Annotated in this window: 33 protein-coding genes (2 of these 33 cut by a window edge); 7 read left to right on the forward strand and 26 right to left on the reverse strand. The window is 35.5% G+C overall.

Annotation, left to right across the window (positions count from 1 at the left end; translation table 11 throughout):
* The 4 genes from NCC77_RS14975 to NCC77_RS14990 all read left to right on the forward strand — a co-directional run.
* Positions 1–1,647 carry the 3' portion of a PepSY domain-containing protein gene (locus NCC77_RS14975; protein ID WP_250836300.1) on the forward strand. It extends 537 nt beyond the left edge of the window, so 1,647 of the gene's 2,184 nt are visible here — the last part of the coding sequence; its start codon lies off the left edge, out of view; its stop codon occupies positions 1,645–1,647.
* A gap of 135 nt (positions 1,648–1,782) precedes the next feature.
* Positions 1,783–2,775, forward strand: a complete 993-nt coding sequence (locus NCC77_RS14980; protein ID WP_250836301.1) for an FAD:protein FMN transferase — start codon at positions 1,783–1,785, stop codon at positions 2,773–2,775.
* 536 nt (positions 2,776–3,311) lie between these two features.
* On the forward strand, positions 3,312–5,708 hold the full coding sequence (locus NCC77_RS14985) for a TonB-dependent receptor (RefSeq protein ID WP_250836302.1): 2,397 nt from the start codon (positions 3,312–3,314) through the stop codon (positions 5,706–5,708).
* Positions 5,709–5,745: 37 nt separating this feature from the next.
* Positions 5,746–7,077: a DUF4374 domain-containing protein gene (locus NCC77_RS14990; protein WP_250836303.1), complete on the forward strand. Its 1,332-nt coding sequence runs from the start codon at positions 5,746–5,748 to the stop codon at positions 7,075–7,077.
* 104 nt (positions 7,078–7,181) lie between these two features.
* Here the strand turns inward: NCC77_RS14990 and NCC77_RS14995 are convergent, their stop codons facing one another.
* On the reverse strand, positions 7,182–8,057 hold the full coding sequence (locus tag NCC77_RS14995) for an NmrA family NAD(P)-binding protein (protein ID WP_250836304.1): 876 nt from the start codon (positions 8,055–8,057) through the stop codon (positions 7,182–7,184).
* An 81-nt stretch (positions 8,058–8,138) separates the two neighbouring features.
* Here NCC77_RS14995 and NCC77_RS15000 point away from each other — a divergent pair, with 81 nt between their 5' ends.
* Positions 8,139–8,504, forward strand: coding sequence for a winged helix-turn-helix transcriptional regulator (locus tag NCC77_RS15000; RefSeq protein ID WP_095930384.1), 366 nt, complete (start codon positions 8,139–8,141; stop codon positions 8,502–8,504).
* A gap of 253 nt (positions 8,505–8,757) precedes the next feature.
* On the opposite strand, the gene NCC77_RS15005 is transcribed toward NCC77_RS15000, so the two are convergent.
* From NCC77_RS15005 to NCC77_RS15075, 15 genes are all read right to left on the reverse strand, one after another.
* Positions 8,758–9,708 carry a M20/M25/M40 family metallo-hydrolase gene (locus NCC77_RS15005; protein ID WP_250836305.1) on the reverse strand — a complete coding sequence of 317 codons (951 nt, stop codon included), beginning with the start codon at positions 9,706–9,708 and terminating at the stop codon, positions 8,758–8,760.
* 287 nt (positions 9,709–9,995) lie between these two features.
* Positions 9,996–11,042: a sialidase family protein gene (locus NCC77_RS15010; protein ID WP_250836306.1), complete on the reverse strand. Its 1,047-nt coding sequence runs from the start codon at positions 11,040–11,042 to the stop codon at positions 9,996–9,998.
* 143 nt (positions 11,043–11,185) lie between these two features.
* On the reverse strand, positions 11,186–12,772 hold the full coding sequence (locus tag NCC77_RS15015; RefSeq protein ID WP_250836307.1) for a SusD/RagB family nutrient-binding outer membrane lipoprotein: 1,587 nt from the start codon (positions 12,770–12,772) through the stop codon (positions 11,186–11,188).
* 16 nt (positions 12,773–12,788) lie between these two features.
* Positions 12,789–15,875, reverse strand: coding sequence for a SusC/RagA family TonB-linked outer membrane protein (locus NCC77_RS15020; RefSeq protein ID WP_250836308.1), 3,087 nt, complete (start codon positions 15,873–15,875; stop codon positions 12,789–12,791).
* A gap of 263 nt (positions 15,876–16,138) precedes the next feature.
* Entirely contained in the window at positions 16,139–18,799 is a 2,661-nt protein-coding gene (locus tag NCC77_RS15025; protein WP_250836309.1) for a glycoside hydrolase family 3 protein, read from the reverse strand.
* A gap of 17 nt (positions 18,800–18,816) precedes the next feature.
* On the reverse strand, positions 18,817–21,060 hold the full coding sequence (locus tag NCC77_RS15030; RefSeq protein WP_250836310.1) for a GH92 family glycosyl hydrolase: 2,244 nt from the start codon (positions 21,058–21,060) through the stop codon (positions 18,817–18,819).
* 11 nt (positions 21,061–21,071) lie between these two features.
* Positions 21,072–22,556, reverse strand: a complete 1,485-nt coding sequence (locus NCC77_RS15035; RefSeq protein ID WP_250836311.1) for an alpha-L-fucosidase — start codon at positions 22,554–22,556, stop codon at positions 21,072–21,074.
* 55 nt (positions 22,557–22,611) lie between these two features.
* Positions 22,612–24,465, reverse strand: coding sequence for a glycoside hydrolase family 35 protein (locus NCC77_RS15040; protein WP_250836312.1), 1,854 nt, complete (start codon positions 24,463–24,465; stop codon positions 22,612–22,614).
* Positions 24,466–24,602: 137 nt separating this feature from the next.
* A complete protein-coding gene (locus tag NCC77_RS15045; RefSeq protein ID WP_250836313.1) occupies positions 24,603–26,915 on the reverse strand; it encodes a beta-N-acetylhexosaminidase in 2,313 nt (770 codons plus the stop codon).
* A gap of 360 nt (positions 26,916–27,275) precedes the next feature.
* Entirely contained in the window at positions 27,276–28,298 is a 1,023-nt protein-coding gene (locus tag NCC77_RS15050) for an isoaspartyl peptidase/L-asparaginase family protein (RefSeq protein WP_250836314.1), read from the reverse strand.
* A 90-nt stretch (positions 28,299–28,388) separates the two neighbouring features.
* Positions 28,389–29,507: a putative glycoside hydrolase gene (locus NCC77_RS15055; protein ID WP_250836315.1), complete on the reverse strand. Its 1,119-nt coding sequence runs from the start codon at positions 29,505–29,507 to the stop codon at positions 28,389–28,391.
* On the reverse strand, positions 29,482–30,555 hold the full coding sequence (locus tag NCC77_RS15060) for a carbohydrate-binding family 9-like protein (RefSeq protein WP_250836316.1): 1,074 nt from the start codon (positions 30,553–30,555) through the stop codon (positions 29,482–29,484). Before NCC77_RS15060 ends, NCC77_RS15055 begins: the two co-directional genes overlap by 26 nt.
* 7 nt (positions 30,556–30,562) lie before the next feature.
* The gene (locus tag NCC77_RS15065; protein ID WP_250836317.1) at positions 30,563–31,528 is read right to left on the reverse strand and encodes a glycoside hydrolase family 130 protein; all 966 of its coding nucleotides are present in this window, start codon (positions 31,526–31,528) and stop codon (positions 30,563–30,565) included.
* Positions 31,529–32,025: 497 nt separating this feature from the next.
* A complete protein-coding gene (locus NCC77_RS15070) occupies positions 32,026–33,903 on the reverse strand; it encodes a sodium:solute symporter family protein (protein ID WP_250836318.1) in 1,878 nt (625 codons plus the stop codon).
* A 22-nt stretch (positions 33,904–33,925) separates the two neighbouring features.
* The gene (locus NCC77_RS15075; protein WP_250836319.1) at positions 33,926–36,166 is read right to left on the reverse strand and encodes a GH92 family glycosyl hydrolase; all 2,241 of its coding nucleotides are present in this window, start codon (positions 36,164–36,166) and stop codon (positions 33,926–33,928) included.
* Between the two features lie 130 nt (positions 36,167–36,296).
* Here NCC77_RS15075 and NCC77_RS15080 point away from each other — a divergent pair, with 130 nt between their 5' ends.
* Both NCC77_RS15080 and NCC77_RS15085 read left to right on the forward strand, forming a co-directional pair.
* Positions 36,297–37,355, forward strand: a complete 1,059-nt coding sequence (locus NCC77_RS15080; RefSeq protein ID WP_250836320.1) for a sensor histidine kinase — start codon at positions 36,297–36,299, stop codon at positions 37,353–37,355.
* 70 nt (positions 37,356–37,425) lie between these two features.
* Positions 37,426–38,139, forward strand: coding sequence for a LytR/AlgR family response regulator transcription factor (locus NCC77_RS15085; RefSeq protein ID WP_250836321.1), 714 nt, complete (start codon positions 37,426–37,428; stop codon positions 38,137–38,139).
* A gap of 360 nt (positions 38,140–38,499) precedes the next feature.
* Here NCC77_RS15085 and nagB read toward each other — a convergent pair whose 3' ends face one another.
* From nagB to NCC77_RS15135, 10 genes are all read right to left on the reverse strand, one after another.
* The gene (gene nagB / locus NCC77_RS15090) at positions 38,500–40,413 is read right to left on the reverse strand and encodes a glucosamine-6-phosphate deaminase (RefSeq protein WP_250836322.1); all 1,914 of its coding nucleotides are present in this window, start codon (positions 40,411–40,413) and stop codon (positions 38,500–38,502) included.
* A 138-nt stretch (positions 40,414–40,551) separates the two neighbouring features.
* The gene (locus tag NCC77_RS15095; protein ID WP_250836323.1) at positions 40,552–42,645 is read right to left on the reverse strand and encodes an alpha-L-fucosidase; all 2,094 of its coding nucleotides are present in this window, start codon (positions 42,643–42,645) and stop codon (positions 40,552–40,554) included.
* A gap of 138 nt (positions 42,646–42,783) precedes the next feature.
* Positions 42,784–43,431: a Pr6Pr family membrane protein gene (locus NCC77_RS15100; RefSeq protein ID WP_250836324.1), complete on the reverse strand. Its 648-nt coding sequence runs from the start codon at positions 43,429–43,431 to the stop codon at positions 42,784–42,786.
* A gap of 48 nt (positions 43,432–43,479) precedes the next feature.
* Positions 43,480–44,037 carry a YdeI/OmpD-associated family protein gene (locus tag NCC77_RS15105; RefSeq protein ID WP_250836325.1) on the reverse strand — a complete coding sequence of 186 codons (558 nt, stop codon included), beginning with the start codon at positions 44,035–44,037 and terminating at the stop codon, positions 43,480–43,482.
* 171 nt (positions 44,038–44,208) lie between these two features.
* Positions 44,209–46,626 carry a glycoside hydrolase family 2 TIM barrel-domain containing protein gene (locus tag NCC77_RS15110; protein WP_250836326.1) on the reverse strand — a complete coding sequence of 806 codons (2,418 nt, stop codon included), beginning with the start codon at positions 46,624–46,626 and terminating at the stop codon, positions 44,209–44,211.
* A gap of 150 nt (positions 46,627–46,776) precedes the next feature.
* Positions 46,777–50,304 carry a malectin domain-containing carbohydrate-binding protein gene (locus NCC77_RS15115; protein WP_250836327.1) on the reverse strand — a complete coding sequence of 1,176 codons (3,528 nt, stop codon included), beginning with the start codon at positions 50,302–50,304 and terminating at the stop codon, positions 46,777–46,779.
* 103 nt (positions 50,305–50,407) lie between these two features.
* Positions 50,408–53,137, reverse strand: a complete 2,730-nt coding sequence (locus tag NCC77_RS15120; RefSeq protein WP_250836328.1) for an alpha-d-galacturonidase — start codon at positions 53,135–53,137, stop codon at positions 50,408–50,410.
* Between the two features lie 186 nt (positions 53,138–53,323).
* Positions 53,324–54,208 (reverse strand): sugar phosphate isomerase/epimerase family protein, encoded by an 885-nt coding sequence (locus tag NCC77_RS15125; protein ID WP_250836329.1) that lies wholly within the window; start codon positions 54,206–54,208, stop codon positions 53,324–53,326.
* Between the two features lie 159 nt (positions 54,209–54,367).
* Positions 54,368–55,513 carry a sialidase family protein gene (locus NCC77_RS15130; RefSeq protein WP_250836330.1) on the reverse strand — a complete coding sequence of 382 codons (1,146 nt, stop codon included), beginning with the start codon at positions 55,511–55,513 and terminating at the stop codon, positions 54,368–54,370.
* Positions 55,514–55,656: 143 nt separating this feature from the next.
* On the reverse strand, positions 55,657–57,671 hold the 3' portion of the coding sequence (locus tag NCC77_RS15135) for a glycoside hydrolase family 78 protein (RefSeq protein ID WP_250836331.1). 736 nt of this gene lie beyond the right edge of the window; 2,015 of the gene's 2,751 nt are visible here — the last part of the coding sequence; the start codon falls outside the window, past its right edge; its stop codon occupies positions 55,657–55,659.

Raw genomic sequence — 57,671 nt, forward strand, 5'->3', positions numbered from 1 at the left:
TTGGCTTTAATTCCGATTTTGATTATTTCACTTACTGGAACTTATTTATCGCTAGAAAGATTCAACTTTTTTATGGGCGAAGAAAAAACAAAACCCGTAAAAACAGAACTTTCAGACAAAGCCAAAACCACTTCAATTTTCAATACTACTTTATTATCTGATGTAAAGAAAATTGAATTTCCTTTTACTGATGATCCCGAAGAATATTATATTATTGAATTGAAAGACAAAGAGGTTGAAGTGAATCAAGTTACAGGAGCTGTAATTTCTGAAAAGCTTTCGCCAATGCGAACTCAATTTGCGGCATTAAGTTTAGACCTTCATACAGGAAGAATTAACGGAATCTGGGCTGTAATTTTAGCAATAGCGTGCATCAATATTTTATTCTTTATTTATTCTGGTTTTGCTATTACTTTAAAAAGAAGATCTAGCCGAATTAAGAATAAATTTAAAGCTAGCGAAAGTACTTTTATCCTTTTGGTCGGTTCAGAGAATGGAAGTTCGTTCCGATTTGCCAATTCAATTCAGAAACAATTAATCAATCACGGACAAAAAGTTTTTGTTAGTGAATTAAATAAATTTTCGGCTTATCCGAAAGCAGAACACATTATTGTTTTTACATCAACTCATGGTTTGGGAGACGCTCCTTCGAATGCAACTCAATTCAAAACTTTATTAGAAAGACAAAATCAAAACCAGAATATTCATTTCTCTGTGGTTGGTTTTGGTTCAAAATCATATCCCGATTTTTGCCAATTTGCCATTGAAATTGACCAGCTTTTAGAAAAGCAAAAATGGGCAGATCGTTATTTAGATTTGCAGACTGTAAATGATAAATCGGCTGTTGAGTTTGTAGAATGGGTGAAATTATGGAGTGAAAAAACGGGAATTCCGTTGGCTACCACTCCATCATTATACAACCATGTTCCAAAAGGTCTGCAAAAATTAATGGTTTTAGATAAAACACCAATTTATGAAACGGAACATACTTTTATTCTGACTTTAAGAGCAAATGCAAGAGTTAAATTTAGTTCAGGCGATTTATTGGCAATTTATCCAGCCAACGATTCTAGAGAACGCCTCTACTCTATCGGGAATCATTCTGGAAACATTCAATTGGTTGTAAAACTGCATCCAAACGGATTGGGTTCTGGTTTCTTAAATGCTTTAGAAGCAGGAAATGTAATAAAAGCACAAATCGTAAAAAATCCTGCTTTTCATCTTCCTAAAAAAGCTTCTAAAGTGGCTTTTATTTCCAACGGAACAGGAATTGCTCCTTTCTTAGGAATGATCGAACAGAACAAAGCAAAACAGGAACTTCATTTGTATAGCGGATTTAGGATGGAAACGCCAACTTTAATGGCTTATAAAAAGTTTGCTAATATAATGATGCAAAAAGAGCATCTGGATAATTTTTATGTGGCACTATCTCGCGAAGCCGAGCATATTTATGTAATGGATTTGATTAAAAGAGATTCATCGTTCTTTACGAATTTATTCAAAAAAGGCGGTGTCGTTATGATCTGCGGTTCGCTTGCCATGCAGAAAGATGTCGAGGCTATTTTAAGTGAATTGTGTATAGCAAAAGGATTAAAAACACTGGAAGAATACAAAGCCAACAAACAATTTTTAACGGATTGTTATTAGAAGTAATTTTAGATTTTTGATTTTTGATTTCTGATTTCTGATTCCAACTATTCACTTTTTTACTATTTACTATTCACTTTTAACTTTTAACTTTTAACTTCTCACTTTTAACTTCTCACTTTTAACTAAATCTTCATGCATAAATTAATATCCTATAAAATTTCATTGCTTTTTGTAATTGCTTGCTGTTTATCTGCACATTCGCAAGTATTACGAAAAAGAACGACGCTTTTGATGGGCGGCCGCTTTGACACTTCGATTGTAGATAAAGATTCAATTTCTGCAGAAAAAAATATAGATGAAGTTATTGCTGAGATTACAAGAATTGAAAATCTAATCTCCGATTGGAAACCAGATTCTCAAGTTTCTGAAGTCAATCAGAATGCTGGAGTAAAACCTGTGAAAGTCGATCGAGAAGTTTTTGAGTTGACAAAAAGAGCTATCAAACTTTCTGAAATCACAAATGGCGGTTTTGATATTAGCTTTGCTGCAATGGATAGAATCTGGAAATTTGATGGTTCGATGACCGAAATGCCTTCGGCGGAAGCCATAAAAAAATCGGTGGAAAAAGTGGGGTATAAAAACATCATTTTAGACAGCACAGCATCGACTATTTTCTTGAAATTAAAAGGAATGAAAATCGGTTTTGGCGCTTTAGGCGAAGGTTATGCAACCGATAAATGCCGCGCTATGATGATTGCAAAAGGTGTCCAAGCCGGAATTATAAACGGTTCTGGAGACATGAGCACTTGGGGAAAACAACCCAACGGAAAAGATTGGAAAATCGGAATTACAAATCCGTTTATGCCTGAAAAAATTTTGGCCGCAATTCCGCTTAAAGAAGGTGCTGTAACTACTTCTGGCAGTTATGAAAAGTTTGTTGTTTTTAACGGAAAACGTTATTCTCATATCATAAATCCTGCAACGGGTTATCCTACAACGGGTTTATGCAGTGTAACTGTTTTTGGTCCGAACGCAGAAACCGCAAACGGATTGAGTACTTCTATGATGGTTTTAGGTCAAAAAGAAGGCTTGCTTTTACTTCAAAAATTCCCTGATTACAGTTGTGTAATGATTACTGATAAAGGGAAAGTTATTAAGTCTAAAAACTTCTCTTATAAATTGTAAATGGTGAAACGTCAAATGTGAGATGTGAAATGATAATTCGATTGTCTTCCTGAGCGAAGTCGAAGGATATACGAAAAGTATATTTTTGACAATTGAAATGAAATAATCTCGCAAAGTCGCGAAGTCGCAAAGTTTTTCATGAATCTATTTATTTTTCTGAGCGAAGTCGGAGAATATACGCAAAGTATAGTATTGATAATTGAAATGAAATAATCTCGGCAAAGTCGCGAAGACGCAAAGTTTTATTTCCTGTTCTTTTAAGTTTTTTTTTAATTCAAAGTTTGCGACTTCGCGACTTTGCGAGATTAAAACATTCACTTTGTGCCTATCCTTCGACTTCGCTCAGGAGGACAAAACACGAATTTCCTATTCAGATCTCACATCTCACATCTCATAACTCATAACTCATAACTCAAAAACAACATTAAAATAACATTAGAATCCTCATCTCAATTCTAATAATCTTCTAATTGCTTTATTTAGATTAAATTTAAATTATCACATAAGTTTGCAGCACTTTTATTTGCAGACTCAATATGAGAACAATTTTACTTCTATTTTTATTTACCATTTCGGCTTGGTCACAAACCGGAAAAATTACTGGAAAAGTCTATTTTACTAATAACGAAACCGCTTTTGGCGCATCGGTTCAAATTGCAGGAACGAAAAAGTTTGTTGTAGTTGATAATGACGGTCAGTTCGAAATAAAAGGTTTGGCTTACGGAAGCTACAACTTAGAAATTTCTTCTATGGAAGCTAAACCGAAAACAATAAATATCTCAGTTAATCGCCCGTTGCACCAGATCAATATTGCATTAGAAAAAATAACAGATCCGAAAGCGCTTAAAGAAGTAAAAATTGAGAAAAAGACCTTCAAAAAAGACATTATAGAAAAAGGCTTTGCGGTTAACGTGATTGAAACGCAAGAAGCGGCAAAAAGAAACTTGCAAACCAACGATTTATTAGACCGTTCGGGCGGCGTTAGGATCAGACAAAATGGTGGTTTAGGTTCTGCTGTTACTTACAATATCAACGGAATGTCTGGAAATGCTATCCGAATTTTTATTGACGGAGTTCCAATTCAAACTTATGGTGCCTCTTTTAGTTTAAATAGCATTCCGCCTGCATTAATCGAAAGAATTGAAGTTTTCAAAGGAGTGGTTCCTGCTTATTTAGCCGATGATTCACTTGGAGGTGCCATTAATGTGGTTTTGAAAAAAGGCGCTAAAAACAGTTTAAACGCTTCTGTTTCATACGGTTCTTTTAATACCGTTCAGTCTAATGTTAATGCTTCCTTTAGAGATAAAAACGGATTCACAGTAAAGGCAAATGCTTTTCAAAATTACTCTGACAATGATTATGAAGTTTGGGGAAAATGGGTTTACAACATAGCGCCAAACGGACGTTACGAATACATTCGCGCCAAGCGATTTGAAAGCATGTACCGATCTTTTGGAGGAAGATTAGAAGCTGGTTTTACCAATGTAGATTGGGCAGATAATCTTCTTATTAGCTACAATGGTTCCCAAGATTACAATCAGATTCAGCATGGGCAATATATGACTAAACCTTATAAAGGACGTTTTAGCGAATCTGCTGCGAATGTTTTTAGTGTGACTTACAACAAAAAGGACTTTTTAATTAAGAACCTTGATTTCTCTCTTATTTCTGTTTACAGCCATAGAAATGACGTAATCAACGATACTGTAAAATGGAATTACAATTGGAATGGCGAAAAAGCACTTGGTCTTTACGGCCAACCCATTCTAACCAATACTGGAGCACAACAAGGCGCTCCTACTATCAACCATATGAAATCGGATATTTTTAATACTCGAGCGGGTTTAAGTTATTCGATTACCGAAAATCATAAAGTGCTTGTCAATGTTATGACTTACATTCTTGACAGAAATGATCTTGATGAAATGCAACCAGAAATCACTCGCAATTTCATCGTTACTAGAGATTTAGCCAAAACGGTTTCTTCATTTGCTTACGAAATGACAGCATTTGAATCTCGACTGAGAGCGAATCTTTTTTTCAAAAATTATAACTTGAAAAATGAACAGAGAGATCCGCAAGTTGTGACTGAAAATGGCGAAAGTGTGGTAAGAGAAGTTGTTACTTCTAAAAGAACAAATTATAATGGTTACGGAATTGCCGCTTCTTACTCTATTCTACCAAAAGTAATGGCTATGGCTTCTGCTGAAAAAGCAATTAGACTTCCTTCAGAAAATGAAATATTTGGTAATCCTGGAGAAAATATCATTAGCAATTCGGGTCTAAAACCTGAACAGAGCAATAATTTTAATGCCGGCTTGCGATTTGGTCCTTACGAAATGAATAATCATAAGCTTACCGTTTCAGGAAATGCTTTTTGGAGAAATACCGAAGATAAAATTGTCCGTCAGATTAGTGATCGTGTAAATGAAGCTATTCAAGCTTCACCTTTTGTGAATTTAGGAAAAGCACAATCTGTTGGTTTTGAAACTTCTTTCCAATATTCTTATAATAATCGCTTTTTTGCAGGGATGAATCTTTCCAAATTCAATGCGCTGTTTAAGGACAAATACGATAAAAACGGAAACATTCTGCCTAATTACAACAAACAGCTTCCTAATGAGCCTTTCTTTAATCTAAATGCAAATCTTCAGTACAACTTTAGAAATATAATTCAGAGCAAATCAGAGCTTAATCTGTATTACTACTGCGGTTATGTAGCTCCGTTTTATACTTCTTGGCTTGAAACCGATAGAACTACAGCACAGTTTCCTCAAGATTTAGGTTTGAGCTATGTTTTTCCGAACAAGCAATTCACAGTAAGTTTTGATGCGAGAAATGTATTTGACGAACAGGTTTATGACAATTTTGCGGCTCAAAAACCAGGAAGAGCCTTTTATTTAAAACTCAACTATACCTTAAATAAATTTTAATCACTCAATTAATAACTAATTTTTAAATGCAATAAAGATGAAAAAAAACACATTTAAATTATTTACATCTAGCTTACTAGTTAGTGCATTTGCATTAACCACGGCTTGCAGTAGCGACGATAATAAAAATTCAGAACCCGTTAATCCCGTTACAGAAGGACGTTGGATTACGGTTGCAGGAGCAGTAATGCAAACTGATCCAGGTGACGGAAATGGTGGTACAAAAGTTTACTCGATCAGCAAAGAAAACGCAATTGATCCTAACTTTTCTGTAAACGTTTACGATAATGGTTCTCCTGTACAATCTAGCAGAACAGCTCGTCTTCAATCTTCTGTAGACGGAAGCACGCTTTTCAATATCACTTACACAGGTGCTAATGGAGGTGAATTTATGACGTACAAAGTAAATGGAGGAAACAATTTTGCAGTATCTGATGCGAAAGTGAATATTTCTCAATATGCTGGTACATCTCCAAGATGGGTAAAACTTTTTGACGGTGACAAAACCGGTGTTGCAGTAAATGTGGCGACTCCAATTGTTAATGTAAACGAAGACAAGTCATACAAAAACACAAGAGGAAAAGCTACTGTTTTATCTTTAGACATGAAACAGACTTTAATTTCTGCTTACAAACAATACGATATTCCATTGACTGCTGAAGAAGAAGCGCAAGGACACCACATTTTCCGTTTAGATGCCCCAACATTGAACAAAGCAGGAAACAAATTAATCATTGGAACATGGATGCGTAAAACGAACACTGCTGATCCATCAAAAAACGAAACTACGTTTGAACGTTTAGGATCTAAATCGGTTGTGGTTGATTATCCTTCTTTGGAAAACCCTGTGGTAATTACTTCAAAAGTTGGATTTGGGGATACTAGCGGTTACAGAAGTTTCAACAGCTTTGTGGCTACTGACGGAAACATTTACCAAGCTACGCAAAGAGATACTCAAAAAGGTTCTTATATCTTAAAAATCAATCAAAACAATCAATACGACGATAATTATGTATTTAGCTTAGATACCGCTTTAGGAGTAAAAGGAAGCTATATTGATGCTTGGAGATATGTTGGAAACGGAATTGCTTATGCAGTTTATACTTTTGAAGGCACTAATCAAGGTTATGTAGCGAGATTAGATTTGAATGCAAGAACTGCTCAAAAAGTAGAAGGAATTAACTACGACGCGGACTTAGATTTTGGACAATATCAAGGTTTTGTTGTGGATGGAAACAGCTTCTATATCGCAGTAACACCAGTTGGAAAAGATGGTAACATTTATGTAATTGATATTCCTTCAGGAAAAGTTACTAAAGGTGCTAAATTGATCAACAAACCAGGAAACCACTATATTGGGGTATTCTAAAAATATACGACTGTGAAAACAGTCTGTGGAAAATTCATCACTTGAGTTTTTTTTTAATCGAACATTCCGCTTCTATTTATAGTAAGCGGAATGTTTTTTTATGATTAGAATTTTGAAGCAAATTCTTTTGCAAAATCTTCTAATTTAATTTTACCTGTTGCATTTCCATCATTGTTTAAGAAATCTGCCGCAATGGTTTCGTTTCGTAATCCCGTTCCCATTTCGGTGTATAAACCTGCCATTTCTTCTGGAACTCCAGCTTGTGTCATTCCGCCAAAATATTGCTCGTCTGTAAATTCGATCCAAGGAAGTTCTGGTTTATCGATTGCAGATGCAAAAGCTTTTACAATTTCTGAAGGTGTTTTTACATCACTAATAATGTAACGGATGTTTTTACCCTCTTGAGTTTTCTGCAATTCTTCTGCCGCAGCCGCTGCGATATCCTCTGGATGCACTAACGGAATACGGTTTGATGCCGGAAAATTGGCTCCCATTATCCCCGCTCCTTTTATCATCGGGATATCATTAAAGAAATTAAGGTAAAAATATCCTGCTCTTAAAAACGTGATAGAAGTGTCTAATTTCTCGTAAATCTTCTCAATATTATATAAACCTGCTATTGGTCCGTTTCCTGTTGGCAAATCGGCTCCAATGCTGCTTAACATCACTACTCTTTTAATTTTGGTTTCTTGAATTGCTTTCGCGAAAGCGGCACCAGCATCTGTAGTGTTTTTAATGATATTAGCTCCACCCATATTTGGAGGTGTCATGGCAAAAAGAGCATCTGCACCAGTAAAAGTTTTAGAAAGAAAATCAGCATCGCTAACCGATCCGATTGCGGCTTTTGCTCCTAAATTTTCGATGGCGTCTTTACGATCTGCATTACTGCTAATAACCGTTACATCATGCCCTGTTTTTACCAATTGCGCCGCTAAAGGCTTTCCTATGTTTCCTAACGAACCTGAGATTATAATTTTCATCTTAAAATGTTTTTTTATTTAACAAGACAAAGGTATCTTTGTACTTACTTTTATACAAGTACTTACCCTAAAGTATGTATTATGACAGCAATTAAAGAATCGTCTACTATTCAGGAAAACAAGCAGTATGCCTTAGAAAAATGTCCTGTAACTTTTGTTATGGAGAAAATTGGAGGCTATTGGAAACCTATTATTTTATATCATTTATCAACCGGAGATAAACGTTACAGCGAATTGAAAAGAGCTATTCCAGCTGTAACAGAAAAAATGCTTATTCAGCATTTAAAACAATTAGAAGCTGACGGATTGGTTATTCGCGAAGCAAAACCTGTTGTACCGCCATTTGTAACTTATAAATTAAGCAGTGCAGGAACTGGCCTGCTCCCTGTAATTGATGCCATGGCTTCATGGGCTTTTAAAATGAAAGACGGCGTCTATAACATGTAATAGACACCGTCTTTTCGAAAAAACAAAAACTAATTAACTTAACTTATTTTGTGAAATTGAGCAGGCATTAATTTCACTAGTCGACTTAATTTATTCCATAAGTAAAATCTAATTTAATCTGCGAAAATCTTTTAAATCTGCGTGAAATACTTCTTGCGCGTAGATTTTTTTTCAAGCAGATTTAAAAGATTAAAGCAGATATCAACAGATCAAATCTAATCAGTTGACGAAATAATTAATTTCGTTCAACGATTTAATTCTGTTTGATAAAAACCAAAGCTTCTTCATAATTCGCAATTTGTACAAGGGCATTATAAATATATTGGGCAACCAATGCACCTCCCTCTGAATTAATCAGTTCAATATCGTCTTCTGGCGTGTGATATTGCGGATGTCCGCCTGTATGAAAACCAACTGCTGAAATGGATTCTTTGTAGAAAGAAACATGATCTGAACCACCAACGTCACCTGCATGTATAACAGGGTTTAATCCTGAGTTTTCTTGCAGTTTTTTCATTAATTCTACTCCGTTCGGAAAAGTTCCTGCTCCTCCCATGTAAAGCTCTTTTTTGTCATTCAATCTTCCAACCATGTCCATATTCAACATCACTTTTACAACTTCTTTTGGAACGGGAAGATGATTGACGAAATATTTTGAACCCAACAATCCTTCCTCTTCTCCGCTAAACGAAATAAAAATAATACTTCGTTTAGGTTTTACTTTTTGTTTTGAAATTTCTTCTAAAATGCACAGCAAAGCCGAAACGCCAGAGGCATTATCATCTGCCCCGTTATGAATGGCAAAAGCTTCTTTCTTTTTACTTCCGGAACCTTGTCCGCCCCAACCCCAATGGTCGTAATGGGCACCGATTACAATGTATTCGTTTTTCAAATTAGGATCGGAGCCTTCAATGTAACCCACAACATTTTGCGTAGCCACACTATCGGATTTCATTTTATTGATTCCTTCTTTGACAAATACTTTGAAAGGCTGATAATAACTATCATTGAATTGCTGTAAACCATATTTCTTAAAATATTTTTTGATATATGCAGCTGCATCGTTATTTCCTTTAGTTCCCACAAAACGACCTTCCAATTTATCAGATGAAAGATATTTATCATGTTTGTAAAAGGTTTCCGCCTTTTGTGCATCCATAAAAGTGTAGCAAAAGAAAAGAATTGCAATAAAGAGTTTTTTCATAATTGTTATTCTATAGATGGGACGCGGATTAAACGGATTTGCTTTGCAAAGACGCGGATTTTAACTGATTTAAAATATTTTTTTTAAACACATAGAAACATAGCTTTTCTAAATCTAAAAAAGGCGTTTCACTAACATTAAAACACATAGCTATGTGTTAAAGCTTGCTTTTTCTATTTCTCTTCTCTAAGAGGAATAAAATTCTATGTTTCTATGTGTTAAAATCAAATATCTGTTTTTATCCGCGTCTTTGCAACGCGAATCTGTTTTATCAGCGTACTATTATCTTATAAATCAAAAGAAGTATGTTTAATATATTTTCGATCATAAGTATACAAAACGTGTATTTTTTTGTCTGTGGTTTGGATTATAGCCGGATAGCTGAATTCTCCTTTTTCTTGTTTTTCGAGATCGAATAATTTCGTCCATTTTAAACCATCTTTAGAATATTCAACATCCAAAATATTTCTTCCGTTAAACCAGTCTTTTCCAATTGGAAGCGGATTATTTACCAATAAAAACGTGTTTTTGTCTATTGTTAAAGCATCGATACCAGAATTAGAATTGATGACATTTATAGTATTGGTTCTAATCCAACTTTTTCCGTTGTCTCCCGACCAGCTCGAAACTATTTTATTGTGTTTACTACGAGACAGCATTTGAATATCACTCTTACTATGAATTAAAAATGTTGGCTGAATGATATCAAAGTTCTGATTGTTTTCTACGGCTATTTTTTTCCAAGAATCTGTTGCTTCTGTATATTCCTCAACATGCACACGCCATTCGTCAGTGCCTACACTTTCTGTACTGCTTCCGCATAAAATTATGCCTGGATTAGTTTCGATTGGTTTATTTCGAATTGGACCTAAAATTCCGTCCGAAAGATATTTTGGTTCTCCCCAGGTTGTTCCGTTATCTTTCGAAACAATCATAGCGCCAAACCATTCTCTCGGATTTTTTCCAATTTTATAAAACAAATACAAATTCTCGCTTTTGCTTTTAAACAAAACCGGATTCCAACAAGGAAGTGTATCTCCATTTTTAATTAAGGGCTGAATCAGTTCTTTTGGTGCAGACCATTTTTTGTCTTTATAAGCCGAAATATAAATTCCGACATCTTTTGCTCCTTCATATTTTCCACCAAACCAAGCGGCTAAAATCTCATTGGGTTTGTATTCGACCAAAGTTGAGGCATGGCTGTTTGTGGTAACAGGCGGATCTGCAATATAACTGCTTTCAATATTTACTGCCTTCAGTTGTGCTTTTATTCCATTAGAAAAAAGAAATAAAGCCAATAGAACTGCTACAGCATATTTTTTCTTTAAAATCATTTTATTTTGATATAGATTATAATTGTATGTAACGAATTAAAGCTGGGGCAAAAATTCAGTGGTTTTTATATAAAACAAAAGGAGAGTTACCTCTCCTTCTGCTCAAGTAACAAATCTTTTGATCTTTTACTTTACCAAATTAATTATTTTGTGTCCCACCAAAGTCTTGTTCCACCAGAATCTGGACCTCCTAATTTAGAAACTCCGTCATCTACAGCCGCTTTGTTTGATGAGTACTCATTTGTAGTGTAAATAATTCTTTTCATTAAAGATTTACCAACTCCAGCATCTGGGTTATCCGTATTTAAAACTGGATAGATTACTTTAGCATCGCTTCTACGTAAATCTGCCCAAGCTTCCCAAGATTCTGGGAAAATTGCTAAGTATTTCTGAACTGCAATTTGAGTTCTTTGATCAGCAGTAGATGCAGACCAAGCCACTGGCAATTTAACTGGAATATCTTGTAAATCTAAAGTTGGATATACTGTCAAAATGTTTGGTAATGTTGGCAATGTTGTTCCTGCTATATAAGCATTAACGTCAGCTGCTTCTGTAACTCCCCATTGCGCAAGCGATAATCTAATACCTGTCTCATACAAAGTCTTAGCATCTGCTCCCATGTTCCATCCATTTAAAGCTCCTTCTGCTCTACTTAAGTAGTTTTCAGAAGCCATGAAGATTTCAATGTTTTTAGTTTCGCTAAGTGTATTAGCAGCTCCATTTCCTAAAACATTATTGTTGAATTTAGAGAATTCAGTAGTTCCGAATTGATCTTCTAAACCTCCAACTGGATTTCCTCTATACACTCCTGAAGCAATTGGCGCAAACCATTTAGCTAAACGTGGATCGTTGTACCCTACTAAGATACTTTCCATAGAAGATGTCATTACATAACCCCAGCTGTTTACAATCATATTTAAATTGTTTGGAGTAATGTTACTTGCTTTAAAGAAAGCGCTTTGATCATTGGTTTGCATCACTCCAGCAGCTACTGCAGCTTCAGCTTGAGTTTTTGCATTTGCAGGTTCTTTATCCGAAATTCTTAAGGCCAAACGTAATCTCATACTGTTTCCGAAGATTCTCCATTTGTCAACACTTCCTGAATAAACTCTATCATTTGGGGCAAGAGAGGCAACCGAAGTTACAGAAGTTGAAGCTAATGTTGCATTTGCTTCATCTAATAGTTTAAAGAAATCTGCATAAATAAATTCTACGCTGTCGTAAGGAACTTTATCTTTTCCGTTACCAGCTTCAGTATAAGGAATTGGTCCGTAAGCATCAACCATTTGGTTGTACATGAAAACTTTCCAGATTTTTAAGATTGCTGTAGCTTCTGCATTTCCTTCAGATGCTTTTATAGCATTTGATAAAGCTGGAGCCGCTACGGTGTAAAATCTCGTCCATCCTCTACCTTCGTATCCATTAACGAAAGCATTTCTTTCCGTTCCATATCCACAGTTTAAGTAGTGAATAAAAGTTGAAGATAAAATACCTGTAGCAATACCCCAAGTACCTTGATCATCTACTCCTGGAGATGAGTAAGAACCATTGTGTATACCTGCGTATAATGCCGATGCAAATGCAGGACCAGCTAATGTAGCATCTAACTGATCTTCAGTTAATGAATTAGGATCTTTGTTTATTTCATCAAAATCGCCAGTGCAGCTTGATAAAATAGAAACTGCCATTAATGCAACTCCTAATGTTTTTATTTTAAAACTATATTTCATGATGTCTCTTTTTTAATTAAAATCCAAATTTAACATTCACTCCATAATCTCTCGTTGATGGAATGTTGAAAGATTCTATACCTTGCAAGTTACCTGTACCTGCTCCTGCTTCTGGATCAAAGTACTTAGCTTTGTTTAAGAAGAAGAACAAGTTTCTACCTACTAATGAGAAATCGATGCTTGTAAATCCTGAGTTACCTAATAAACGTTTTGGCATTGAATAACCAAAAACAAGCTCTCTTAATCTGATGTTTGTAGCATCATAAACGAATGGCTCTGCAATTGGAGTTCTTTGACCGATTGCTGTCCAGTACTGTTCAGCATTGATGCTTGTTGTATTTGGAGTATAAGTTCCGTTTCCGTTATCTACAACACCATCAACAATGATTCCACCATTTCTTCCTGCCAAAGTAATATCACTTACCCCTAAACCAGCTTGTCTAGCTTGAGTGTATGAAATAACTTCACCACCGATTCTAAAGTCAACTAAGAAGCTTAAAGAGAAATCTTTGTATTTGAAGTTGTTTTTGAAACCTGCAGTCCAATCTGGATTAAAGTTACCAGCACGAACATCAAAACCATTTGTTGCTAATGGAATACCAGCGCTGTTTACTAAAATTTCTCCAGCTTCATTTCTTTGGAAACCTTTGATGTATAAATCACCATATTCTCCATCTTTAACTACTTTACTTCTAACTAAACGTCCTTCACCGATTACTAATTCATCACGTCCTTCAAAGATAGATTTTACTTTTGACTTATAAGATGCGTAGTTTGCTGTAATATCCCAAGAGAAGTTTTGTGTTTGAATTGGCGTTGCACTAAGCGTGAACTCAAAACCTTTATTTTCGATATCTCCACCGTTTACGATTGCTCTAGAATATCCAGAAGGCTCAGGAGTATTGATGTAGAAAATTTGGTTATTTGTTAACGTTTTAAAGTATGTGAAATCTAAACCTAAACGGTTGTTGAAAAATCTAACATCAGCACCAAACTCATTAGAAGAAGAAATCTCCGGTTTCAAGTTTGGATTTGCTTTTGTGTTTTGTCCGTATAACATACCACCATTACCTCCAATGTAAGAGAATCTTTGTTGTGTTTGATAAGGATCTGTATCGTTACCTACTTGTGCATAAGAAGCTCTTAATTTTGCAAAACTAATTACTTCTGGCAGTGTAAACATATCAGAAAGAACAGCAGAAAGTCCGAAAGATGGGTAGAAATAATCTTCTGGTAAAGTAGAAGACCAGTCATTTCTAGCTGTTAAATCTAAGAATAAATAGTTTCTGAAACCAATTTGACCAAATCCGTAAACAGAGTTAATTCTTTTCTCTGAAGCTGTAGAAGTAGATTGAACTGTTTGCACGTTTGATAATGCGAAGAAGTTTCTTTTACTTAATACACCACCTGAATTTAAAGCTGAACTATTTTGTTGCAATGAACTCGCACCAGCATTAAGACCGATAGAGAAATCTCCGAATTTTTCATTGTAAGAAAGTAAAGCATCAATGTTTAATTCGCTTACTGTTTCATAAGATTCACTGTATGAACCCATGTTGCTGTTGAAAGCTGCAGTTGCATATCTGTTTCTTACGTTTTTATTTGTCATTTGGTCTAAACCAGCTCTACCTTGTAAACTTAAAGTTTTTGTAAACTCATATTTAAGAGAAGCTAAACCAATAAATCTATTTCTTTTATCTGTACGAGCATCATCTCTCAAAGCAGACCAGAATGGGTTTCCACCTGGAGCTCCAGTTTCATCAAGGAAATAGTTTACTTGTCTTTGTCCTGCAGCATCGATATATTCGAAATCTTTGTAATCGTTGTAAGCGATACTACGAGGTAATAAATAAGCAGATGTTCCAATAGACTCTTCACCAGTTCTCAATAAATTATCGATATCTTGAACGATGTAGTTTGTTTTAGCGTCTAAAGTTAATTTGTCTGTAATTTTACTAGTCAATCTTAAGTTAAGATTGTGTCTATCCAATTGGTTTCCTCCAACAATACCTTCAGCACGTGTGTTCGTATAAGAGAAATATCCTTGCGCTTTTTCGTTACCAGCTGTAACAGTCAAAGTGTTTGCTAAGTTATATCCTGTTTTGTAGAAATCAATAACGTTGTTTTTCTGTGGAGAATAGCTTTGTGTAGCTGGTCCCGCATAATTTGGATTACGAACCAACTGCCAAGCAGATACCTGACGTCCGTCTAAAGGAGCACCCCAGCTTGAGCTAGAGTTAGAAACATAATTTCCATTTGTACCTTGTCCGTACTCATTTTGTAAATTCATCAAGTTATAAGCAGAAGAAGCCATAAAGTTAGATGATAACGAAACTGAAGTTTTTCCAGATTTTCCAGATTTAGTTGTAATTACGATTACACCATTTGATGCTCTAGATCCGTAAAGAGCTGCTGCAGATGGTCCTTTCAAAACAGTCATCGAAGCAATATCTTCTGGGTTAATGTTAGAGATACCATCAGGCTGAGTAGTTCCTCCTGTATCAATATCAGGGTTTGTATTAGTTGTTCCGTTACTAATTGGCACACCATCTACCACATAAAGAGGCTGGTTGTTTCCGTTAAGAGATCTGTTACCTCTTAAAGTAATTCTAGAAGAAGAACCCACACCATTTGATGTTGTAGAGAAGTTAAGACCTGCAACTTTACCAGAAAGTGAGTTGGCAACGTTTAATGATCTAGCTTCAGAAAGTTCGTCTACAGAAACGTTTTGTGCAGAATACGTAATTGCTTTTTTCTCTCTTTTAATACCAAGAGCTGTAACGACTACCTCTCCTAATTGCTGCGTATCTGGACCTAATGATACGTTAATTGTAGTTTGTGATCCAACAGCAACTTCTTTTGTAGAAGATCCTACATAAGTAAAAACTAAAACTGCTGATTGATTTGGAACGCTAATGCTGTATTTACCATCAAAATCTGTTGAAGCACTTGTTTTAGTTCCTTTAACAATAATATTTGCTCCAGGAATTGGAATTCCGCTTTGAGCATCTGTTATCGTTCCTTTTACTGTTGTCTGCGCTTGTAGGCCTTGGAACCCAAAAAGGCATATGACAAACAGTAATTTTAGTACGCTTTTAATCATATTAGTTGTTTTTTTAGAGTTAATAACATGTTAAATTTAAGAATACGTTTTGTTAACAATGTATTATTTCGACAAATGACAATTTTGAAAAGGTGTTGGTGAAAGTTTGACCAAAAATTGAAAGAAAACGTTTTCATTTGTAATCCAACTCTTCCTTATTTTAAAGGCCAAAACTCTATTAATCGAATAGATTTTGGCCTTTTTTAATTGTATTCTTTTTTTTATCGAAAAAACGTTTAAAATTCTTCTGCGTTTAGTCGATTTTAGTTAGAAACCTTGAATTTTAATTTTTGCAAATCTGTAGAATTTCCACCCACCATTACTTCGAAGTCTCCAGGCTCAACAACGAACTTCATCTCCCTGTTATAAAGGCCTAACTCGTCTTGAGTAAGTGTAAATTCAACATTTTTTGTTTCTCCCTTTTTAATATTTAATCTTTTAAAACCTCTTAAAGTTTTCTCTGGAGTAGTTACAGAACTATATACATCATTTATATACAATTGAACAACTTCGTCTCCATCTCTGTCTCCAACGTTTTTAACATCCACAGAAACTTTTATTTCTCCATTTGGTTTAATTTCAGAAGCATTCAGCTTTAAATTTGAATATTCAAACTTCGTATAACTTAATCCGTAACCAAACGAATATAAAGGATGCTCGCTTTCTGCGACATATTTATGTATTGCAGATGGTTTTTGGTTATAATATATAGGTAACTGCCCTACTGATTTCGGAACTGTGATTGGTAATCTTCCACCTGGATTGTAATCTCCAAATAAAACATCGGCTACAGCTCTTCCTCCTAACTCACCTGGAAACCATCCTTCCAAAACTGCAGGAATATTTTCAGCAATCCAGTTTGTAGAAAGCGGACGACCATTTAATAACACACAAACTACTGGAGTTCCTGTTTTTTGGATCTCTTCAATCAATTGCTGCTGGATTCCGAATAAGTCTAAAGAAGCAACGTCTCTGTTTTCTTCTACCAATTCGTTAGATTCTCCTAAAACCACAATCGCAACATCTGCTTTTTTAGCGGCTTCGATTGCTGGCTGCAGGTTTACTTTTTCTAAATTCCAACGGAAATGAGCTCTAGCTCCCCAGCCTCCTTCCCACATTTCAATGCGGACTTTGTATTTTTTACCTTTTTCGATATTTTTTGGAACTGTAACCATGCTTGTCGCACCTTTAGTCCAGTTGTCGATTACCAATTGGTCATCGATGTACATTCTGATTCCGTCATCAGAACTTAAACCTAACCAACCGTCCAATGCTTGATCCGATTTTAAAAATCCTGTCCATCTGATAGAAAAATCATCTACATTCACACCATCACCAGGTGCCCAAGGCCAGTCAAACTCTAATTGGCTATCAATACGAGTTAAAGCTGGTGTTCCTTCCAGATTTCTGTTATTGAAATATTCTCCTTTTAATCCGTTTTGAGATTCGTCTGGAGTAAATAAATATTTAGATGGAATAATTTGTCCTTTTACAATTAATGGAACACCTTCTTCATAAACAACATTAGCCGTTTTTCCCATTACTTGCTGAACACCTTCAAAAACAGTTACTCCAACACTATTTTTAGGAGCATAACCTCCCATTCTTGAAGCATTTGCGTTTGGTCCGATAACCGCAATGTTTTTAAGATTTTTGCTTAGAGGTAAAATATTGTTTTCATTTTTCAATAAAACCATCGATTTCTGAGCTGCTTCTAAAGCAACTTTCTGATTTTCTGGAGTATGAAAACGCTCTTTAATTAGATTTTTTTCTGTGTACGGATTTTCAAATAATCCTAACAAGAATTTCAAACGTAAAACTCCTCCCGCTGCACGATCGATATTTTCGGTTGTTAATTTCTTTTCATTTACCAATTCAATAATGGTGTTTTGCCAAAATTCATTGCTAAAATCGTAAAACTGCATATCAACGCCAGAAGAAACGGCTTCTCTAATAGCATCTTTTGGAGAATCAGCCACTTTATGAGTAGTTTGAATATATTTAATAGCTCCTAAATCTGAAACTACAATTCCTTTAAAACCCCATTCTTTTCTTAAAACATCTGTCAATAACCAGTGATTGGCAGCACAAGGAATTCCGTCCAATTCAGAATACGCACACATTGTCCCTAAAGCACCGCCTTTTGTAAATGCTTTTTGGAAAGATGGCAAATGATCTTCTCTTGCTGAACGTTCTCCTACCAAAATTGGCGAAGAATTTCCTCCCGCTTGCGGAATACCGTGAACGGCAAAGTGTTTAGGTTCTGCAATAATAGAACGATCCGATTTTAAATCGTCTCCTTGCAATCCTTTTATGAAAGCCAAACCAATTTCGCTGTTCAAGAAAGCATCTTCACCAAAAGTTTCAGCAACACGTCCCCAACGTGGTTCGCGCCCCAAATCTAAGTTTGGTCCAAAACCAAAATGAACTCCATGTGCTCTGGCTTCCATACCAATTACTTTACCCACTTTGTCCATTACAGCAACATCCCAAGTTGCTCCAAGTCCAATGTTCATTGGGAAAGCGGTACTTCCTTCGTCTAAATAACCGTGAAGCATTTCACACATAATCAAAGCCGGAATTCCCCAACGGTTTCCTTTGATTACATTGGTTTGCAAATCATTAATCATTTTAGCTGAACGCGGATAAAGATCATGAATCGCTCCAATTCCTAATTTCCCGATTTTTTCTGCCGATTTAGCTTTTGCAAAATCTTCTTTATCTTTAAAAAAATCTCCTCTATACATATCCATCTGACGCACTTTTTCTTCAAGTGTCATACGGCTTAGCAAATCTTGTACTCTTTCTTCTACTGGTAATTTGGCATCCTGATACGGATACTTTTTCTGGGCATTGGTCTGGTTAAAAAAACCAACAGCCATTACAAAAATAATGGCCGTTTTCCTCATTCTTAATTGTAACATAGTTGTTGTGTGTGTGTTTAGTTTTGAATCACTTTAAGCTTTGTTCCATTCACAAAATCATCATGTGAGATAAAGAAGCTGTTACGTGTTTTTCCGTTTAGCTCAATCGAATTGATTTTTCCGCCATTATTTTCTTGTCTTTCAATTACGATGCTTTCTTTTTTATAATAGCTTGGATCTAATTTGATCGTCACTCTATGAAACATTGGCGTTGTAATGGTGTAAATTGGGTCTCCTGGAGATATTGGGTAAATTCCCATCATCGAATACACCAACCAAGCCGACATTGTGCCTGTGTCATCATTTCCTGGTAATCCTTTTGGTTCATTTTTGAAATATTCGCGAACCAATTTTTTTACCATTTCCTGAGATTTATATTCTTCGCCTTTCACATAATTGAATAAATAAGGATTGGCGATATCTGGTTCGTTTGCCATATCAAATTGTTTGATATCAAAGATTTTCTGCAATTGAGCAGAAAACGCTTGATCACCGCCCATTAATTTCTTTAATCCAATAATGTCATGCGGAACCATAAAAGCATACTGCCAAGCATTTCCTTCGATAAAACCAACATTTTCTTCAAAATTAGCTCCAGAGGCAGGATCAAATGGTTCGTACCATTTTCCGTCAGCCGTTCTTGGACGAAGCAGATTTAAGTTTTTATCAAATAATTTTCTGTAGGATAATGAACGTTCTTTAAAACGTTTTACATTGTCTTTGTCCCCGAATTCGTTGGCCATAAGCGAAATAGAATAATCTGAAATATTGTATTCCTGAGTTGTAGAAACTGGGCCTTTATTGTCAGTTGTTAAATAGCCTTTTTTGATATAATCTTTCAATCCAGGACGAAGCGGATTATTTTCAATATTATCTGCGCCTTTCAACATCGCATAATAGGCTTTATTAACATCATAATCACGAATTCCTCTCATATAACTATCTGTAATTACAATACTTGCAGGGTCTCCAACCATGGTGAAAGTTTCAGTCGAATTCAGTTCCCATTTGGGTAACCAGCCGTTTTCATCAAACATAGTCAACATACTTTTTACCATATCAGATTGCTGTTTTGGATAAACCAAAGACATCAATGGATGTACATTTCGGTACGTATCCCATAAAGAAAATACGGTATAACGGGTATCATCGGTTTTAGCAATTTTACTTCTTTTGATTACAGGATATTGTCCGTTAATATCATTTAAAATATTGGGATGAATTAAAGTGTGATACAAAGCTGTGTAGAAAATCGTATTGTCATCTTTGGTACCGCCTTCAACCAAAATTTTAGACAATTCTTCGTTCCATTCGTTGTAGGTTTCTTTGTAAATTGCATCAAAAGATCTGTTACCCACTTCTTTTGCTAAATTTTCACGGGCATTTTCGATACTTACGTACGAAATTCCAATCTTCACTTCAACCGTTTCTTGTTTGTCGAATTTATACGTAAAATAACTTCCAATACTATCCCCTACTACGGTTTTAATCGTATTTTCCATTATTCTTGCTTTTCCGTTGTACCCCATCCATTGTGCTTCAACGCCGTTGTATTTTGCAGGTTTTTTCCAAACTCCAAATTTAGAGGCAGGTTTAGAAAATTGAGCCACAAAATAAACCGGATAAGCATCTTCTGGACTGTTGTAACAAAACGAACCAACAGATCGCATTCCTTCAATTTCTGTAGAAGAAACCACTTTTATCATTGCTCCTTCTTCGTTTGTTAATCCTAAACCAAGATTTAATAAAATATTAGATTGCCCTTTCGGGAAAGTGAATCTGCTTACTCCCACTCGTTTTGAAGTGGTAAATTCTCCTTTAACTTTGTATTTGTCGATGTTTACGCTGTAATACGCTGCTTTGGCAACTTCATTAGAATACGTTGAACCGTATTTTAAATGATCGATTTCTACATTTCCAGTTGTTGGCATTAATAAAATAACACCCAAATCTGGACAGCCAACTCCACTTAAATTCACTTGACTAAATCCCGTCAAAAAAGTATTTTCATTCACATACGGATTCGAAAGCCATTGACTGTCTTTTTCCATCGGTGTATTCTTTACTCCAGCCACATTAAACGGGCTAATACTTGCCATTCCGCGCGGTGCAATTGGTCCCGGAAAAGCCGCACCATAATTGGAAGTTCCAATAAACGGATTTACGAAATCGGCAGGTTCCTGCGCAAAAATCGTAATGCTAAAAAACAGCATGTATAAAATACATGCTGTTTCAAATTTATTTTTAATATTTAAAACCATAGGCTTCGTTCTTATCTGTTGATCGCTTCAATTTTTAAAGTCCAAGCTTCTTTTGCAGGAAGGTTATTTCTTAAACTTTCCGGAATAATTACTTTAAATCCGTTTCCTTCTTTGGTCCATTTTAAAGAAGTTTTAGAACCTAACATCGTAATCTTAGTTCCTTTTTTAGGGCTGATCGATTTTACAGTAACTGCAGCAGGAATTTTATCTTCTCCGTCTTTAGCTAAATAAAATGCAAATACATTACCCGCTTTATTTTGTGTAAAACAAATGTTTTCTTCTTTGTAAGGCTCGATAGGTTTTGTATTGTAAATTGCTGTGCTGTTTACTTTCATCCAATCTCCGTAAGCTTGCAATAAATCGTAAGCCCCTTTATCCCATTCTCCTTCTGGACTTGGAGCAATGTTCAATAATAAGTTTCCGCCTTTAGCTACAATATCAATTAACATGTGAATCCCTTGTCTTCCAGTCATGTATTCAGCACCTGGAGAATAAGACCATCCACCGCCTGCAGGAATACAAGATTCCCAAGGATAAGGCAACGTTTTAGCAGGAACACGTCCTTCTGGTGTTAAGTAGTTTTGGTTTTTACCGTGAACCGCTCTATCTACAACAATTAAACCTGGTTGTTTTTGACGTGCTTTTACAACCAATTCATCCATTTTTGGATCTTGATCTACCACTCTGTGTTTGATGAAACCGTTTTTAGATTCGTTTTCAGTAAATTTCTCGTCGTAGTTTTCTTTGATGTTTACTTGGTCTCTTTTTCTAACCCATCCTCCATCTAACCATAAGATATCTACTTTACCGTAGTTGGTTAAGATTTCTAAGATTTGGTTGTGCGTGAAATCAACATATTTCTGCCATTTTTCTGGGTATAAAGACGGATCGTAGTTTACGTTTCTGTCGAATGGAGGAAAATATGGATCCCAGTAGTTTTCGTTATGCCAGTCTGGTTTAGAAAAATAAGCTCCAGTTGAAATTCCTTCGCCTCTAAAAGAGTTGAAAATTTCTTTTAAAACATCTGCTTTTGGGTTGGTATGAAAAGGAACATCTTTACTAGTAATCTTGTAATCAGAATATTTAGTATCATACATGTTGAATCCGTCATGGTGTTTTGTAGTGAAAACCATGTATTTCATTCCAGCATATTTAGCCGCTTTAGCCCATTTTGCAGGGTCAAATTTCACAGGATTAAACGTTTTTCTTAAACCTTCGTAATCTTTAATATAATCATTATAATTAGATGGATTACTTCCTTTTTTACGCTCACACCATCCGTAATCTTCAGGACAGATAGACCAAGATTCTACAATTCCCCATTGGCTGTAAGTTCCCCAGTGCATTAGCAAACCAAATTTTTTGCCTTGCCATTCGTCTAAGTTCTTTAAAACTAACGGATCAGTTTCTGGTACGTATCTTTCATCTTCATAAATCGCCTGAGCGAATATCTGAGCTGAAAATAAAAGGGCGATTATGAATATTCCTTTTTTCATCTTTAATCTAATTTATAATTTATTATTCTTTGTTTTTCTGGTTTAATAGGTAATCTTAATTTAATTTATCAAGTATCGGTTGATCTGTAAAAGTTAATTCTTTTGGGGTGTTTTCATTAAGCTGCTCCAATACAACAATCTTATTCTCACCTGCTTTCAACCAACAGCCTGGTACATAAAGCGTTTGTTGCGGTCCTACTTTCCAGTAGCGCCCCAGATTGTGGCCGTTAACAAATACAATTCCTTTTCCCCAATTTGTCATATCAAGAAAAGTATCGGCTGGTTTATCTATGTTAACTGTAGCTTCATATAAAACTGGGCGTCCAGGTTTTATCGTTTCATTTTTAATAGCTGGCACTTCATTCATCGGCATTTTATACATTTCCCATCCGCCGCTAATTTCATATTCATTAATAAATACTGGAGAAATAATTCCTTTCGTATTATGCACTATTTCGGCTCCGTAATTAATACGTCCCATATTTTCAACCAGAATTTCTAAAATACCGTTAAAAGGAATAGAAAGGGTCAACTCGTAATTTTTGAAAACTCTATTCAATTCACCAACCTTAACTCCATTCACATAAACTGTAGCAAAGTCTCTCAATCCTTCAATCTTTAATTTGCCAGAAGAAATGGGTTGCGTAAATCTTTTACGATATAAAACATATCCATTTCCCTGACCTAATTTTTCAAATGTTAAGGGCTGATCATTTACAACCGCTTTTTCTTTTTTGATCCAACTTAAAACATCCATACTCGATTTGATCAGCTGATTAGGATATTTTGTAACTGGTATTTTCTCTGGAATCGGTGCTAATTTTGCTTTAGAATACTTTTGCATGATTTCACGTATAGCCATGAATTTTGGTGTTGCCCAACCTGCTTCGCTAATAGGCGCATCATAATCATAGCTTGTAATGTCAGGCTGAATATCACTTTCTTCATTATAATTTGCTCCAGAGGTAAATCCAAAATTAGTACCGCCATGCACCATATAATAATTAAAAGAAACGCCTGCATCAAGGTACTTTTTAGTTTGACTGGCAATCTCCTCAGATCCTATTTTAATAAATGGTTCCGCCCAATGATCCAACCAGCCAGAATAAAACTCTGCGACCATGTAAGGTCCCTGCCCTTTATGGTATTTATCAACCTGTTTTTTTAAATTTTCTATATTTGATTCTCCATTTGCAGTTGGCAGCACGCCTTCAACAGCACCGCCTTCAAACAACCAAGTACCGTCAGAAGTAAAAAAAGGCTCTGGAAACCCAGTTTCTTTAAGCATATTGTAAATTGCAGTTTTATATGCTTTATGATCCTCAGCACTAATATCGGTTCTTTGAGAAACATAAGAACCAAATTCATTTTCAGCCTGAACCATAATAATTGGTCCTCCTTGATTAGCAAAAAGTCCTTTTACCTCTGCATACAAATGTTCAAGATAGGTTTTGCAAGCTTCTAAAAATGCTTTATTATTGGTACGAATTACTAAATCTGGATTATTTTGCAACCACCAAGGGTATCCTCCAAATTCCCATTCACCACAGGCATACGGGCCTGGTCTAAGAATTACATACAATCCTTCACTTTTAGCAAGACGTACAAACTCTGCTAAATTTTTATTTCCTGTTTTAAAATCCCATACACCTGGCTCTACTTCGTGATAATTCCAAAACACATAGGTTGCCACGGTATTCAATCCCATAGCTTTAATCATTTGCAACCTATGTTTCCAATATTCTTTAGGAATACGCTCGTAGTGCATTTCTCCCGAATGTATTTTAATAATTTTCCCATCTTGTTTAAATTCTCCATTAGATATAGAAAATCCTTTGCTTTGTGCCACAGTAAAAAACGGCATCAAGCAAATCAATAATACTCCGAGCTTAAATAATATCTTATTCATTCTTTTTCAGATTATACATTTATAAACTTAAAAAATTGCAATCTTAAAGTAGTAAACGACTTAGATAATCAAATACTACAGAGAGTTACTCTTTAATAATTCTACTTTATAAAACTATTGAGGCAATAGCTAAAAAATTAATTCACCAAAATTTCATCCACAAACAACCAAGAGCTTTCTCCTTTTGGACTTTTCTTTAAATTACCTCCAATTACTTTTACAAAACGTGCATTTTGTTTCTGGAAATTAATTTTAAAATCTTTCAATTCCGGAACTGGATTTACAGCATACGGACGCATTATTTTACCTACTTGCGTATATTTAATTCCGTCTGTAGAAATCAACACTTTTACTTGAATTGGGAAATTAACTCCAGCACCTTGACTTTCTAAAGCTCCAACTGTAACTTGTTCTATACTTTCTACTTTCTCCAAATCGATTACCAATTCCATATCATTAACCAGCCAAGCTTGCCATTGTCCGTCATGGAAATTTTTGCTTCCGCGAATGGCATTTATCATTGTATTAGCATCTCCTTTATAACTCTGGTTGAAAGGCGTTAAGTATTTCACTTTTTTTGCAAATCCTTTATGGAAAACAATTGTGTCCGTAAATGTTTTTCCAACTGGTTTTTCGTCTTGAAATAAAGAAGCTTTTAAAACAGTAGTTGCTGCAATTTCAATTGGAGTTGTATATTTTATAGCATGATGATCAATGCTTTGGTTTCCTAAAACATAGCGTATATCTGGATTTGGGAACTCATTTTTCAATTCCACTTTGATTTGTTTATTGGCCAAATCTGCTGTTGAAGAAGCGGTTACCAAATACGCGCTTTTCGCATAGTTCAATCCTTGATAATCGTAACGTTTGAACATTGAAAACAATCTTGATGTAAAATCATTCCAGTTACGTTTCTCTTTCGGACTCCATAAGGTTTCAGACAAAGCCGCTAATCTTGGAAAAATCATATATTCAGAATCTTTTGGTCCCGCGATATGTTCTGCCCATAAATTAGCTTGTCCGCCTAAAACGTGTGCTGCTTCCTGTGGCGTCATAGTTGAAACTACAGGATCAAATTTGTACACTTCACTTAACGGATTATAAGCATCAAAAGCTAAAGGTTCTTCGTTTTGAGGACCTTGGTAAAAGTTGAAATAACAAGGTGTTTCTGGTGTCATAATTACGTCATGACCTTGATCTGCTGCTTCAATTCCGCCTTTTGTTCCTCTCCAGCTCATTACTGTCGCATCTGGAGCTAAACCGCCTTCTAAAATTTCATCCCAACCGATAACTTTTTTACCTTTTGAATTGATATATTTTTCCATGCGTTTTACAAAGTAGCTCTGTAATTCGTCAACACTTTTCAAACGCTCGTCTTTGATTCTTTTTTGGCAGTGCGGACATTTTGCCCAATTGGTTTTAGTTGCTTCATCACCACCAATATGAATGTATTTTGAAGGGAAAATAGTAATTACTTCATCAATTACATTTTGCAAAAATTCGAACGTAGTTTCTTTTCCAGCACAATAAATATCGGTCAAAGGCCAAACTCCGCCTGAAGGAACTCCAATTCTCTGATTAAAACAAGCCAACTCTGGATAAGCTGCAATGGCACTGCTTACGTGAGCCGGCATTTCGATTTCTGGAATCACTTCAATTCCTTTTGTCGCTGCATATTTTACGATTTCCTTTAATTCGTCTTGCGTAAAAAATCCGCCGTAAGTTCCTTTTTCATCAGGATTTGTCGTTAATCTGGCATTCCAAGAAACATTTTCTTGATCTACTCTCCAAGCACCAACCTCTGTTAGTTTTGGATATTTTTTAATTTCAATTCTCCACCCCTGATCATCAACTAAGTGCATGTGCAGAACATTCATTTTATGGGCTGCCAAACGATCGATTGTGGCTAAAACATAATTTTTATCGAAGAAATGACGTGATAAATCCAGCATTAAACCTCTCCATTTAAAACGAGGCTCATCATTAATGGTCAAGCTTGGAATCTGCCATTTTGCAGAACTAATCGCAAATTTACTTTCGATGGCTTCAGGAAGCAATTGTCTAACACTTTCTAAAGCATATAAGAATCCATTATTTCCTTTAGCAGAAATAACAATATTAGTTGGATTTACATCCAAAACATAAGCCTCATTTTTTAAGTTCGGATCTGTTTTCAGCAAAACATAATTACTCGCAGGAGCTTTTGTCGTAACTTCTGGTCTCCATCCTGCAGCGGTCTCAAATTTTGATGCCAAAGCATTTGTAGCGTCTTTCTGGAAATCTCCGTTAACCACAAACTTTGTCTCTTTTGTAAATTCAAAAACTCCTGTTTTAATAAAAGTCTGACTCGGTTTTGGAATGATATGAATATCATTTTCAGTATAAACTTTCTGCGCACGAGCCGAGAAAATTGAAGTGATTAGGGTTAATAGGAATAGTAATTTTTTCATTCTTTGTTTTTTGGTTTCTTTAAAAGTTACTTATAAAGCTGCTTTTAGAGGTATAGTTTTTTAGTTTTTGTTTGTCATTTCGACTGAAAGCTCCTGAACGCAACTCGCCAATCTTTGTAGAGTTTCTTGCGGAGATTCCTCGTTCCTCGGAATGACAAATATTGCGCATATTTCAATCTGTGTCGAATCCCGAGTGTGATTCCTCGTTCCTCGGAATGACAAACTGTTGCGTAAAACTTTGTCAAAGTTTGAAACTTTGACAAAGTTCTCAATTCGTTATGTTATTTATTAAGAGTGAAACGCCTCTAAACACAATACAATTCTATGTTTATATGTGTTTAAAAACATTTACGCCCAGTTTTATTTATCCCAAGACATTTTAAATTTCGCGTCTTCCATTCTGTGACCTTTTGCGTCATCAGAAACGGCGTAATTAAATCCTGATCTTAAGCTGTAACCTGCGTATTCTCCGTTTTTATTCAAAGCAATAAAACCAACTTGCAGGTATTCCATGTCTTTGTGGTTTTTATGTTTGTTGTAAATACGTTCTGTAATTTCTTTACAAGCATCGTAAGGAGATTTTCCCTGACGCATTAATTCGACAACCATAGCGCTTCCGGCAGTTCTAATTACCGCTTCTCCCAAACCAGTTGCCGCTGCGGCTCCCACTTCGTTGTCCAAGAAAAGACCCGCGCCGATTATTGGGGAGTCACCGACGCGTCCGTGCATCTTCCAAGCAGCACCACTTGTGGTACATCCGCCAGAAAGATTGCCATCTTGGTCTAACATTAGCATACTTATGGTATCGTGATTTTCTATATTAATAACTGGCTTGTATTTTGAATCTTCCAACCATTTTTTCCAGTCTTTTTCAGATTCTGGAGTTAATAAATTTTCTTCTTTAAAACCTTCAGACAAAGCAAATTGCAATGCTCCTTGCCCTGCTAACATAACGTGAGGTGTGTTTTGCAACACTCTTTTTGCCACAGAAATGGGATGTTTAATTCCTTGAAGGAAACAAACAGATCCGCAATTACTGTTATGATCCATGATACACGCATCAAGAGTCACTTTCCCTTCGCGATCCGGATATCCTCCGTAACCCACACTGCGGACATTCGGATCTGCTTCAGGTATTTTCATTCCAGCTTCGATGGCATCTAAAGCCGATTTTCCTTCTTTTAAATTCTTCCAAGATTCTTTATTTGCAGGCAAACCATGATTCCATGTCGAGATGATGATCGGTTTAGTCTGTTTTTTTTCTTTTGATTCAGCTTCTGGTTCATTTTCGTGATTTGCAGCAAATCCGCTTACGCCCAAAACAGAACTAATGGCTAAGGTGCCTAAAGTGGTTTTCTTAATAAAATCTCTTCTATTTGACATGTCTTTTGGTTTTAATTCAACTTTTAGAAACTACGTGTTCTTGATGTTGCTAAATTAATCAGTAATAATTTTTAATCCCAGTAAAATCGACTACAACGATGCTTTTACCGAGTTAATTGTTTTTAAATTACTCTCTGATAAAGCATTTCCGTCAAAAAATGAAACTCCGGTTGCGCCATTTTTCTTAGCTTCTAAAATTGCTTCTTTCAATTCTGCATCCGATTTTAAACCTGGAATATAAATTCCTGTATTTACTTTCGTTGGCTTTCCTTCTAAATCGGCTACACCTTGTTTGGTTGCATAACCTACCCAGTCAATTTCTTCATCATAAAAACTATGATAAATCATTGGATATACTTCATCAATATTCCATTTATCCCAACGCTGGCGTACCATATGATCTGCCATTTCTGGATAAGGAAATACGGCTGCCGTTAATTTTTTATTGTATTTGTGAGCGATTTTATAGGCATCGTCAACCACCGCTTTTACAGCATTTAATCTGAAGTTTTTCCACTCCATATCAATAGAAGTATTGTGGCTCTTTTTGGGGTTTTTATGATGTTCTTTTTCGAATTTGCTTACGCAGGCATCACAATAACAGAAATCAAATTGTGGTAATTCTACATCCTGAACCAAGTTGTATTTTGGCAATAAACTGATTGGCAAGAAAATATCTGGGAAACGAATGTAATCTAAGTGTACACTTTCGATTCCTTCAACTTTTGCCAAACCTTCAACCAATCCTAAAACGTGGTTTCTAGATTCTTCTTTAGTTGGGCAAAGCCATTGGTAATAATCTACATACGGACGATTATCAAAGCAAGATTTTCCTTCTTTGCTTACTTGATACCAGTCTGGATGCTGTAAAGCAATCGAATCATTTGGGCGATTCATCGCCATAATCCAAGCGTGAACTTTTAGTCCTTCTTTTGTTGCAAGCGGAACTAGTCTTGCTAATAGTTTCGGATCGGTTTGCGTGTTAATTAAAACTTCATCGATTCCGCCGTCTTTGTATTTTTTGAATTCTTTAGAATAATCTGCATCCGATTTTTTAGCGTCAGCAGTGGTCCAAACTCCAAAAGTGAATTTACCATTTTCCTGATCTTTGGTTTCTTTTTGTCCGCAAGAGAATAGACTCAGCGATAGCGCTAATACTAAAACTTTTGATAGTTTTTGCAACTTACTCGTTCGTAATAATTTTACCATCTTCTTTAATTATTAAGGTTTTGTTTGAAAAAGGACTTTTTACCAAGATATTAAATCCTGATGAATGATTTTCTAAAATTGGCTTTAAAGTCTTTCCGTCAACCACTATATTTTTTTTACTGATACTTTGCAGTGATTTCGCCCAAGATTTATTCTTTTCGAAATATCTTTTTTGAGCGCGATACAACGTATACAGTTCCCATTTTACTTTTTCTTCCTGCGGAATTGTAAAAGTATCCTGTCCTCCTATTTCTTTTGAAGAGAAGTATACATAAGCCCATTTTTCGGGCTCATGCATATTTATCACTCCCATAGGCGACCAAACCCAATTGTATTCTGGGAGAAACTTCCCTTCTGAATCTTTTTTACGTTCGTATTTTCCGTCGATAACTGAATGCTGCCAATTCACTCTAGAGAAATTGACTTTCCAAAATTTATCTTTCGGAACAATATCGTCGAAATAAGATGTTTTATAAACTGACCACGGAATAGCTATTTCTAATGTCCAGCCTTTATCAATATCTGAAGCATTATTTAAAGTTCCGTCAATCTTTACAGCCGATTTTAAACCTGTAATATTCCAATCGTTTAAAACCGTATTTTTTTCTCTGTAAGGTTTATTAATAAATAAATCCCAAGCGGTGTTTAACGCATTTATTTCTAATTCATAATAATTATGAGTATCATTATCTGGATCAATAAAAACCTCAAAATCATTATTATAAAAAATAATCGTATCGCGTTGTCTTAGATTTGCCCAAACGTGAGGCTCTTCTATTTTTGCCAGGATATAGTAGTAATTATCGTCCCAAAGCATTTTGACCTGAGTATTGTATTTTGGTTTTTCAACGCCTTCTATGTCGACAAAAGGTGTTGTCCAAGCTGCTTTTTCCCAGTCTTTATCTGCCCCGTCTCCGTCAATAACAATTTCTTTTGAAGTCTTATACGCAATATAACTTTTGGGTGTAACCTCTTTTTCAGATTGCGAATAACCCATCAATCCAACAAAAAAAACGGCAAGGGACAATAATTTACTTCTACTATGCATCTTTATATTATAAACTATTATCTTTTGTAAACTGAATTACTTCACTTAATTTTCCGAAAGCGATTGCTACGTGAGTATCAGCCGCACCGTAATAAACTGCTAATTTATCTTCTTCTACATCATGTAAAGCAGCGCAAGGGAATACTACGTTTGGCACATCTCCAACCATTTCATAAGTTTCTGCTGGCCCTAATAAATAAGGTTGTGTTCTGTATTTTACTTGGTCTGGCGAATCAACATCTAAAAGTGCTGAACCCATTGCATAACGGAAACCGTTGCAAGTATTAATAACTCCGTGGTAAATCATTAACCAACCTTCTTCAGTTAAAATTGGGATTGGCCCTGCTCCCACTTTTGTACATTGCCAAGCACTTTTTTCGAACGGACTTGGTTTCATAACCAATCTATGTTCTCCCCAATATTTCATATCTGGGCTGTAGCTAATCCAGATATCTCCAAATGGCGTGTGGCCGTTATCACTTGGACGGCTTAACATCGCGTATTTTCCGTTGATTTTTTGTGGGAATAAGACTCCGTTTCTGTTGAATGGTAAAAAGGCATTTTCGCATTGGAAAAATTCTTTAAAATCGAAAGTATAACCAATACCAATTGTTGGTCCGTTGTAACCGTTACACCAAGTAATCCAGTAACGATCTTCGATCCAAACCACACGAGGATCATATTTATAGGCCGATTCGATCATTTCTGTATTTCCAGATTTCATCTCAATTGGTTCGTGGTTGATGTCCCAATTGATACCATCTTTACTGAAACCAGCAAAAATATTCATCTGAACTGCTTTATTATCACATCTGAAAACCCCAGCATATCCGTCTCCAAAAGGTACAACTGCACTATTGAATATACTGTTTGATGAAGGAATCGAATATCTGTCGATAATTGGATTCTCAGAATATCTCCACATTACATCTTTACTGTTTTCGGGTCTGTCTTGCCAAGGAATAGTACTCATTTTTTGTTTTTTTTATTTATTAGTTTTTTATTCTTTTATTCTCTTTTAAACACATAGAGACATAGTTTTTTGGAACGTTCAAAGGCTTTTCACTTTGAATAAATCACATAGCTAGATGTTTATTTCGTATTCTCCACTCAATCTTGTCATCCTGACGAAGGAAGGATCACACTAGAAGCTCCGCAATCTATTTCGACAATCAATGCCGCTAATCTTTGTCGAGTTTCGTGTGTGATTTGCTTCGCCTATTCGCTATCGCTCGGGTCTCGTTCCTCGAAATGACAAACTGCATGGTTAAAAAACTTTGTCAAAGTTATTGTACGTAGCAGCACGACCAATCTTTGCGTTCCCGTAGTTGAAACTACGGGCTATGTTTAAATCTATGTGTGAGAAACTAGTTTCTTTCTCTTAACTTTTTCAAAGCCTAGAAAATCTATGTTTCTATGTGTTTAAATATTTACAACAAGAAAATCTTGCCTCTCGCTTCTTTGTTCTCTCTACTCTTCAATCTTCCTAACTCTATCCAACCAAGTAAACTTCAACACCGTAGTCGTCACTAAGAAAACCACCAATGCAACTCCAGCTTTTGGATAATCTCTAATAATGAAATAAATCGGAAGCAGGATCATGCTTGACTGCCATACAATACCAATTACACAATTCATCATATCTAGATAGAAATCATTATTTTTTTGGAAAGATTGATCTTCCGCTTTTAATTGTTTGTAAACTGGCCCCCAGAATCCCCAAGGTCTTACGTTTGAATAGAAAGATTTTAAAACTTCGATATCAGTTGGTTTACTTAAATAAGTTCCCAAAAGACAACCTAAAATTGACATTCCAAAAATTAATGGGAATAAGTAAATCGATGGCACTTGCGAAAGATCATGCAAAAATGTTCCTGCTGCTAGATTTCCTTTGTTTTGATCTAAAACGAATTGAAGAGAAGCTGCAATTAATCCGCCGACCATTCCCCAGAAATAACCCCATCCGTTAAAACGCCACCAAATCCATTTTAAGAAGTTCGCTGCAACGTAACCTCCGTAAAGAGCACTTGTAATCCAAAGTGTTAACGAGTTGATCGAATCTGCGAAGAATCCCATGAAAACTCCAAGACCAACAACTAAGAAAGAAGAAATCTGACTTACTTTAATATAGTGCTGATTTGAAGCAACTGGTTTAAAGTATTTTTTATAAATATCATTTACAATATATGCTGGCCCTGCATTTACAAAAGCGGAGAATCCAGACATGAAAGCGGCTAATAATCCTGCTAGAAGAATCCCTTTAATACCAACTGGAATATAAAGATTGACCACTTTAGGCATTAATAATTCTAAATCTGCTCCAGTAAGATTAACGTTTGCATTTAATTCTGGCGCTAAATTCACTAAAGCAATAACCACAATTCCTGTGATCAATAAATATCTCGGAATGAATAAAATTAAGTTGGTAAAACCACTCATGTAAGCTGCTTCTTTTACCGATTTTGTCGAAAGAACACGCTGTAAATCGTAGCTTGGAGTTGGTCCTGCAACACTCGCGAAGAACCCTTTGAAAAGCGTCATTCCGATGAAAGCTCCAAACATTTTATAACCTTCCGTATCAATTAATCTGTTGAACGTTTCGAATTTATCGCTCCATTGTGTTTCAAATTCCCATCCAAAGAAAACATTTTTCCACTCTGGCGTAATTACCGAATTAATTTGAATATCTGTATAATTAATGAATGCATAACCCGCGATTAAAACTCCCGCAACAATCATAATAATATATTGTACAACCTCTGTCGCCACAACAGAAAACATTCCCCCTTTAACCGTATAAATGGTAGTTAAGAAAATAATTAACAATGCATAAGCTTGTTCTGATGTTAAGAAAACAGAACCATTCATATGAACTGTTAAATCCCAAGGAAGAATGATCGTTACAAATTTTCCAATTCCAACGAAGAAATACGCGATGAAACCAATTGTCGAAATAATAGCAAAAATCGCTACAATAATATGTGATGCTTTTCCTGCTTTGTCGCTTCCAAAACGAGTTAAAATCCATTCAGAACCCGTCATTACTTTCGATCTTCTAATCCAGACCGCAAGGAACATCATCACAAAAATCTGATTCCAAATTGGCCAAAGCCACATAAACATGAAGCTTTTTACACCATATAAAAATAAAACTCCAATCATCCAGGAAGTTCCCGAAACATCAAACATTCCCGAGCCATTGCTCAATCCTAAAAAATACCATTTGATTGATTTCCCACCAAGGAAATAATCGTCAAGTCCTTTTGATGCTTTTCTTGAAATCCAGATTCCGATACCGACCGAGAGTACGATATAGATTAAAATGATTGATACGTCTATTATGTTCATTAAATTATTTATTTTGAATTAGTTAGTTCAGACCCCAGTTTTTGTTTGGCTGCGCTCCCATTACAAAATGAAGTACACCGCCTTTTTGCATTTCTTGGTGAGAAATGGCTGTTTTATTAAATGCTTTTCCGTTCAAAGTAACCGATTGGATATAGAAGTTTTTGTTTGAAACATTCTCTGCTTCAATTACAAAAGTTTTTCCATTTGGAAGATTTAAAGTCGATTTCTCAAAAATCGGACTTCCAATTTCGTATTCACCAGAAGCTGGATTCATTGGGTACAACCCCATTGAGCTGAATACATACCAAGCCGACATTTGTCCGCAGTCTTCGTTCCCGCTTAGACCATTTGCAGTCGTATTATATTGTGTATCCAAAATATGACGCACCCAATATTGCGTTCTCCAAGGCTGACCTGCATGATTAAACATGTAAGCAATATGGTGACTTGGCTCATTACCATGTGCATATTGTCCGATCAAACCAGAAATATCTGCAGAAACATTATTTCCTGTAATCTCAGAACTCTCTGTAAATAATTGTTCTAAACGTTTTGTAAAAATATCGTTTCCTCCATGAAGCTTAATAAAATCATCTACATTATGAGGTACAAACCAGCTGTGTTGCCAAGCATTTCCTTCGGTATAATCGGTATGTTCTCTGTGATTGGAATGTTTTGGATCGAAAGGTTCGTTCCAAGATTTTCCATCTTCCGATTTTCCTCTCATGAAACCAGATTTGGCATCAAATAAATATTCGTATGCTTTTGAGCGTTTTGAGAAAAAATCATAATCAGCTGTTTTTCCTAAGGCTTTCGCCATTTGAGCCACACACCAATCATCATAAGCATATTCTAAAGTAATGGTAACCGATTCGTCTAATAAATTATAAGGAATGTAACCGTATTTTTTGTAGAAATCCAAGCCGCGTTCGTCCTGCATCATTGTAGCTTTCATCGCTTCAAAAGCTTTTTCTGCATCAAAACCTTTAATACCTTTCATATAAGCATCCACAATAACTGGAATCGAATGATATCCTGTCATCGTATTAGTTTCATTAGCGTATAATGTCCAAACTGGAAGTATCTTTTTGGTTTCATAATACGCTAACATCGAATTAACTAAATCGGAAACTTTTGTCGGTTCTAACAAGTTCAGCAATGGGTTTTCTGCTCTAAATGTATCCCAAAGCGATAATGTAGAATAAGCGGTATAATCTTTAGCAGTAATAATTTTATCGTCTTCTCTTCTAAATTGCCCATTTTTATCGCTATATGTTACCGGTGCAACTTGAGCATGATATAAAGCGGTATAGAAAATGGTTTTTAAAGAATCAACTGGAGTCTCAACTGTAATTTTACTTAAAGCTTTATTCCAATCTAGAGTCGCATCAGATTTTGCTTTCTCAAAATTCTGACTTTCAGCGTCTAAATTGTCTTTCGCATTAGCGATACTTACAGAAGAAAGCGCCACTTTAACGCCTAATTCTTTTGAGTTTTTGCCGTCGAAGAATAATTGCAGAGCAGTGTTTTCACCTTCAGCATTTGAGCCTGAAACTACTTTCTTATCAGCAGTAATAATAGATTCTATTATAGGCTTAGAAAACTTGGCTACAAAAAACACTTTCTGATTTTTTGCCCAACCCGTACTATAACGGTAACCGCTAATGGTATTTTGGTCTTCAACTGTAATGGCAGTTTTTACCGCTTTGTCCCAGTTAATGGCAAAACCTAAATCGACAACAACAGATTGCGTATCGTTATTATTATAGGTATACTTATGGTATGCGGTTCTTTGCGTAGAAGTTAATTCTACATTGATTTTAGGATCTTCAAGAAAAACTTGGTAATAACCCGGTATTGCTTTTTCGTTAACATGATTATATTTTGATTTATACGGTAAGAAATCGCGTGAAGCGGCTTTGGCGGTTAAGTCTAACTTTTTGTTTGTCGGCATAAATAAAATGTCTGCCAAATCACCGATTCCTGTCCCGCTTAAATGTAAATGACTAAATCCAGAAACTATCGAGTCAGAATAATGATAGCCCGAGCACCAGTCCCAGCTAGAAACCCCATTATCTGGACTCACTTGTAGCATCCCAAACGGAACTGTTGCACCCGGATATGTATGTCCGTGCCCACCTGTACCTATAAAAGGATCTACATAATTTGTTGCAAAACTTTGTTTATGTTGATTTTTATCTACATTTATTTTGCAACTTGCAGTTAAAATTACCGTCAGAGAAAGCAGAGTAATTTTCCTCATATCAAAACAATATTAATTTAACTTTAAATTTAGATAAATTCAACTTTTACCAAAATATTTTTAGACGGACGACATTTAAACAGCTCTAAACATCAAAAAATAGTAACAAACGACATTCTATTCTACGATTATGATTTTCAACTCAAAAAAACCTTATAGTTTACCCATACGTTATCATGTTTACTTTTGGCTAACGTATTTTGTATTCAATACATTCCGCTGGGGAAGCTATTTTAATGATTATGTTTATTCATTAAAAACCACTTTACTCGGATTTCCAATTCACATGGCATTGTGTTATCTAAATATTTTGGTTTTAATGCCTCACTTTATTTACCGCAAAAAGTACGTCCTATATATTATAAGTGTATTGTCAGCGATTTTTGTCATGGTTGTTTTAAAATTTAATCTGACTTACCTACTGATTACACACGACGTTTGGCCTGAAGGCCCGCAGACCATCAGTACACTTACACTCAATTACACGATAGATATGATGATGGGTGAATTGTATGTGATGACTTTTGTTACCGCAATTAAAATCACTTTAGATTTCTTAAAAGAACAAAGACGTGTGACAGATTTAGAAAAATCGCAGCTAGAAACCGAATTGTTGTTTTTGAAGTCACAGATTTCTCCACATTTTTTCTTTAATACCTTAAATAACATTTATTCTCTTTCTGTAGAAAAATCAAACAAAACGCCAAAAATCGTTTTAAAGCTTTCTGAATTGATGCGCTATATGCTTTATGAAACAAAAGGCAAAAAACAAACTCTCGAAAATGAGATTATGTGCATTCAGAATTATTTGGATCTGGAAAGAATTAGAAACGGAGAACGACTAGAAGTAGACATGTCTATTTCTGGAGATATTCACGATAAAGAAATTTCTCCAGTCCTTCTATTGACTTTCGTCGAAAATGCTTTTAAGCATGGCGTGAACAAAAACACTGGAAATGTTTTAATTGACATTAGATTTAAAGTAAAAGGAGATTTTTTATATTTCACCATTTCAAACCCAATGCCCGAATTTACCGTACATAAAGATAATTTTAACAAGTCAAGTGGTATAGGTATTGAAAACGTAAAAAAAAGACTCGAATTAGGATATAATAAAAGTGACTATAAGCTTTCATTTAAAAATAAAAAGAATATTTTTGTCGTTAAACTAGTTATAAAAGTCACATAACCCCAACTTTTATAAGTTTAGAAAACTATACCTACAAAAAACCACATATCGGCCAAAAATAACAGTACAAATGAAAATAAAGTGTTTAATTATCGATGATGAGCCATTGGCAATAAACGTTATTAAAAATTATATTGAACAGATTGAAGATTTAGAATTGATAAATACTTTTAGCAATTCTATCGAAGGATTAAATTTCTTGAAAAACAATACTATAGATGTAATTTTTTTAGACATTAACATGCCTGTTTTGGACGGTATTAATTTCATTAAAAGTTTAGAAAATCCTCCTTTACTTATTATTACAAGTGCTTACGATCAGTTTGCGATTGAAACTTACGAGCTTGATGTGTTAGATTATCTGGTAAAACCAATTGAGTTTCCTAGATTAATGAAAGCAGTAAACAAAATCAACAAACGTCTCAATAATACAACCAAGCTTCCGCAGGAAAATAGCAAAGAGAATCCTTTCATTTTCGTGAAAATCGACAAGAAAAAAATGAAAAAGATTTTCTTGAACGAAATTCTGGTTATAGAAAGCTTAAAGGACTATTTAAAAATCAGTACAACTTCTGGAAAGTTTATCATTCACAGCACTTTATCTGATTTTACAAGTTTATTGCCAGAGAGAGATTTTATCAGAATCCACCGGTCTTATACGATTGCAATTGACAAAATTGATGCAGTTGAAGGAAACAGCATTGAAATTGAAGGACTTCGATACGTTATAGGAAGATCTTATATTGATGAAGTAAAACAGAAAATCCTTAATTCATCTATATAAAGGCTTAACCGCAAAGCACGCAAAGTTCACAAAGTTCACAAAGTTTTTTTTAGCCACAGATTATTAGGATTAAAAGGATTTTTTAAATCTGTGTTAATCTGCATAATCTGTGGCTATATTTTTAAGAACATAGCTTTGCGTTTTCATCAAGACTTAAAAATAAAAAATCTTAGCGAACTTTGCGTACTTTGCGCTCTTTGCGGTAAAAAAAACTTTGCGGTAAAAAAAATCTCGTCGGTAAAAGACGCAAAACGCATAGAAAACGAAAATGCGGCCAACCACGACCGCATTTTCTCTCAATTATAGGTAACTAACCAAAATAAACCATGAAATAGTCTATTATCTTTATGCTGCAAAAAACTAAAAGTGATATCTTTTAAACGCTTCAATAGCCGAATAATCTGCTAAACCTAAGCTGTGATATTTTTCTGCAGTCAATCTATTTCTATCTTCAACTCGAACCCAAAACTCTCTACTGTCATCACCTTGAAACATAACGCCGTCTTTTTGAGACTGGTGATAAAAAATAGCATGACGTTTCTTTAAAACTTGGTCAGGACTCATTGGTACTGCCATGTCAATTTGGTACGATTCCCATTCATGCCATGCGCCTCGGTATAACCAAACCCAGCAATCATCCATAAAGCTTTTGTTTTTTAGTCTTTTCAAAGCTTCAAACAAACTGTCTAAACATACTTTATGAGTTCCGTGCGGATCTGCTAAATCTCCAGCGGCATAAATTTGATGCGGTTTTATTCTTTCAATAATGTCACACATAATGTCAACATCTGCATCTGAAAGATTATTCTTTTTAACCGTTCCTGTTTCGTAAAACGGAAGATCTAAAAAGTTTACGTTAGAATCTGGCAAACCAATGTAACGAGTTGCTCCAAAAGATTCGCTTCTTCTTATTAATCCTTTTAATTTTCTAACTTCTAACGAGTCAATTTCGTTTCCAGTTCTGGTCTGAAGAAAATCGATTATTTTATCAGACATTCTAGAATCTGGATGTAATGCTTTCGAAATTTCTGCAAACTTTAAAGCTTCAACATCTGAAACCGCAATATTTCCAGAAGTCTGATAAGCAACATGAACCTCGTGCCCCTGCTCTACCAAACGGTCGAATGTACCTCCCATTGAAATCACATCATCATCTGGATGCGGGCTGAAAATGATAATTCTTTTCTTTTCCGGCGTGGAACGCTCCGGTCTGTACGTATCATCAGCATTGGGTTTTCCGCCCGGCCATCCCGTGATGGTTTGCTGCATTTTATTGAACATTTTAATATTCAAATCGTATGCAGTTCCTTCCTCCGTCAAAAGACTCGACATTCCGTTGTCGTTATAATCTTTATCCGTCAGTTTTAGGAAAGGTTTCTTCGTCAACTCACTTAACCAAGCCACCGCTTTTAATTTTAACTCATCTGTCCAAACACAAGACTTTACCAACCATGGTGTTTTTACTCTTGTTAGTTCAGACGAAGCTTCTGTATCTAGAACAAATGTTGTGTTGTTATGCTCTTGCAAATACGTAGCTGGAACTTGCGAAGAAACTTCCCCTTCGATTGTCTTTTTTATAATTCCTGCTTTACTGATTCCCCAGCCAAGCAAAACAATTCTTTTTGCATTTCTAACGGTTCCAATTCCCATTGTTATGGCTTTTCTCGGAACATTGTCAATTCCTAAAAAAGAAGAAGCCGCATCGACTCTCGTGATATGATCCAAAGTAATACTTCTAGTTCCCGAATTCACATGAGAACCTGGTTCATTAAACCCAATGTGTCCTGTTCTACCGATTCCTAAAAGCTGAAAATCTAATCCGCCGTACGATTTAATTTTCATCTCATAATCGATGCAATATTGCTGTAATTCCTCGGCACTCACCTGCCCGTCTGGAATATTTATATTTTTAGGAAGAATATTTACATGATGAAATAAATGTTCGTGCATAAAATGATAATAACTCTGAATATCATTTTTATCCATCGGATAATATTCATCTAAGTTAAAAGTCACAACATTTTCAAAACTTAAACCTTCCTCTTTGTGCATTCTAACCAATTCTTCATAAACCTTAATTGGCGAAGAACCTGTAGCCAAACCTAAAACACATGGTTCGTTTAGCTCGTTTTTTCTCTGAATTAAATTGGCAATTTCTTGCGCGACAAGTAAAGAAGCTTCTTGCGACGATTCGAAAATAACATTGTGAATTTTCTCAAAACGAGTTTCTTCAAATTTCCCTGCTTCTCTAAAACCTATATCTTCTTTAATCATATGCCTTGTCATTTAATTTCTAAAATAAAAGTAGAATTAAATTATCCGTTCCTCTCAAAAATTCGACTAATAACGACTGCGCTTCGGCAAAAGACAAAATAAGATGTGCTAAGTTATTTTAACTTCGCAAAGAAGCATTTATTCAATTACCCCAATTTCAGCAATTGAAACGGTTTGCCCTTTTCCTACAGCAGCTGTAGCAACAAATCGTAAAAATCTTGCTTTTACCGCAGTAAAACTCTTAAGCTGCTCAATTGGATTGTGTTTGATGTTAGAGAATTCTCCTTCTGATTGTTTTGTCCAAGTAATATTATCTTCGCTGGTATAGAATTCATAATTCGAAATCAAATTCAAATTATTTCCAACTTGCTGTGGCGTGTATGTAAAGCCTTTTATTTCTCTTGCTTCGCCCATATCGATAATGATTGCTTGAGGCAGTTTATTTTCGTTATTTCCAAATCCCCAATCGGTATTGGCATCTCCATCAATAATTCTTTCAACCGATTTATCATCTCCGCTTGAAATAGAAATCACGCTCCATTTTTCTTTAGAAACACCATATTTGGCTGTTTTTATGGCGCTGTTGATTTTCTCTTTTGTATTTCTCGAAATAGCTTTAATTTCTACTGCTTTATTGTATACAAATGGCGCTTTGTATAAAGTACTTTTTTCTGAAGGATTTTTTCCGTCAAGCGAATAATAAACAGCATTGCCGCTTTCCGATTTAATCGTAACCAAACCATTTTTATCACGAAGAATTTGAGGTTCCTTAACGAAAGTCGGAGCATTATACGCTTGAATTGTACTGATTACAAATCCTGCTTTAGCATCTAAAATATTAACTCTTATTGCAGAAGCTGTAACACGATCTAATCGAAGAATTCTTTTGTAACCAATTGTAGTTTCGTTGGCAATCGTTTTCCATTGTCCATCCACTTTTGCCTCAACAGAAAATTCTTTTACACGTTGCCCAAGTTTAATATACTCTTGAAGTAAAATTCTATTGATTGCAGTTGGCTTTTTAAACGTAAATTCGATTGTAGCTAGTTTTACTTTATCGTCGGTTGCCCAATACGTATTTTTATCTCCGTCAATTACATTCTGAGGTCCAAAATTAGAATCATTTCCGCGAATGTTTGAAGCTTGAACCTGATTTCCCGCTAATAGTTCTTTTTTGAAATCGGCTTTAATTGTAGCAACCAATTCTTTCAATCTCGCTTCGTCATTTTCATGAACCAGACCGCGAGTATCAACAGGAAGATTTAATAATAAAGTAGCATTTCGTCCAATCGATTCGTAATAAATATCGACCATTTCGTCCAGCGAACGAACCTTATCGTCTTCAACAGAATGATAAAACCATCCTGGCCTGATCGAAACATCGGCTTCGCCAGGAACCCATTTTTCACCGTCTTCATGTCCAGACATGAATTCGCTATAATGTACTTTTCCAGCCAATTCATCTTTTTGACGAAGTAACGACCAATTGGTTTTTCCTGCGCGTCCCTCTTCGTTTCCAATCCATCGAGCTTCAGATGGACCAACTCCCCAAACTAATGTTTTTGGAGCGATATCGTAAATTAGCTTATAAGTTTCATCCCAATTATAATAAGTTAATGAATTGATTTTTCTGGTTTCGTTCGCACCGCCATAATAGCCGTCACCACCGTTTGCACCGTCAAACCACATTTCAAAAACATCTCCGTAATTCGTCAATAATTCTTTTAACTGATTTCTGAAATACGTTATATATTCAGGTTTGCCATATTGCGGATGGTTTCTATCCCAAGGCGAAAGGTATAATCCGAGTTTTAAATCGTATTCTTTACAAGCTTCGGCCAATTCTTTTACCAAATCTCCTTTTCCATTTTCCCAAGGCGAATTCTTAACTGAACGTTCTGTGTAAGCTGAAGGCCATAAACAGAATCCGTCATGATGTTTAGCAACCAGAATTATTCCTTTCATTCCCGCCTCTTTTACCACGCGCGCCCATTGACGAACATCTAACTGCGACGGATTAAAAAGTTCTGGCGACTCGTCACCGTAACCCCATTCTTTATTGGTAAAAGTGTTTAATGAAAAATGCACAAAAGCATAGAATTCCATTTCCTGCCAATCGATTTGTTTCTGTGTCGGAAGCGGTCCAAAAGGCTTTGGTGCATTGGCGAATTCCTGACTTGAAGCATTAGAAATTACACCCAAAAGACATAAGGAAAGGAATATTTTTTTCATTGCTGATCTGCTTTAAAATGGTCTATAAAGCATAAATGTACTATAAATTGAAATCTCACGAATAGAATTTCGACCAACAACAGATTCTAAAGCGTTTTGGTCGAAAGTACATTTCTAGTAAATATATCTTATTGAGAATTAGGTCAAACTTTTTGTCTTGATTCTAAAAATAGAAATTAGAATAATAGATAAAATTACAAAGGACAATAAAACAAAAAATCCGTTTATAATTGCCGTTTGAAAACCTAATTGGGTTGCATCTATAAAAGGGTACGGATAAAATTCGGTTGCAAGTCCGTGAAACAAAGTGTAAATAATATAAATGATAGGGTAAATCAACCAATATGAAATAACTTTAAAAGAGATCTTCTCTGGACTTACAAAAAACAGCCAGAAAACGAAAAATAAAATGGGAACGACTGTATGAAAAATTTCGCTCACAATAAGATGATGTCCTTCTAAATGGAGAGTTGAGCGAAGGAGCAAATTAAAAACAATTCCGACAATCAATATATAAACTGTAATTGCCGTAAGAGTAGTGCACTTTCTAAAGAAAACATTTGCCTTGCTTTTGCCTCCAAATAATAACAAAGCACTGCAAAGAAAAACGATTGTATTTGTTGTAATAGTAAAGAAACTAAAAAAGCGGACTGCTGCGCTGAAAAAAGTAAATTCAGGATTTTTTAACAGCAAGTAAAACTGTACAGGCAAGGCGTATAATTCTAAGGCAAAAATAATACCCAGCAAAATCTCCCCTTTTATTTTTGTGGTATTTTCTCTTTCCATATTTCGCTAAAAGTCAGATTACTAAAATAAGGATTTTATTCGAAATATTTACAGCACTCTTTTCTGTTTCTCACTCTCAGCAATCGTTTTTTCAAGCCTTGACAGTTGTGTTTTTTCCTGCTTAGCACTCATAATCCAATGAATTATTACCTTTTTATAAGAAGGCGCTTGCTTCTCAAAATATTCCCAAGCGATTTTATTGTTTTTAAACTGTTTTTCGTAAACTTCTAACAGCGGAACTGCTTCTTTTTCATGCGAATAAATCTTAGACTTATTTTCAGTTCTAAAACTAAAGGCTTTCAAACCAGCATCTGTCATAAGTCCAGCTTTAGTCAAATCTTCCATCTTCTGAATATTAATCGCACTCCAGATGCTAGAAGTTTTTCTCGGGGTAAAACGAATCGTATAGCTTTCTGCATCAATAGATTTTCGAACACCATCAATCCAACCAAAACAAAGTGCTTGATCAACCGATTCTGACCAACTCATAGAAGACTTTTTACTTGTAACTTTATAAAAACCAACCAAAAGTTCTTTTTCTTTCTGATGATTTTTCTCGAGCCATTTTCTAAAGTCTAATTGATCTGCGAAAAATGTTGGTGTCATTTTTGTTTTTTTTTATAAATGTATAAAGAATCTCGCAAAGGCGCTAAGTCGCAAAGTTTATTAAAAAAACTAAACCATATAAGTTATATAAGTTTAATTAAGTCAAAACTTAAAATCACTTACATAACTTATATGGTTCAAAAAACTTTGCGATTTGGCGACTTTGCGAGATTAATTTACTTTGACTTCAATTATTGAAGCTTGTAAACCAGCAGTTGTCGCTTTCAACTGAATATTTTCTTTCTTCCCATTAGATTGAATAATCACAATACATTTTCCATTAAACAGTTTACAAGAATTGGATTTAAAAGAATCCAAATTAGCTTGATAGCCATTATCAACACCAACTAATTTTCCTCCGCCAGAAACTTCAAAATTAATCAAATCCATGGCGTTTGGCACTAAATTTCCATCTTTATCAGTCATAGAAACGGTTACATAAACCAAATCGTAAGTATCATTTTTCATTGAAGTTTTATCAGCTTGCAAGTCTAATTTAGAAGCTTCTCCTGCAGTTCGGATTTCCTTTTCTAAAACTACTTTTCCGTTCTTTCTTGAAATCGCTTTTAATGTTCCAGGTTCAAATTTTACACGCCAAGAAATATGCAGATCATCATTTTGTTTTGCTTTTTTTCCTAGAGATTTTCCGTTTAAGAATAATTCTACTTCATCAGCATTATTATAATAGGCCCAAACTTCTACTTCCTGATCTTTTTTCCAGTTCCAATGCGGTAAAATGTGCAGAACAGTTTTGTTCGACCATTCACTTTGGTACATATAATACACATCTTTTGGAAGTCCAGCTAAATCAACGATTCCAAAATATGAACTTCTTGCAGGAAATGGATACGGATCTGGTTCTCCGATATAATCGAATCCTGTCCAGATAAAAGTTCCCGCCATGAAATCCTGCTTTTTAATCGTTTTCCAGTTCTCTTCGTGCGTTGCTCCCCAATACGATTTTACCTGATCGTAAGCCGAAACGGTCCAATCTGCATTTCCGTCAAACGGAGCACCGTGTTTGGTTGGCCAAGCTTTAATTCCGTCAGGGAAATCATAATGCCCGCGCGTTTCTAAAGCCGAAACACTTTCAGATGCTAATATCTTTTGTCCTTTAAATTTAGTTGGAAAATCTTTATAATCTTCGTGTTTGTAATTGAAACCTAAAAGATCTAAAGCTCCTGATTGGTAAATGAAGTTTTTCTCAATTACATTTTCCGTCAAAGCCGAAGTTACAGGACGAGTTGCATCTAATGATTTTACAATCTTAGCTAATTCTCTGGTAATTACAATTCCAGTTGAATCAAATTGTTCTCTGATTTCGTTACCAATACTCCACATCATTACCGACGGATGATTACGATCTCTTTTGATGAAATCTTCTAAATCCTGTTTATGCCAAGCATCCCAATCTTTATGGTAATCGTTGGTTACTTTTTTCTTTTTCCAAACATCAAAGGCTTCGTCCTGAACAATGAATCCCATTTCGTCGCATAATTGCATCATTTCCAACGAATGCGGATTATGAGACATTCTGATAGCGTTCGCGCCCATTTCTTTCATTAAAGTCAATTTTCTTCTAACAGCATGAATATTTTCAACAGCACCTAAAGCGCCGTTATCGTGATGCAGACAAACGCCGTAGATTTTCGTTGGAACACCATTTAAAGAGAAACCTTTTTCTGAGTCAAAATTGAAAAATCTAAATCCAAGAGGCGTTTGGTAATTGTCAACCAATTTTGATTTCTCATAAACTTTTGTAATAACTTTATACAAATACGGATTCTCTGTACTCCACAATTTCGGCTGATTTAAAACCAAATCATGAACTTTCTTTTCAGATGTCTTAGCTCCAATTTTTTCTATTGAAGTATAATTGGCCACTTCTTTATTTTCTGCATTTACAATCGAAGTAACAAGTCTAAATTCTTTTGCAGAAGCATTATCATTATCAATGGTAACTTCTAAATGTATTTTTGATTTTGCTGCGGAAACTTCTGGAGTCGTAGCGTAAGTTCCCCACTTTCCTACATACAATTTTTCGCTGGCAACTAAACGTACATTTCTATAAATTCCAGATCCCGTATACCATCTCGAATTGGGTTGTGCATCGTTATCAACTTTTACGGCAATCAAATTCTCTTTTCCGAAGTTTAAATATTGCGTCAAGTCATAACCAAAAGAAATATATCCGTTTGGACGAACTCCTAATGATTTTCCATTTATGAAAACTTCACTGTTCTTAAAAACACCGTCAAATTCAATTGAAACGGTTTTGTTTTTCCAGTTCGTAGGAATTGTAAAAACTTTACGATACCAGCCTTTTCCTGCAGGTAAAAATCCCTGTGCTTGTTTGGTTTTGCTATCTTTATCAAAAGCACCTTCAATACTCCAATCGTGTGGCAGTTGAAGTGTTCTCCACTCTGACACATTGAAATTAGATTGAATTGCTTCTGGATAATCTCCTAATTTGAAGTTCCAGTTTCTATTAAAATCTTCGACAATTCTGGCTTGCTTTTGCGCAAAAATGGATACCGAAAACAATAAGGCAATTGTAATTTTTTGAAATATGTTTTTATGTTTTATCATAAATATGTTTTTTATTCTAATCGTATTTTTCTGTAGAGACGCACCGCAGTGCGTCTAACACACAGTATGGACAATTGGAGCGTAGACGCACTGCGGTGCGTCTCTACAATAAAACCTTGGTGTCATTGCGCCTTCGTGGCAAACCACCATTTACTGAAACTCAAAATTATCCAACATTAATCCCTTCAAATCATCACCTTCTAGCGTTATTTTATACGTTCCTGCATTAATATATCCTCCAGAAGTCGTATTCAAAATCTTCCATTTTTCAGGCGAAGGAAAAAACTCAATCGTATCATTTCGCATTAAAATTCCGTAGGCATCTTCCATTTTGAATTTGACTTTTAATGGCGTTTCATTTCTATTCATAAAACGGAAACGCATTAAATAAATTCCGGCAACACCAGGTTTTACTTCAAATTCGATACTGTTATTGGTCTTTTTAGTGAATTCAATATAATCCGCTTTTTTGAAATTTCCTTTTTCGATTCCAGTTCCTGTTGTTTTTGCTTTTTCGGCTTCAATAATTACAACAGGTCTTGAATCGTCTTTTTCGCCCATATCATAAGTTGGAAAGACTGCGATTGTAGAAATGGTTTCAGAATTATCAAAAATAACTTTCTCACCTTTCTTCACTTTTTTAGTGAAAACTACAAATTCGTTTTGACTGCTATTTTTAGCTTTTTCTTCTAACTTTTTATAATCTGAAAATCGCTCTAAATTCAATTTTTTATTATCTGCAAAAAAATATAATTCTGAATCTTCTTTAGCAGTAAACGAACCTTTATTTTTAGAATGAGATGAAAACTGCAAATAATCCGCTCCAAAAACCTCAGAAGGCAATTCGGTAAAAATAACATCAGAATCTGAATATTGTTTTGAATTAATATCCAACCATGAAGCTATTTTGTTGGTTTTAGCATAAAAATCTAAAACTAGATTTTGAATGTTTTTTGAAGATTCTTCTGCTGGTCTTGCGTGAATGTCTTTTGTCGCAATTGCAATTGCTGAAATAATCGCCTGCGAAGCTTTTACATTTGGGAACGAAATAACTATTTTTCCGTTTGTGCTTTTTACTTTGAATGTTTTCTTCAAAGCGTTATCATGTCCTGCTTCTGCCCAAATGTCAAAATCTTTTAAAACTACATTGTCATTAATGGCAACATCAAACAAACGCCATCCTTTGCAGTCTAACCCTCCGCCAGTTCCGTACCAAGGTTCTGTGAAATATAATTCTATTAAATATTCTCCGTCTGGTGCAGGAAATTCATAACGCAATTTATCAACTCCATATCTAAAACTTTGAAATAATGCCGAATCTTTTGTTCCATTTATCGGGTCGAAAGTGGTTCTTTGACTCGCAAAAAAGTCAGGAAGTTTTTCAAAATTATCTGTCCATGATAAAGAACCCCAAGTATTCTGTCCATTTTTATGAGTATCCGTTAACCAAGTATTTCCAGCAGAATCTGTCAATTCAGAACCTCCGCAATTGACTCTGTAAATATAATTATAACCACTTTTGGCTTTTGTAATATCTGCTTTATTGGTTGTTAAAGTCTCAAAATTTGGTGCTTTTGGAAAATTATTTAAAACAATATAATCTTTGGCAACTGCTTTTCCGTTTACATATCCAACGGCATACAAAACATTGTACTGAATATTGACATTATTAAATTGAAAATGTTGTCCAATCCCTGGATTTTTTAGTTTTCCTAAAGAAGATTTATTCACATCGTTGAACAATTCTACTTGATCGCAATTTGAGTAAATATCAATTCCGTTTTTGATTCCAGGTTTTTCCCAACGACTTGGCCAAGTATGCGAAACGATATACACCATTGGATTGGTTTTGTTCGAAACATAATTGGCTCGGTACATATAAAAAGCATCCAGAGGTTCGCCCCAAATCGTAAAAAGTCCTTTATAATTGACTGGCCCAACTTTGTCAATATCTCTAAATCCTTCTCCATTTTGTACGCGTCCCGGATTTTCGTGCGAAGCAAAAAGCCAGTTGAATTGTCCCGCAATTTTATCTTTTACCGATTCGGCTTCTCTAACTTTAATTTCCATTAATTGAGAAAAACGGTTTTCGCTCAAAGTTCCCTTTTGGTCAAACTCGCCTTCTGTATGCAAATCGGCTGAACGCCATGCGCCATATTCTCCGTTTAAAAGCTGAGTCGTCATTTCTAAATGATACTTCAACGGATCTCCACCATAAGTTCCTGACCAGTTTTGAACGACATTCCAATCTGTTCCTTCTCCACCGTTACAAGTTGTTACGATTCTTTGAGAAGCAGATAACGGATCCATTTGTCGGATAATCTGCGTGCATTCTTCGGCAAATTCTTTCGGAATGGTACTTTCATTCTGCAATCCCCACATGACAACCGATGGGCTGTTTCTGCGTTCTTTAATCCATTCTCGTAATAAGGTTTTAAAGTTTTCTTTGAATTCTGGCGTATCGTACCAAATATGTGCTGAAAACTGACTCCAAAACAGGATTCCGTTTTCGTCTAATTCTTTTTGATATAATAAATTATGAGGCTGATGTGCTTCTCTAAAAGCATTAAATCCGCCTGCTTTGATTTGTTCGATTCTGGAATGAATCATCTCGTCTGAAAACGAATGACTTTTTCCAATCAAATGTTCGTATTCGCAAACTCCATTGATAAAAACTGGTTCATCATTAATAAAAAAACGATTGTCCTTTCCGTCACGACTAACCGGCCAACTTACCCAACGAATTCCATAAGGTGTTGCTAACTGATCTATTATTTTTCCGTTTTCGTAAATTGAAGTCACCAATTTATACAAATACGGATTGGATGGCGACCATAATTTCGGATTTTGAATCTCAGGAAGTGTCTGTGCTATTTCCTTTGTTTCTTCCGAATTGATTTTGTTGTCACTTTTTATGATAACAACTTTCTTCCCCGAAGCATCCAGAAGAATATTTTCAATCGTTAAATTTCGTTGTGAAGTGCCGTAGTTCTTGATTTCCGTTGTAGTATGAAGAATCGCTTTTTGTTTGGAAACCGATTTATCATTCCAAATGTGAACTCCGAAAGGCTGAATTCTCAAATCGTTTGTAATTACCAAAGAAACTGGTCTGAAAATTCCCATTGGCTGAGAACCTTCTGAAAATCCCCACTCTCCAGAACAGCCCCCGCAAACCCAAGGCAAATCGGCAATAAAAGAAGGATGTGCTGCTTTTACTAAAATGATATTTTCTTTGTCGAAAGAAACAGCTTTTGTAATGTCTAAAGTAAAAGTGGTTCTTCCACCTTTGTGTTCGCCCACTTTTTTACCGTTTACCCAAACTGTTGCATAAGAACTTACACCTTCGAAATAAAGGAAATGCTGTTTTGAACTCTCTTTTTTATCAAGTTTTAGCGATTTTTTGTACCATGCAGTACCGTGTAAATTTCCATGTTTTGTTCTTCTAAAACCATAATACTGATCCCAATTGTGAGGCACACTAACCTTTTGCCAATTGGAATCAGTTTTTGGATTTTCTACAAAATCTTCCTCTTTCAGCGGAAGATTATCCAGTATTACGGTTTCCCAAGACGAATTCAGTGAAATTTCTTTACGAAACTTCCCTGAATCTTTGCTCTGACTCCAAACAGAGCAAAAACTTGAGAAAAAACAAAAAATAAAAAAAACTATTCTATTCATATTTTCTATGTCCTGCAAGGTTTTCAAAACCTTGTAGGTTTTTATTTTTAACGTCCATTTACAATACCTACAAGGTTTTGAAAACCTTGCAGGAACGCATAGGCTAATAAAACAACCAGTCAATAGCGGCTTTTTCTCCTGCATCGATATATCCAACATCGCGTGGTGTTATGGTTTGATCTGCGTCGATGAAACCTAAAATCAATACTTTTCCTTTTCCTAAATCTAATTTATTCTCGCCCGGTTGGAAAGTGTATGTATGAATGTTTACACGCGGTAAATCTTTTAAATTCATCGCACTTGCCAGAATCACTTCCGCTTGACCGTGCGCATTTCCTGCTGCGTCGGTTTCTAAACTTGGCGGTAATAAAAATCTCTTTTGATCTGAATTGAAATAACCCACCACTAATTTAACCGCTTTTGTGTTTTTAAACTTCAAATGCGTTCCTTTTTCGTTTTGATCGTTTTCTACAAATGAGAATCCTCTTAGGTTTTGAAGTTCAGGAGCAATTTTAGTTAATTCAGAAATGTCTGTTCCGTACACTTTTGTTCCGGTTTTCACTAAATAGGTTCCCGGCTTTTCATCAATAAAAGTTACTTCTGCCGTTTTCCAGGGTTTCCCTTCTTTGGTTTCGATCTTACCGTCTTTTGAGGCTTTTAACTTCTCTAGATTTCTTTTGAAATTAGCCAACTCGCGCTCATAATGTGGCAATAATTCAGCCCAAGTTTTGTTGTTTCCATCGTCTCCTCCAATTGGAATTCGGCGTTGAGCTGTCTGCATACTGTTGGCATAATAGTATGTATCTTTTGTCAAGTTTACCAATAATTCGTAATGCTCGATGCTTTTCTCTAAATGAGGCATTGCCTTGTCTAAATCGGTAATATCATTTGAATAACTGTATCTTAAAACCAATAATGCTGCTTTTACTTTTTCTGAGAAGAAATCGGCGAAAGCCTTATAAGCATGCATATCATTCTTAAGACGCTCAAATTCTTCTTTGTCTTTGGTTACACTAGCTTCGGCTTTGTCGATGGCTTCAACGGCCAATCTTCCGTGTTCTGTAATTTCAGCAATAATCTGTGTTGGAAGTTCACCAGAATGCGGTTCTTTGTTCCACTCTTTTTTAGCATATTCTAAAAGCAATTCGCCTGCTGGCCCACAAGATTCGTGGAATCCTGGATAAACTCTCCATTTCGACGGATTCACCAACTGACTTTCGAACATTCCTAACAATAAAGTTTGGCGGTTTCCTTCGGTAATTCCAAAACGTCTTAATGTTTTTGGAGCAATTTCTCCTGTTTCTTCATAAGCTTTTAAAATGTTGTTAGCCGCTTCCTGACTCGTTCCGAATTTCGCTGCTAAATCATTATCCCAATATTTAACTTCTTCATTTCTATCTCTTTTGCTGTCCCAAGCATATCTTGCCCAAGCTTTGTACCAAATCCAGTCACGATCCATTTCTAATAAACGTTCGCCTGATTTCGTTTTATCTGCTGAATACGGCCAATCCCAATACGAAGCTTGCGGATATAAATGCAATGCATTTGCCCCGTGAACGCTGTGCATCGCTTTTACCGTTTTCTGAATAAAATCTGGTGAACCGTATCTGAAAGGTTCTAAGTTAGCCAAAATATGAACGTTCTCAATATGAATCGATTTAAGAGCACTCAATTGTTTGTGTGTTTCTCCCCAAGGTCCGCCCGGCGTGTAAGTCGTTAAAGATTCTCCCGTGTATTTACTTTCTGTGTAAAGGTTTTTGTATAACGGAAGCGATTTTTCCATAACCAAAGGTCCGTCTGTATCGTGAGAACGAAGGATAATTGGCGGTTCTTCTGTTTTTCCTAATGCCTGTAAACCATCGCGAACACCTGGAATAATCGTTTTGGTAAACCATTCTACGTCATCATCAACTGTATTGATGGCTTCTCCCAAACAAACCATTAATCCAACGTTAGGATATTTTTCGATAAAAGCGGCAATTGATTTTCGAGTATAATCAGACAATAAAGGCGTGATTGGGCGCGAACGATCTTGCGTTTTAATGTTATAATGCTCTGCAAAAGGCTTAGAAACAATAATATTATAAAACATCTGAATGACCCAGATTCCTCTTTTGTTGGCTTCAACGGTTAAGAATTTATAGATTTCTTCATTCTTTTTGAAATCTTCGTCGCTTACTTCAACCGCAAACGGATAATCTTTTAATTTTACTAAAGATGCAAAAGGATGTCCGTTCCATAAATAAAGCGAATTCATGCGGTTTTCTACCAGCATATCCAAATACTTCACCCATAAAGATTTATCATAAAACCACGGAAAAGTTTCTGGTGTATACGGATATTCGTAAACATCACGTCCTGGAAGATAAACGGGTTTCTGCATTCCGATGCAAGCTCCTCTCAAAACCATTTCCGGGCTATCGTCAATATTAATTTCTAAAGGAAGTTTTCCTGAAGCTTTAATTTTATCTGTTAATTCTAAAGCTCCATACAAAGCTCCACTTGCATCTGTTCCTTCAATATAAATTACATTTTTTTGCGAACGAATTTGAAAGCCTTCTTTTTTAGTCAATTTACTATCGTCGATTTTGGCGCTTTTAGCATTTTGTTTCCAGAAATCGGTTCCTCTTTCGCTAATAACAATTACTTTATCTTTTGAGTTTTTGAATTTATCGGCTGCAGTTACTTTGAAACCTTTTGATGCAAGTGTTTCTGATAATTTGGCTGCTCCAAATTTTGCTCTTGGCGAATTCGGGTCACTCACAACAGTGATGTTTTGCGCTGTCGCGAAAGAGACGTAAAGACATAAAAAAAGTAATTGTAAATATTTCATAGTATGCTGTTTTTGGGTATTCTATTTTAAAATTAATCTGCTTTTATCTATATAAATCTGCGTGCAAAAAATTTCACGCAGATTAGGCAGATTTAAGCAGATTTCATTTTGATTCTTTTGCCACAGATTAAAAGATTTCCACAGATTAAAAAAATCATTCTAATCCTTTTAATCTGTGGCTATAAATTAATTCTGGAAAATTCGTTTTAAATAAGCCACGTTTGCGCCGTAATTCGCTTTTACATTATGCACTTGCGTTACGTCACGAGAACGCTCTACAATTAGCCATCCGCTCCATTTCATTTCATCCAAAGTTTGTTTGATTTTTGGCATGTCGATCGCTTTGTCATTTTCTAACCAAAACTGATCAGTGTTTGAAGCGTGAATTTGTGCTACATATTTCTTACCTAAGATTTTTAATTCTGATGAAATATCTCTTTTATTATCTAAAGCATTCGCAAAATTGAAAGAGCTTTTTATATATTTTGAATCCACTTCTTCTAAAAGCTTTTTCTCTTCTGTAGCACTCAAAGAAGTTTCAATGGCGATAACGCCACCAATTTTACCTACTTCTTTTCCTGCCCATTGCAGTCTTTTAATCACTTCTGTACGTAATTCAGGATTTTTAACTAAATCGGTTTGTGTTCCTAACGGAAGATAAGCCACTTTTACTTTCATGTCTTTCATCGCTTTGATACAATCCGCAATCATTGGTGTGATTTCTCTTGTGGCAAAAGACTGTGCATAAAATCCAGACATTGCAATTGAACTGATTCCAACGCCAGTTTCTTTCGATTTATCTAAGAATTTTTGTCTTTCAACTGGGTCGCCTAATTTACTGTCAAATGTTGGTCTGTTTCCTAAACCTCCCATATCAAGTTCGATTCCGTCTGCTTTTATTTCTGCAGCTAAACCAAAAGCACCTAATTTTTGTCTTTTTAAAATCATCCAGTCGCAAACTGCCACTTTATATTTTTGCTTTTTGTTTGAAGACTGAGCTGTTGCACAGCTATTAAATGTCGTTGATAAAGCAACAAACAATACAACAATTAAGTTTTTATTTAGCTTCATGTTAATTGGTTTTACCATTAAGGCATTAAGGGAATTAAGCTTCAATACTTTTATTATTATCATTAGAAGATGAAGAAAATTAAGCTTAATGCTCTTTTTAAAAACATAAATTAAGCTCAGCAACTTAACTTTCTTAATCTCTTAATGGTTCAATTTATTTTACTCTTCTTCAGCTTTTACTGCTGTTACGACTTTTCCTTCGTCGCCTGGCCAGATTCCGTTTTTGATTGGGAGTGCAACCAATTTACTTGGATCTACTTTTACGTATTTCAGTTTTTCTCTTCTCCAAGTATAAACGATGTGGACCATTCCGTCTGAACTTTGAATCATCGATGGATAAGAATACTGGCTGATTTTTGAATCTTCTAAAACCAAAGCAGCGTTCCAGTGAATTCCGTCTTTAGAAACCGAAACATTCAAAGGCGTTCTTGGCCCTTTTGCTTCTTTTCCTGGAGGCAAAACGTGATTGTAAACTAACAAATGTCTGCCGTCTTTAAGTGTTACGGCATCAGTTCCTGAGTTATTATTTGGAAGTCCAATTAACTCAACATCCGACCAAGTTTTTCCGTTATCTTTTGAGAATGTGCTGAAAACAGCTCTGTTTCTAGTTCTTCCAATGGCTTGAATACTTCCGTCTTTATGGAATAAAATACTTGGCTGAATCGCATTGATTTTTTGTTTTCCTCTTGGAAGCGTATCGCCCATTACCCAAGTTTTTCCGAAATCTGGAGTAGATTCCATACGAAGTCTCCAGCCATCGCCTTCTATACTTGACGGACATAATAAAGTTCCGTTGCTTAATAAAACTGGTTTATTTTTGATTGGCCCTAAGAAACCGTCTGGCATTTTTTGTGCTTCAGACCAAGTTTTTCCTCCATCAGATGAAGTTCTGATTACGCCCCACCATTCTGATGGTTTTGGTCCGATTTTGTAAAATAACATTAAATCTCCTCCTGGAATTTGATATAAAACCGGATTCCAAGTTGGTAATCTCGGCCCTTCTTTCATCACACCATCAGCTACTTTAACGCCTTCATTCCAAGTATCGCTTCCTTTTGGTTTAATCGCAACGTAAATACAAACATCAGAATTTCTTTCGTGAGTTCCTCCAAACCATGAGGCCACTAAATCACCATTTGTAGCTTCGACGATTGTAATCGCATGGCAAGACGGATAAGGCGCTTTATCGTAAACAAATTGATCTACTAAAATCCCTTCTTTCCAAGTCTTTTTCTCTAAAGCCGATTTACAACTTCCTAAAAGGAAAAGTCCAAACAAGACAAATGCTAATTTTGTTATCTTCATTATTAATTAAATTATGAATTATTTTTTTTGACTTTAAATACATACCTAACATTTTTTTAGGTAAAAATATTTAATAAGTGTAAAAATAACACCAAAAAATTAACAATGTATCCTGTACTGTCCCGAATTATTAAAAATGTAGATTATTTAACGTTTATCGCAAAATTTCCTGACGAAAGTGTGACAATTATTTGATTTTTTTCTACAGAATAAGTGTAAGAAGTCTTATCCAGCTTTTGTTTGTTGATTGAAATACCAGCAATATCGCTTGATGGAAGGTAAACTACTGCCGAAGTATTTGCTGGAACAGTAATATTCCAAACCAGAGCTTTTTTATCTTTTTTCCAATCGCTTTTAATTGTTCCGTAAATTGATTCGTATGAAGCATTTACATAGGTTAATCCAGCATTAAAATCAGGTTTCATGATAATTTGTTTGAAACCCGGAGTTTCAGGATTGCTCTTGATTCCTGCCATATTTTCGTAATACCAAATCAATAAATCACCTAAAAGCATGACATGATTTTGTGAATTCATTGCTGGATCTGCAGTGTTTCCGTTCCAAAGTTCCCAAATGGTTGTCGCACCGTTTTCAACCATATAACCCCAGCTTGGATACGTTTTGTTTGAAGCTAATTTGAATGCCAAATCGCCACGACCGAAATTAGTCAGCGTTCGCATTAAAAACTGTGTTCCGATAACGCCTGTACTTACATGACCGTTTTTTGTCACTTCTACTTCATGCACTAAATTTTCGAAAACTTTTTGCTCTAATTCTTTTGGAACCATTCCGAAAGTCAAAGGCAGTAAATTGGCTGTTACGGTATTATTGGCGTAATTGTTTTTGGCTGCATTAAAATATTTAGCATTAAATGCCTTTTTGATTCTTGAAGCTAATTCGTCATAATGTTTAATATCATTTTCAGCATTCGCGATTACAGCAAATTTCTTCATGATATTTAAAAGTTGATAATAAAACGCACTCGAAATCAATTCACCGTCTGTTAAACGAGAAGGATCTTTCGAACGAATTAATTCCAAAGACTCTGGCGGAACACACCAATCACCATATTTATCTTTGGTCATGATATCATCAACCAAATAGTTTTCCTCCATATAATCCATCCATTTTTTCATTGACGGATATTGTTTTTCTACTACTTTTTTGTCTCCAAACTGCTGATACAACATATCCGTAACCGTTATATACGTTCCCGGCCATGTTACATTATCGCCATAATAACGCCAGAAAGCTGGTGCCACATCCGGAATTCCGCCATCAATAGTTTGAGCATTTCTAATATCATCTAACCATTTTGCGTATAAAGTCTGATTATCGAATAAGAAACTTTCTCCGTAAGCTCCAGTAGTTCTGTCTCCCAACCAAGGCTGACGCTCATTTCTCTGCGGACAATCAATTGGCATTCCTTTGTAATTTCCGCTGATTCCCCACCATGCATTCTTAAAAATCTGATTCATAATTGGGTTAGAAGAATCAAAAGTTCCCGTTGTAGCAATGTCATCGTAAACGACTTTTCCAACGAAATTTTCTAAAGTCGGTTTGGTTTTGAAACCTGAAATTTCTACAAATCTGAAACCGTGAAAAATAAAACGAGGTTCCCAAACTTCTTCGCCTTCTCCTTTTAAAGTATAAATATCAGTCGTTTTGGCATCACGAAGATTGGCAATGTATAATGAACCATCTGGCTGTAAAGATTCAGCAAATTTCATCGTGATTTTATCGCCCGAATTTCCTTTCACTTTCAATTGTAACCAGCCCACCATATTTTGCCCCATATCTAAGATATAAGTTCCTTTTGGTGTTTGTTTGATTGAAATTGGCTTTACTTCGCGTTTAATCTTCATATTCGCAGACATCTGTCCTTCGTAGAATCCGCCTGGTTCCTGAACATATTCTGCCGAAAGCCATTTTTTATCATTAAAATTAATGGCATTCCAGCCCTTCATTTCTTTACGTGCATCGTATTCCTCACCGTCGTATTCGTTGTTAGATAAAATTGGTCCGTCAGTTGTAATTTTCCAAGTGTCATCTGTGCGAATAACGTCTTTGCTTCCATCAGTATATTCTACAAACAACTGCAAAGCCATTTTCGGGTAACCAAAAGTCTTGATTTTATAAGGTTTATAATCCTGACGCA

Origin of the sequence: Flavobacterium tyrosinilyticum (assembly GCF_023656565.1) — a bacterium.
GTDB lineage: Bacteria > Bacteroidota > Bacteroidia > Flavobacteriales > Flavobacteriaceae > Flavobacterium > Flavobacterium tyrosinilyticum.

Bases quoted from the DNA above. Each gene is read 5' to 3' on its own strand.
- NCC77_RS14980 (WP_250836301.1), top strand. From the start codon at position 1,783: ATGCATAAATTAATATCCTATAAAATTTCATTGCTTTTTGTAATTGCT.
- NCC77_RS14985 (WP_250836302.1), top strand. From the start codon at position 3,312: ATGAGAACAATTTTACTTCTATTTTTATTTACCATTTCGGCTTGGTCA.
- NCC77_RS14990 (WP_250836303.1), top strand. From the start codon at position 5,746: ATGAAAAAAAACACATTTAAATTATTTACATCTAGCTTACTAGTTAGT.
- NCC77_RS14995 (WP_250836304.1), bottom strand. From the start codon at position 8,057: ATGAAAATTATAATCTCAGGTTCGTTAGGAAACATAGGAAAGCCTTTA.
- NCC77_RS15000 (WP_095930384.1), top strand. From the start codon at position 8,139: ATGACAGCAATTAAAGAATCGTCTACTATTCAGGAAAACAAGCAGTAT.
- NCC77_RS15005 (WP_250836305.1), bottom strand. From the start codon at position 9,708: ATGAAAAAACTCTTTATTGCAATTCTTTTCTTTTGCTACACTTTTATG.
- NCC77_RS15010 (WP_250836306.1), bottom strand. From the start codon at position 11,042: ATGATTTTAAAGAAAAAATATGCTGTAGCAGTTCTATTGGCTTTATTT.
- NCC77_RS15015 (WP_250836307.1), bottom strand. From the start codon at position 12,772: ATGAAATATAGTTTTAAAATAAAAACATTAGGAGTTGCATTAATGGCA.
- NCC77_RS15020 (WP_250836308.1), bottom strand. From the start codon at position 15,875: ATGATTAAAAGCGTACTAAAATTACTGTTTGTCATATGCCTTTTTGGG.
- NCC77_RS15025 (WP_250836309.1), bottom strand. From the start codon at position 18,799: ATGTTACAATTAAGAATGAGGAAAACGGCCATTATTTTTGTAATGGCT.
- NCC77_RS15030 (WP_250836310.1), bottom strand. From the start codon at position 21,060: ATGGTTTTAAATATTAAAAATAAATTTGAAACAGCATGTATTTTATAC.
- NCC77_RS15035 (WP_250836311.1), bottom strand. From the start codon at position 22,556: ATGAAAAAAGGAATATTCATAATCGCCCTTTTATTTTCAGCTCAGATA.
- NCC77_RS15040 (WP_250836312.1), bottom strand. From the start codon at position 24,465: ATGAATAAGATATTATTTAAGCTCGGAGTATTATTGATTTGCTTGATG.
- NCC77_RS15045 (WP_250836313.1), bottom strand. From the start codon at position 26,915: ATGAAAAAATTACTATTCCTATTAACCCTAATCACTTCAATTTTCTCG.
- NCC77_RS15050 (WP_250836314.1), bottom strand. From the start codon at position 28,298: ATGTCAAATAGAAGAGATTTTATTAAGAAAACCACTTTAGGCACCTTA.
- NCC77_RS15055 (WP_250836315.1), bottom strand. From the start codon at position 29,507: ATGGTAAAATTATTACGAACGAGTAAGTTGCAAAAACTATCAAAAGTT.
- NCC77_RS15060 (WP_250836316.1), bottom strand. From the start codon at position 30,555: ATGCATAGTAGAAGTAAATTATTGTCCCTTGCCGTTTTTTTTGTTGGA.
- NCC77_RS15065 (WP_250836317.1), bottom strand. From the start codon at position 31,528: ATGAGTACTATTCCTTGGCAAGACAGACCCGAAAACAGTAAAGATGTA.
- NCC77_RS15070 (WP_250836318.1), bottom strand. From the start codon at position 33,903: ATGAACATAATAGACGTATCAATCATTTTAATCTATATCGTACTCTCG.
- NCC77_RS15075 (WP_250836319.1), bottom strand. From the start codon at position 36,166: ATGAGGAAAATTACTCTGCTTTCTCTGACGGTAATTTTAACTGCAAGT.
- NCC77_RS15080 (WP_250836320.1), top strand. From the start codon at position 36,297: ATGATTTTCAACTCAAAAAAACCTTATAGTTTACCCATACGTTATCAT.
- NCC77_RS15085 (WP_250836321.1), top strand. From the start codon at position 37,426: ATGAAAATAAAGTGTTTAATTATCGATGATGAGCCATTGGCAATAAAC.
- nagB (WP_250836322.1), bottom strand. From the start codon at position 40,413: ATGATTAAAGAAGATATAGGTTTTAGAGAAGCAGGGAAATTTGAAGAA.
- NCC77_RS15095 (WP_250836323.1), bottom strand. From the start codon at position 42,645: ATGAAAAAAATATTCCTTTCCTTATGTCTTTTGGGTGTAATTTCTAAT.
- NCC77_RS15100 (WP_250836324.1), bottom strand. From the start codon at position 43,431: ATGGAAAGAGAAAATACCACAAAAATAAAAGGGGAGATTTTGCTGGGT.
- NCC77_RS15105 (WP_250836325.1), bottom strand. From the start codon at position 44,037: ATGACACCAACATTTTTCGCAGATCAATTAGACTTTAGAAAATGGCTC.
- NCC77_RS15110 (WP_250836326.1), bottom strand. From the start codon at position 46,626: ATGATAAAACATAAAAACATATTTCAAAAAATTACAATTGCCTTATTG.
- NCC77_RS15115 (WP_250836327.1), bottom strand. From the start codon at position 50,304: ATGAATAGAATAGTTTTTTTTATTTTTTGTTTTTTCTCAAGTTTTTGC.
- NCC77_RS15120 (WP_250836328.1), bottom strand. From the start codon at position 53,137: ATGAAATATTTACAATTACTTTTTTTATGTCTTTACGTCTCTTTCGCG.
- NCC77_RS15125 (WP_250836329.1), bottom strand. From the start codon at position 54,208: ATGAAGCTAAATAAAAACTTAATTGTTGTATTGTTTGTTGCTTTATCA.
- NCC77_RS15130 (WP_250836330.1), bottom strand. From the start codon at position 55,513: ATGAAGATAACAAAATTAGCATTTGTCTTGTTTGGACTTTTCCTTTTA.